At 46.5% G+C, this 57671-nt stretch carries 51 protein-coding genes and 1 pseudogene; 13 read left to right on the plus strand and 39 right to left on the minus strand.

Annotation, left to right across the window (positions count from 1 at the left end):
• Nucleotides 1–85: 85 nt before the first annotated feature.
• The 9 genes from J7E78_RS18200 to J7E78_RS18240 all read right to left on the minus strand — a co-directional run bounded on the left by J7E78_RS18200 (nucleotide 86) and on the right by J7E78_RS18240 (nucleotide 10862).
• Nucleotides 86–841 carry an SDR family NAD(P)-dependent oxidoreductase gene (locus J7E78_RS18200; RefSeq protein ID WP_215077607.1) on the minus strand — a complete coding sequence of 252 codons (756 nt, stop codon included), beginning with the start codon at nucleotides 839–841 and terminating at the stop codon, nucleotides 86–88.
• Between the two features lie 316 nt (nucleotides 842–1157).
• A complete protein-coding gene (poxB, locus tag J7E78_RS18205) occupies nucleotides 1158–2885 on the minus strand; it encodes a ubiquinone-dependent pyruvate dehydrogenase (RefSeq protein WP_215077608.1) in 1728 nt (575 codons plus the stop codon).
• A gap of 251 nt (nucleotides 2886–3136) precedes the next feature.
• Nucleotides 3137–3898 carry an SDR family NAD(P)-dependent oxidoreductase gene (locus tag J7E78_RS18210; RefSeq protein ID WP_215077609.1) on the minus strand — a complete coding sequence of 254 codons (762 nt, stop codon included), beginning with the start codon at nucleotides 3896–3898 and terminating at the stop codon, nucleotides 3137–3139.
• Nucleotides 3899–4056: 158 nt separating this feature from the next.
• Nucleotides 4057–4365 carry a Dabb family protein gene (locus J7E78_RS18215; protein ID WP_215077610.1) on the minus strand — a complete coding sequence of 103 codons (309 nt, stop codon included), beginning with the start codon at nucleotides 4363–4365 and terminating at the stop codon, nucleotides 4057–4059.
• A gap of 185 nt (nucleotides 4366–4550) precedes the next feature.
• Nucleotides 4551–4802, minus strand: a complete 252-nt coding sequence (locus J7E78_RS18220) for a type B 50S ribosomal protein L31 (RefSeq protein WP_062834756.1) — start codon at nucleotides 4800–4802, stop codon at nucleotides 4551–4553.
• A gap of 144 nt (nucleotides 4803–4946) precedes the next feature.
• On the minus strand, nucleotides 4947–5213 hold the full coding sequence (locus tag J7E78_RS18225) for an HPr family phosphocarrier protein (RefSeq protein ID WP_026081056.1): 267 nt from the start codon (nucleotides 5211–5213) through the stop codon (nucleotides 4947–4949).
• 166 nt (nucleotides 5214–5379) lie between these two features.
• On the minus strand, nucleotides 5380–6447 hold the full coding sequence (locus J7E78_RS18230; RefSeq protein ID WP_215077611.1) for an NAD(P)-dependent alcohol dehydrogenase: 1068 nt from the start codon (nucleotides 6445–6447) through the stop codon (nucleotides 5380–5382).
• 81 nt (nucleotides 6448–6528) lie between these two features.
• A complete protein-coding gene (locus J7E78_RS18235) occupies nucleotides 6529–8676 on the minus strand; it encodes an alpha-glucuronidase family glycosyl hydrolase (RefSeq protein ID WP_215077612.1) in 2148 nt (715 codons plus the stop codon).
• The gene (locus tag J7E78_RS18240; RefSeq protein ID WP_215077613.1) at nucleotides 8673–10862 is read right to left on the minus strand and encodes a glycoside hydrolase family 52 protein; all 2190 of its coding nucleotides are present in this window, start codon (nucleotides 10860–10862) and stop codon (nucleotides 8673–8675) included. The genes J7E78_RS18235 and J7E78_RS18240 overlap by 4 nt, the downstream gene beginning before the upstream one ends.
• A 220-nt stretch (nucleotides 10863–11082) precedes the next feature.
• On the opposite strand from J7E78_RS18240, the gene J7E78_RS18245 reads away from it, so the two are divergent.
• A complete protein-coding gene (locus J7E78_RS18245; RefSeq protein WP_215077614.1) occupies nucleotides 11083–11994 on the plus strand; it encodes an AraC family transcriptional regulator in 912 nt (303 codons plus the stop codon).
• 31 nt (nucleotides 11995–12025) lie between these two features.
• Here the strand turns inward: J7E78_RS18245 and J7E78_RS18250 are convergent, their stop codons facing one another.
• Together J7E78_RS18250 and J7E78_RS18255 are read right to left on the minus strand one after the other, a co-directional pair.
• Entirely contained in the window at nucleotides 12026–13429 is a 1404-nt protein-coding gene (locus J7E78_RS18250) for an aldehyde dehydrogenase (RefSeq protein ID WP_215077615.1), read from the minus strand.
• 88 nt (nucleotides 13430–13517) lie between these two features.
• Entirely contained in the window at nucleotides 13518–13820 is a 303-nt protein-coding gene (locus tag J7E78_RS18255) for an ArsR/SmtB family transcription factor (protein ID WP_017688208.1), read from the minus strand.
• A 212-nt stretch (nucleotides 13821–14032) separates the two neighbouring features.
• Between J7E78_RS18255 and J7E78_RS30055 the strand changes: the two are divergent.
• The 5 genes and pseudogenes from J7E78_RS30055 to J7E78_RS18275 all read left to right on the plus strand — a co-directional run.
• Nucleotides 14033–14153: pseudogene (locus tag J7E78_RS30055) on the plus strand (GntR family transcriptional regulator); the annotation flags it as partial.
• A gap of 96 nt (nucleotides 14154–14249) precedes the next feature.
• The gene (gene uxuA / locus J7E78_RS18260) at nucleotides 14250–15317 is read left to right on the plus strand and encodes a mannonate dehydratase (RefSeq protein WP_215077616.1); all 1068 of its coding nucleotides are present in this window, start codon (nucleotides 14250–14252) and stop codon (nucleotides 15315–15317) included.
• A complete protein-coding gene (locus J7E78_RS18265; RefSeq protein ID WP_215077617.1) occupies nucleotides 15314–16177 on the plus strand; it encodes an SDR family oxidoreductase in 864 nt (287 codons plus the stop codon). The genes uxuA and J7E78_RS18265 overlap by 4 nt, the downstream gene beginning before the upstream one ends.
• 308 nt (nucleotides 16178–16485) lie before the next feature.
• Nucleotides 16486–17214 carry a DUF421 domain-containing protein gene (locus J7E78_RS18270; RefSeq protein ID WP_215077618.1) on the plus strand — a complete coding sequence of 243 codons (729 nt, stop codon included), beginning with the start codon at nucleotides 16486–16488 and terminating at the stop codon, nucleotides 17212–17214.
• Nucleotides 17215–17240: 26 nt separating this feature from the next.
• Entirely contained in the window at nucleotides 17241–17612 is a 372-nt protein-coding gene (locus J7E78_RS18275; RefSeq protein WP_215077619.1) for a DUF4363 family protein, read from the plus strand.
• A 98-nt stretch (nucleotides 17613–17710) separates the two neighbouring features.
• On the opposite strand, the gene J7E78_RS18280 is transcribed toward J7E78_RS18275, so the two are convergent.
• From J7E78_RS18280 to J7E78_RS18310, 7 genes are all read right to left on the minus strand, one after another.
• Nucleotides 17711–18412, minus strand: coding sequence for a M50 family metallopeptidase (locus J7E78_RS18280; RefSeq protein ID WP_215077620.1), 702 nt, complete (start codon nucleotides 18410–18412; stop codon nucleotides 17711–17713).
• Between the two features lie 264 nt (nucleotides 18413–18676).
• On the minus strand, nucleotides 18677–19159 hold the full coding sequence (locus J7E78_RS18285; RefSeq protein WP_215077621.1) for a hypothetical protein: 483 nt from the start codon (nucleotides 19157–19159) through the stop codon (nucleotides 18677–18679).
• 164 nt (nucleotides 19160–19323) lie between these two features.
• Nucleotides 19324–20442, minus strand: coding sequence for a metal ABC transporter solute-binding protein, Zn/Mn family (locus tag J7E78_RS18290; RefSeq protein WP_215077622.1), 1119 nt, complete (start codon nucleotides 20440–20442; stop codon nucleotides 19324–19326).
• On the minus strand, nucleotides 20429–21322 hold the full coding sequence (locus tag J7E78_RS18295) for a metal ABC transporter permease (protein WP_215077623.1): 894 nt from the start codon (nucleotides 21320–21322) through the stop codon (nucleotides 20429–20431). Before J7E78_RS18295 ends, J7E78_RS18290 begins: the two co-directional genes overlap by 14 nt.
• Nucleotides 21268–21975 carry a metal ABC transporter ATP-binding protein gene (locus J7E78_RS18300; RefSeq protein ID WP_215077624.1) on the minus strand — a complete coding sequence of 236 codons (708 nt, stop codon included), beginning with the start codon at nucleotides 21973–21975 and terminating at the stop codon, nucleotides 21268–21270. The genes J7E78_RS18295 and J7E78_RS18300 overlap by 55 nt, the downstream gene beginning before the upstream one ends.
• 49 nt (nucleotides 21976–22024) lie before the next feature.
• Nucleotides 22025–22174 (minus strand): 50S ribosomal protein L33, encoded by a 150-nt coding sequence (rpmG, locus tag J7E78_RS18305; protein WP_036613813.1) that lies wholly within the window; start codon nucleotides 22172–22174, stop codon nucleotides 22025–22027.
• Nucleotides 22175–22244: 70 nt separating this feature from the next.
• Nucleotides 22245–23444 (minus strand): GTP-binding protein, encoded by a 1200-nt coding sequence (locus J7E78_RS18310; protein WP_215077625.1) that lies wholly within the window; start codon nucleotides 23442–23444, stop codon nucleotides 22245–22247.
• Between the two features lie 273 nt (nucleotides 23445–23717).
• Here J7E78_RS18310 and J7E78_RS18315 point away from each other — a divergent pair, with 273 nt between their 5' ends.
• Nucleotides 23718–24752 (plus strand): permease, encoded by a 1035-nt coding sequence (locus tag J7E78_RS18315; protein ID WP_215077626.1) that lies wholly within the window; start codon nucleotides 23718–23720, stop codon nucleotides 24750–24752.
• Between the two features lie 82 nt (nucleotides 24753–24834).
• Nucleotides 24835–25818: a TIGR03943 family putative permease subunit gene (locus J7E78_RS18320; protein WP_215077627.1), complete on the plus strand. Its 984-nt coding sequence runs from the start codon at nucleotides 24835–24837 to the stop codon at nucleotides 25816–25818.
• A gap of 87 nt (nucleotides 25819–25905) precedes the next feature.
• Here the strand turns inward: J7E78_RS18320 and J7E78_RS18325 are convergent, their stop codons facing one another.
• The 8 genes from J7E78_RS18325 to J7E78_RS18360 form a co-directional block, all read right to left on the minus strand.
• Entirely contained in the window at nucleotides 25906–27129 is a 1224-nt protein-coding gene (locus tag J7E78_RS18325; RefSeq protein ID WP_215077628.1) for a hypothetical protein, read from the minus strand.
• 411 nt (nucleotides 27130–27540) lie between these two features.
• Nucleotides 27541–28839 carry an IS110 family RNA-guided transposase gene (locus tag J7E78_RS18330; protein WP_463674770.1) on the minus strand — a complete coding sequence of 433 codons (1299 nt, stop codon included), beginning with the start codon at nucleotides 28837–28839 and terminating at the stop codon, nucleotides 27541–27543.
• A 431-nt stretch (nucleotides 28840–29270) separates the two neighbouring features.
• The gene (locus tag J7E78_RS18335; protein WP_215077629.1) at nucleotides 29271–30572 is read right to left on the minus strand and encodes a pyrimidine-nucleoside phosphorylase; all 1302 of its coding nucleotides are present in this window, start codon (nucleotides 30570–30572) and stop codon (nucleotides 29271–29273) included.
• A gap of 285 nt (nucleotides 30573–30857) precedes the next feature.
• Nucleotides 30858–31565, minus strand: coding sequence for a purine-nucleoside phosphorylase (deoD, locus tag J7E78_RS18340; protein WP_215077630.1), 708 nt, complete (start codon nucleotides 31563–31565; stop codon nucleotides 30858–30860).
• A gap of 97 nt (nucleotides 31566–31662) precedes the next feature.
• Nucleotides 31663–32841, minus strand: a complete 1179-nt coding sequence (deoB, locus tag J7E78_RS18345; protein WP_215077631.1) for a phosphopentomutase — start codon at nucleotides 32839–32841, stop codon at nucleotides 31663–31665.
• A 29-nt stretch (nucleotides 32842–32870) separates the two neighbouring features.
• The gene (locus tag J7E78_RS18350) at nucleotides 32871–34061 is read right to left on the minus strand and encodes a NupC/NupG family nucleoside CNT transporter (RefSeq protein WP_215077632.1); all 1191 of its coding nucleotides are present in this window, start codon (nucleotides 34059–34061) and stop codon (nucleotides 32871–32873) included.
• Nucleotides 34062–34289: 228 nt separating this feature from the next.
• Nucleotides 34290–34940, minus strand: a complete 651-nt coding sequence (deoC, locus tag J7E78_RS18355; RefSeq protein WP_215077757.1) for a deoxyribose-phosphate aldolase — start codon at nucleotides 34938–34940, stop codon at nucleotides 34290–34292.
• A gap of 208 nt (nucleotides 34941–35148) precedes the next feature.
• The gene (locus J7E78_RS18360) at nucleotides 35149–36087 is read right to left on the minus strand and encodes a sugar-binding transcriptional regulator (RefSeq protein WP_062836066.1); all 939 of its coding nucleotides are present in this window, start codon (nucleotides 36085–36087) and stop codon (nucleotides 35149–35151) included.
• Nucleotides 36088–36324: 237 nt separating this feature from the next.
• Here J7E78_RS18360 and J7E78_RS18365 point away from each other — a divergent pair, with 237 nt between their 5' ends.
• Nucleotides 36325–36951 carry an FMN-dependent NADH-azoreductase gene (locus J7E78_RS18365; protein WP_215077633.1) on the plus strand — a complete coding sequence of 209 codons (627 nt, stop codon included), beginning with the start codon at nucleotides 36325–36327 and terminating at the stop codon, nucleotides 36949–36951.
• Between the two features lie 320 nt (nucleotides 36952–37271).
• On the opposite strand, the gene J7E78_RS18370 is transcribed toward J7E78_RS18365, so the two are convergent.
• The 4 genes from J7E78_RS18370 to J7E78_RS18385 all read right to left on the minus strand — a co-directional run bounded on the left by J7E78_RS18370 (nucleotide 37272) and on the right by J7E78_RS18385 (nucleotide 41788).
• Nucleotides 37272–37622 carry a hypothetical protein gene (locus J7E78_RS18370; RefSeq protein WP_215077634.1) on the minus strand — a complete coding sequence of 117 codons (351 nt, stop codon included), beginning with the start codon at nucleotides 37620–37622 and terminating at the stop codon, nucleotides 37272–37274.
• 131 nt (nucleotides 37623–37753) lie between these two features.
• On the minus strand, nucleotides 37754–38416 hold the full coding sequence (locus tag J7E78_RS18375; protein WP_215077635.1) for a class II aldolase/adducin family protein: 663 nt from the start codon (nucleotides 38414–38416) through the stop codon (nucleotides 37754–37756).
• 67 nt (nucleotides 38417–38483) lie between these two features.
• Complete coding sequence (locus tag J7E78_RS18380) at nucleotides 38484–39977, minus strand: rhamnulokinase (RefSeq protein ID WP_215077636.1); 1494 nt, start codon at nucleotides 39975–39977, stop codon at nucleotides 38484–38486.
• 20 nt (nucleotides 39978–39997) lie between these two features.
• Nucleotides 39998–41788 (minus strand): L-fucose isomerase, encoded by a 1791-nt coding sequence (locus J7E78_RS18385; RefSeq protein WP_215077637.1) that lies wholly within the window; start codon nucleotides 41786–41788, stop codon nucleotides 39998–40000.
• Nucleotides 41789–42200: 412 nt separating this feature from the next.
• Here J7E78_RS18385 and J7E78_RS18390 point away from each other — a divergent pair, with 412 nt between their 5' ends.
• Nucleotides 42201–43217, plus strand: a complete 1017-nt coding sequence (locus J7E78_RS18390) for a LacI family DNA-binding transcriptional regulator (protein ID WP_215077638.1) — start codon at nucleotides 42201–42203, stop codon at nucleotides 43215–43217.
• 116 nt (nucleotides 43218–43333) lie between these two features.
• On the opposite strand, the gene J7E78_RS18395 is transcribed toward J7E78_RS18390, so the two are convergent.
• Nucleotides 43334–44230 carry an NAD-dependent epimerase/dehydratase family protein gene (locus J7E78_RS18395; protein WP_215077639.1) on the minus strand — a complete coding sequence of 299 codons (897 nt, stop codon included), beginning with the start codon at nucleotides 44228–44230 and terminating at the stop codon, nucleotides 43334–43336.
• Nucleotides 44231–44375: 145 nt separating this feature from the next.
• Nucleotides 44376–45356, minus strand: coding sequence for a Gfo/Idh/MocA family protein (locus J7E78_RS18400; RefSeq protein ID WP_215077640.1), 981 nt, complete (start codon nucleotides 45354–45356; stop codon nucleotides 44376–44378).
• A gap of 191 nt (nucleotides 45357–45547) precedes the next feature.
• Between J7E78_RS18400 and J7E78_RS18405 the strand changes: the two genes are divergently transcribed.
• Together J7E78_RS18405 and J7E78_RS18410 are read left to right on the plus strand one after the other, a co-directional pair.
• Complete coding sequence (locus tag J7E78_RS18405) at nucleotides 45548–46132, plus strand: bifunctional transcriptional activator/DNA repair enzyme AdaA (RefSeq protein ID WP_215077641.1); 585 nt, start codon at nucleotides 45548–45550, stop codon at nucleotides 46130–46132.
• Nucleotides 46129–46947, plus strand: coding sequence for an SPL family radical SAM protein (locus J7E78_RS18410; protein WP_215077642.1), 819 nt, complete (start codon nucleotides 46129–46131; stop codon nucleotides 46945–46947). Before J7E78_RS18405 ends, J7E78_RS18410 begins: the two co-directional genes overlap by 4 nt.
• A gap of 165 nt (nucleotides 46948–47112) precedes the next feature.
• Here the strand turns inward: J7E78_RS18410 and J7E78_RS18415 are convergent, their stop codons facing one another.
• From J7E78_RS18415 to paiA, 6 genes are all read right to left on the minus strand, one after another.
• Nucleotides 47113–48219, minus strand: a complete 1107-nt coding sequence (locus tag J7E78_RS18415) for a Gfo/Idh/MocA family protein (RefSeq protein WP_215077643.1) — start codon at nucleotides 48217–48219, stop codon at nucleotides 47113–47115.
• Between the two features lie 96 nt (nucleotides 48220–48315).
• Complete coding sequence (locus J7E78_RS18420; protein ID WP_215077644.1) at nucleotides 48316–49041, minus strand: ThuA domain-containing protein; 726 nt, start codon at nucleotides 49039–49041, stop codon at nucleotides 48316–48318.
• A gap of 70 nt (nucleotides 49042–49111) precedes the next feature.
• A complete protein-coding gene (locus J7E78_RS18425) occupies nucleotides 49112–50284 on the minus strand; it encodes a Gfo/Idh/MocA family protein (RefSeq protein ID WP_215077645.1) in 1173 nt (390 codons plus the stop codon).
• Between the two features lie 61 nt (nucleotides 50285–50345).
• Nucleotides 50346–51395, minus strand: a complete 1050-nt coding sequence (locus J7E78_RS18430) for a LacI family DNA-binding transcriptional regulator (RefSeq protein ID WP_215077646.1) — start codon at nucleotides 51393–51395, stop codon at nucleotides 50346–50348.
• A gap of 459 nt (nucleotides 51396–51854) precedes the next feature.
• Nucleotides 51855–52937, minus strand: a complete 1083-nt coding sequence (gene glpX / locus J7E78_RS18435; RefSeq protein ID WP_036613775.1) for a class II fructose-bisphosphatase — start codon at nucleotides 52935–52937, stop codon at nucleotides 51855–51857.
• A 687-nt stretch (nucleotides 52938–53624) separates the two neighbouring features.
• On the minus strand, nucleotides 53625–54143 hold the full coding sequence (paiA, locus tag J7E78_RS18440; protein ID WP_215077647.1) for a spermidine/spermine N(1)-acetyltransferase: 519 nt from the start codon (nucleotides 54141–54143) through the stop codon (nucleotides 53625–53627).
• Between the two features lie 123 nt (nucleotides 54144–54266).
• Between paiA and J7E78_RS18445 the strand changes: the two genes are divergently transcribed.
• A complete protein-coding gene (locus J7E78_RS18445; RefSeq protein WP_215077758.1) occupies nucleotides 54267–54680 on the plus strand; it encodes a hypothetical protein in 414 nt (137 codons plus the stop codon).
• A 75-nt stretch (nucleotides 54681–54755) separates the two neighbouring features.
• Here the strand turns inward: J7E78_RS18445 and J7E78_RS18450 are convergent, their stop codons facing one another.
• Complete coding sequence (locus J7E78_RS18450) at nucleotides 54756–57335, minus strand: glycosyl hydrolase (RefSeq protein WP_215077648.1); 2580 nt, start codon at nucleotides 57333–57335, stop codon at nucleotides 54756–54758.
• Between the last annotated feature and the right edge of the window lie 336 nt (nucleotides 57336–57671).

Here is a 57671-nt window from a genome sequence, read left to right on the forward strand (position 1 = left end):
CTATGAGGGGAGCATATCAGTACGCATACAGTGACCTCTCTTTAACTATTTTAACGGCTATTCTATTTACCGATAAGCAGAACTCTTATTGGGCCGTAACTGCACCATCGATCGGATATACTGCACCATTGATATATGGCGCTTCATCTCCCAGCAGGAAGGAAACCAAATTCGCGATCTCTTCCGGTCTGCCCAGACGTCCGGATGGAATGCTGTCAACAGTTGCCTTGAACACTTCAGGGTTGTCTTTCCCGAACTGAACCACCATCGGTGTCTCAATTGTACCTGGCGCAATCGCGTTTACACGAATGTTGTCCTTGCCATATTCAATCGCAGCTGTACGGGTCAAGCCGACCACGCCATGTTTGGTTGCTGCGTAAGGTGCAACCGCGGGTACACCAACAATACCCGCTGTGGAGGCTGTGTTCACAATGGAACCTCCGCCGGTTTTGAGCATTTCAGTAATTACATACTTTAACCCGTAGAATACACTTCTCAGGTTAATATCAATGATCTGGTCAAACTGCTCAATCGTATGTTCAATCAACTTGATCCCAGGACCCGCAATACCTGCATTATTAAAGAACATGTCGATTCGTCCGAACTCTTCGACTGCTTTTTTCACATAATTCTCAACTTCAGGTGCTTTACTCACATCTGCTTGTACAAAAATCGCTTTACTTCCCAACTTCTCAATCTGCTTAACCGTTTCAAGACCTGTTTCTTTGACAAGATCCACGACAACAATGGATGCACCCTTCTCAGCCAGCTTTAGCGCTGCTGCTTGGCCCAATCCACTTCCTGCTCCAGTGATAATAGCTACTTTTTCTGCGTGACTCATGTTGATCTCCTCCATGTGTGTGTGTCATCTTGTGTTTGGATCGGTGAATACGATATGAAACGTACGTACATGCAATAATGCAATATGTAGGTCAAAAATGTCATAAAACCTTCCTGACTTTACCTATTCTAATAGACTTTCGACATAAAAACAAATCATATAATATGGATTCATACTATATAACATTTTCAGCATTTCTAATGAAGGAGCACACAACTATAACGTCTTGTTGCATGCTCCTCTTTTACATATACAATACTTCTTAAGTCGGGATCTCTACAACTTCAAACGGTGCATATCCACTTATCGAAACACTTTAACGCAGTAAATTCGTTTTTGCCAATTCAATAATTTCGTCACCGCGTCCATTGAGCACGGCTTTCATCATCCATAAGGTGAATCCTTCCGCCTGTTTGATATCAATCTTCGGAGGTAAAGACAATTCCTGACGGTTCACCACCACATCAATCAGTACAGGACCATCATGCTGAAGCGCACGCTGCACAGCACCTTCCAGTTCATCCGGATCCTCAACCCGAATACCTTCCATGCCCATGGCCTGAGCGACCATCGCAAAGTTGGGATTCACAAGCTCTGTTCCCGATTCCAGGAATCCGGCAGCTTTCATCTCCAGCTCAACAAAACCGAGTGCTCCATTATTAAACACCACAACTTTGATCGGCAGATTATGCTGTTTCAGTGTCAACAGATCACCCATCAGCATCGTAATACCACCATCACCCGACAATGAGATGACTTGTCTGCCCGGATCAGCAATCTGAGCGCCAATTGCCTGTGGCAAAGCGTTTGCCATCGTACCATGACTGAATGAACCAAGCAGCCTGCGATTACGGGACATCTCGATATAACGGGCCGCCCATACTGTCGGAGTACCGACATCACAGGTGAAGATGGCATTTTCAGCTGCGGCATCACTAATGACCTTGGTCAGGTACTGCGGATGGATAGGCTTTTTACCCGGTTTTCCAACGGCCAGCTCGTCCAGATCTTTGCGTACTTTCACATAACGATCCACACTCTTATGCAGATGTTTGTCATTGTGTTCTTCTGTCAGATAAGGAAGCAAGGCTTCTATGGTCGCTTTCACATCCCCACATACGCCGTAATCCAGCTTCGTGCGCCGACCCAGATGGGAAGACTGAATGTCGACCTGAAGCACAGTCGCATCTTCGGGATAGAATTGACGATATGGGAAATCCGTTCCCAGCATCAATAGTACATCACAGTCCATCATGGCATGATAACCGGATGAATACCCAATTAGACCCGTAAGACCCACGGAATAAGGGTTGTCATACTCCAAATATTCCTTCCCTCGTAGCGCAATAACCATGGGGGATTTCAAGCGATCACAGAGCTGCATAAGGGGTTCCCGAGCGCCCGCACAGCCTGCACCACACAATAACGTAATTTTTTTGCCTTGATTCAGATACTCCGCCAGTTTAACGAGTTCAGCCTCAGAAGGATGTACCACGGGGTTGGTTGCGTGATACACATGCTCAGGCACAGGCAGATCCGCTGCTTCAAGTCCTGCTACATCCCCCGGCAATACAACGACAGACACACCCGAACGTGCCACTGCTGTCTGAATGGCCATCGTCAAAGAACGCGGCATCTGTTTTGCTGTTGTAATGACTTCACAATAATCACTACATTCCTGAAACAGATACTCCGGATGGGTCGCCTGAAAATATTCACTGCCAATCTCGTCACTTGGGATATGTGCAGCGATGGCGAGTACAGGAACACGATTGCGATGACAGTCGTACAGACCGTTAATCAGATGCATATTACCAGGACCACTACTACCTGCGCAGACAGCGATACTTCCACTGACCTGAGCGTCCGCCCCAGCAGCAAATGCTGCTACTTCTTCATGACGTACATGAATCCATTCTATCTTGCCCGAACGACGGATGGAGTCGAGTACCGCATTCAAGGAGTCTCCAACAATGCCATATATGCGTTTGATACCAGCGTTCAATAAGGATTCAACCAGAACGTCCGCGACTGTTTTTTTCATAATAGATGTGTCTCCTTTAATTGCTCATTTTGATTATGTTTCCACTCTGTTAATATACCTATTCTTATACCCCAATCTGCTGAAACTCGAACCAACTCATATGTATGTCTGGATATATCAAACAAAAATCTGCCCCTTGAACCATTTTTTCATTGTTAGCAAAATGCCAAAAATCCGCTTGTCGAATGACAAACGGATTGCGGTTACACTCAGTATATTCATTTTTAAGTGAATTCCTGAATCCAAATCAGCTAGATAGCAGGCATCACATTGCCACCACTTACCGGGATATAGGCACCTGTGATAAATGAGGACAGATCCGAAGCGAGAAAAGCTACCGCATTGGCGATTTCCTGATCTTCACCCCTGCGCTTCAGCGGCACGGTACGCGTATATGCCTCATCATGTCCAGGCTCACTGGAACGATCACGTTCACTAATTGTCCATCCAGGTGCAACCTGGTTTACAGTAATCTGATACTCGCCAACCTCCTTGGCAAGCACGCGATATACACCGTCCATTCCACGCTTACCAGCAGTGTAGGCCGATTGGTGAGCGAAATTTTGCATCGCACATTCCGTATTGATACCAACGAACCGACCAGCTCTGATATCTTGCATATGTGGAATGAAAGCTTTGGCAAGATACACACTCTGCATGACACAGGATTCAAACTGGCTCAAGTAATCTTCAGGAGACTGTTCCAACACCGTTGTCCACTCATATTGAATGACCGCATTGGCAACAACGATATCCACTCCGCCAAGGACAGACTGAATATCATCACGCATCCGAAATGCCGTATCCTGCTTTGTAATATCTCCTTGTACAATTACAGCCTTACGACCGAGTGCTTCAATCTCGCCTTGAAGCTCCCGAGCCTTGGTATCATTATTTATGTAATGTAGAGCCAGATTGGCGCCACAGGCTGCCAAAGTACGGGCGATGACTCTCCCCAATTGTCCGGTTGCGCCTGTAACCAGAGCCGTTTTTCCTGAGAGATCCAATTGCATAACAGCGAAAACCTCCTTGAATTCATTTGGTCGAAATGGTCGAAAACGATTTCGAAAATATGTTATTTTTGTTCATTAATTACGTGTTATTCAGAGAGATATACAGCATTGTTCAATGCTGTAAATGGTAGTTCAAATTTCTTCATTATATGTGGAGACTATGAATTATTATGTTGAATAAGATCGATTTCCTGGAAGCGACTGACTTCCTTTTCCCAACGCTCTTCTACATACTGACGGTGAACCGGGTGATTGTTGTATGCATCATACGAAGCCTGATCCGCAAAGACCATCGAGAAGCTGTAGTCAAACTCATTCTTCTCACTTACCTGTCTCAGAACCTGAAACTGCTCTACCCCAGGAATGACAGCCAGTGCATCCGAACTTTCCTTCAAAAATACTTCGGCCTCCGGTGTATCTTTACCTGCGTAAAGTGTAAACGTTACCATATGTGTGATGCTGTTCATCTCTATTTCCTCCTCCAATATGTTCGTACTCTGTTTCCTAGTGTACATCCGAATGTATTGTAAGCGCAATAATTGGTTGAATTAAGATGACAGAACATCCCTCCGATCGCTGTTATCCCCCTAAATATGTACACAAAAAAACCTCAGGACAAATCCCGAGGTTTTTTTCTAATGTAAGGACAAACTTATTTGTTGATGTTGTATTTACGGTTAAATTTATCAACACGGCCACCGATATCCACGTTTCTTTGTTTACCAGTGAAGAACGGGTGGGATGCGGAACTAGTGTCCACACGGATTACTGGGTAAGAGTTACCGTCTTCCCATTCCATAGTTTCGTTAGAGAACTTCGTGGAAGAACTCAGGAATTTGAAATCAGCACTTGCATCGTAAAAAATTACGAGTTGTGTCTTTGGATGGATGTCAACTTTTGGCATAATCTATTTACACTCCTTTAATATGGGTACTTCTTTAGAATCAAACTACATTTTATTATACTCTTTTTTTGGACAAAGTACCAGCAGGTTTTGAGGAATAGCTAAAAAAAATATGATATCTGTGATTTTGCACCTAATCAGGTGTCACGCCGTCCCTTTCTCCAGTACATTCAACATGTACTCCAAAGCCTCCAGTTCATCCCTGCCTCTTGTCTGTAATCTGACAACACTACCATATCGAATGGGTAGTAACGCCATGCCAAGCAGGCTTTTGACATCTACACGATGCTCATGCTCAGACTCCATATACGACAAAATAATATCCGAGGAAAAACGCGACGCTTGAGAAGATACCGACATCAGATCATCCCGATGAAAATCAGCGTGTATCATAAATTCATGTACTCTCACAACCTTCAGTTCCTTTCGCTAAGTACTTATTCACCAATATGGTGTGTATCCATTTATATATTAAAATCTTCATGAATTATACCATGTTATGGGAGCTTGACCCATAATTTTTCGCAAAAAAAACAAAAAAAAGAGTCCTGAATTGCCGGACTCTTTCAAGCTGCTCTTATCTGCCGTTCGGATATACCATGACCTTCAGACTGCCGCTCTTATTGTGTAATGCACGCTCCATCGCTTGCTGTGTCTCTTCGAGTGAATAACGATCTGTAATCAGGGACATTACGTCATGCTGGCCGGAGCTCAGGAACTCAATTCCTGCCGGATACGTGTTGGCATAACGGAATATGCCATAGATATCAACTTCATTGTCCGCGATAAATGGAATATTGAGTGCGATCTCGTCCTGTGCAGGCAGGCCCACAATCGCAAGTTTGCCTCCACGTCGAAGTGAATACAGAGCGGATTGTAGCGCCTTCGGATTGCCCGCTGTTTCCCATGCGGTATCGACACCTACACCACCTGTTAACTCGCGAATCACAGCCAGCGCATCTTCATTCCGCACATTAATGGTATGAGTGGCACCCATGCGGCGAGCTGCTTCCAGTCTAACTTCCTCCAGATCCGTTACAATGATCTTCTCTACACCGAAAGATTTGGCAGCAGCCACAGCCATGAGTCCGACGGGACCCATGCCCATAATCGCCAGGGTTGTACCCGGAGCCAACTTGCTGCGGCGTGCAGCGTGAATGCCAACAGAGAATGGCTCATTCATAGCTGCTTCCTCATAAGACAGATGATCCGGAATTGGGAATACCATATCTTCACGCATCACCATGTATTGTACAAATGCCCCATCCACCGGAGGGGTCGCCAGAAATTGTACATCCGGACACAGGTTATAGCGACCTTCCTTACATGCCGTGCAGCGTCCGCAAGTCACCCCAGGCTCAATAGCAACCCGATCCCCTGTTTTCAGACGTGATACGTTCGAGCCAACAGCAGCAATGATCCCCGCACACTCATGACCCAGAATGATCGGTTTCTCCACCACAAATCTGCCAATGCGTCCATGTTCAAAATAATGCACATCCGAGCCGCACACCCCGACAGCCATCACCTGGATTAACACCTCATCCGCTGACGGTTGCGGAACGGGTTGTTCCTCAATAATGATGTGTCCTGGTTCTGCCATGACAGCAGCTTTCATGGTCTCGGGCAGTTGATGTTGTCCCATACGGTTCTCCTCCTCATGTATGTCCATGCTGTCTATTCTACATCAAAGAAAACAGGGTATCTTCTTTTTTCACATCACCAATTAATAGATTGTTCGACCTTGTTCATCTGCAATGCCGCTTTTACGATAGAAGTACGTATTGATCATGTCCCGCCATTCCTTCGCATGTTCGGCCTGGTTGTCCTGTAATGAAGCAACTTTACTGAAAATGACCGGGTCGATTTTGCCCTCCAACCCTCTCCATGTCTCGGCTAATGCCTCCGCCTGCGCAACACCTTCAAAGTGTGTATCATAAATATGCTGAATGACCGTTTTACCCGAATGCAGAACATGGGTGTACGGCACGTGATGGAAAAATAAGATCAGCTCATCCGGACAGGTATCTACGGACTCATAGCGATCAGCATTCTCAGGGTGATACTGTGAAGTGTATCCTGTACCGCTCTTCACGGTTCGATCTACACCAATGCCATGACAATCGGCAAAGTGATACGTTCCCCATTTGGAATACTCGTATCCATCTACATTCGGTCCGTAATGATGTTCCGGGTTAACCATCCAGCCTACACCGAGAGGCGCCGTATAATGCTCATAGATATCTAGTGAAGTCAAAAGCATGCCCGTAACCTGCCGCACAACTTCGTCTTCATGTCCAAATGTGAGTCTCACCCACTCATCGGCAATCTCTTCCGCGGACAGCTCCGGGTTCCACGCAAGTCTTCCATATCCATATAGATTCGCCTGCGCGAGGGGATGTCCTGTCCAACAGGCATCTGCACCAATATTGGATACTGCGGCGAAGCCACTGTATGGTCGTTTATACAGAGAACCGTCCGCGATTCGCTTGATCTCTGAACCTTCGCCTTTGGCGTATGTGTCAAAGTCCAATACTTCTTTCCACTGGGGAACCAGATAACAGAGATGACGTTGTTGCCCGGTATACTCCTGTGTAATCTGAAATTCAATCACCTGATTTGTATTTTCCATGGCGCCGAACAGCGGGGATACCGCCTCTCTCACCTGAAAGTCCATCGGCCCGTTTTTGATCTGCAAAATGACATTTTCGGCAAATCGTCCGTCCAGCGGCGTAAAGTGGTCATAGGCTGCCCGCGCACGGTCTGTGGAGCGATCCCGCCAGTCCTGCTTGCAGTTATAAACGAAGCAACGCCAGATGACCAATCCACCGAATGGCCGAAGAGCTTCAGCTAGCATGTTTGCACCATCGGCATGATCACGGTTATACGTGAATGGTCCCGGACGATTCTCGGAGTCTGCCTTGATCAGGTAACCGCCAAAATCCGGAATCGCTGCGTACACCTTGGCCGTTTGAATGTTCCACCATTCCCGTACCTGCGCATCCAGCGGATCAGCCGTACGCAATCCACCAATCTCAATTGGACTTGCGTAGTTTGCGCTAAGGAACAATCGAATGCCATACGCTCTGAATTCAGCGGCAACCTTCGCCACATCACTAAGATAACGTTCCGTCAGAAACAGACTCTCACGGCGGTGTACATTGACGTTGTTGATCGATATAGCATTGATTCCAGTGGAAGCGAGCAAACGTGCGTAATCCCGGATGCGTCCCAAGTCCAGCGTGAATTCCCCGTTATCATAGAAAATGGATTCTCCTGCGTAACCACGCTCAATGCTGCCGTCCACGTTATCCCACTGATTAATCATTCGTAGTGCATTGGTAGGCTGCTCTGTAATGAAGCTCCACTTATTCACAGCGTCATCGGCCTCACTTGCACTTCCTTGATCCATTGTCAGCTCTCGAAGCAGATGGAATGCGCCATAGAGCACACCTTGGGGGGTCTCTGATCCAATGACCAGTACACCCTCGGTCTCGTTCTCACGAATGATGTATCCTTCCCCTTGAACCGTTGAACGCTCTGTCTCGCTGAACAACCCAGCCACGGAATCGCTCCCTGTCCAAGTGCCGATTCGTATTGCGGGAGCAGAAGCATGGTTGTCCCGTTCACTTGCCTGGGCATCAGACAGATGAATGACCGACGGTTTCACGCCATATAATCTCTCTAGTCCCCGTGAAAGTTCGGTCAGAGCTGTTGTGATTACTCCATGGTTCTCTTCCACCAATATCAGCTTGCTCCAAGCAGGAGCCGTCTTTTGGGCAATTCCATTTGCTCTCGGCAATTCAGAGTGATATCCCAGCCACGCATCATACTGCGGACCTGACAAGGCGGATTGAACGACGGATTGGCTCATTGTACCACCTCCTTGCTAGCGTAAATCTGCGCAAGGCGATTCCCTTTTCCTTCGAGTAGCCATAGGATTGACGTTACACCACGCGGATAGTACTTGCTGCCAACCGCCACACCAGACAGGATCTGATCACTCCAGCACCAGTAGGATTCCTCCGGATGCAGCAGCCAGTTGACATGAGCCGCGTCTGCTGCCTTGCCTGTCTCATTCCATTCCACACCCAGCAGCTCTCTAGCGATAAACTGGGACAAATAGATTTTGCTCAGCCACGAGTTATTGCTTGTTGAGGACAGTTTCCAGCCTCCATCTTCGAACAGACATGTTCCCGGTACAAGAACCGTCTTCAGATGAGTTTGGAGTGCTTTCAGATAAGGTCCAAAGCGACCATTGACATCCAGTGCTGCTTCACAGCCTGTAAAGTACGGGAACACCAGACCTTCAATCGCCGGAATGATTCGAGAATCATTATTTTCTGCAATAACAGCTGGAATGTAGCCGCCATCAGTCAACTGTGCAGCAATACTGGCAGCGCAGCGATCCGCTTGAAGCCCAGCTTGATGGGACAGATCCGCCAACTTCTCCGTTGCGAACAGCTTCTCTAATGCAACATAAACCGCCCAACATTTACCCGCCAGATAGATATTATTGCGAGACTGTCCAAGTGACACATCCAGGCTGTCGTAGGTTGTAATCTCCGCTCCACCTTGGGTTCGGCTGCTATCCAGACCCATCAGACCGTTACGCTGCTCAGCATCGGGATGGTCACGATTAAGCATGCTTTCGAAGCATTCCTGGATAACAGGCAACATGTTTTTCACAAAAGCTTGATCCTGTGTCTGTTCAATGTATACTGTCGCGCAGCAGAGCCAGTTCACCAGTTCCTCGTGGCTCATCTGTGAGAAGCAGTCGTCAATGCCAACCAGCTCATATGCCGAGTGTCCAGGGCGTGAGAACACATTGGCAACACCAATATCATGGGTAAAGGTAATTCCGCCCGGATATAACTTCTCTTCTCCCGGAAAACGTACCTGATCCGTATAACTGTACCGTTTTACAAACCACTCCAGCTCATTACGCACCGTCCATGGATTCAAGGCAAGCTCGAAGTACAACTGATCAGCCGTCAGATCAAGTGTGTTCATCATTCGATACTCCCCTTCGTTCACCACCCAGAGTGGCTCACCATCGGCATCCAGCAGTTGAGTACTGGCATAATAGCTGTGAATGGAATGAGCAAGCATGAATGATTGATCTTCGGTCAAAGCAGCCGATCCAAGGCGCTGTTCAACCTCTCCACAGGATACGGTCAACTCACTGAAGCGTTGTAGTGCATACTCTCCTGCTGCCTGAATATCGGAGAAGTACCGCGTATACCAATACGTAGTGTCCATTCCGGTTGTCACAATGCCCCCGCGATAGAAACATACTGCGAATTGATACGTACGTTTCTCTCCAGCAGGCACCTCCATCAGTAGTGCAGCGGTTGAGCCAAGTCCAAATGCCAGATTATCCCGATGTTTCTCCTGCAAGAGCTTCTCCAACGTAAATCCGCGTGCGGGCCACAGTCCGTCATCTGCCGACATAATCGCTGTAAGTCGACCTTGTCCCACACCTGTGATGGAGCCACCTTCCGGTCCCCCAATCAGACGCATCGCAGAGTACGGATCATTGCCCTGATAGCCAAAGTAGGCTTTGCGGGGTTGTTGACCTTCTGTGTTGTCAATCGTCATCTCAACCAATACGGCAGGTACGAGTGCATCCATTAAGGCTTCACGATCCCCACTCGTTGGATCAGGTACTGGACGTACAGGCGAGTAGATACGGAACGTCAGATCTCCAGCAGTCCATGTATCCGTACCCGAGGTGAATTCACGGGTAATATCTTCATCGCGAAAAGCCGTAATCAGAGGTTGTGGAACTTTGGTCGCTGTTGTCGACGTCGGGTCCCCATTCTCCAACTTCTCTACATCATAACGGCTGCTCTCATCCTCGGAAGCTTCATAAAAAGGAAGCGCCTGATAATTGTCGCCATCGCGAGATTGTAATCCAATATATATATTCTGGTCAGCCGGCTTGCCGAGTTCAAGACCCAGCCCTCCTTTGGCTCCTTTGTATCCCAGTGTAAAACTCGCAAAAGCACCAATCGGTGCGTGATGTGCATTATAAAAGATGGATTTGGATGTATTCATGAATCATAACCCCTCTCAGAATGGTTTGCATACGTTTTCATTAGCCCCATCCTACCACGGGGTTCCACCTCAGACCATGATCAAATCAATCGGATATTTACCCAAATCAAGCTGATAGACTATAATGGATTAAAGCGGTTACACGAAACCATTCCATTTGATATAAGTGCGTAATCAAAATTACATTTTTTAAACAACCTCTTATGAAGGGGGATCTCCCATGTCTTCAACTTACTTGCCTCCTACTTTGGGAGAAAGTGTCCATGAAGTTTTTTATCCAGATGTGCAAACAACGGTTAATCTGTTCGCTATTCATTTACGAAGTGTCGGTACGGACTGGGATTATCCGGCGCATGAGCACCCTCAATATGAATTGAATTATGTCACGGAAGGCGAGCAACGCATGATGGTGAATGGTACCCTATACATTCAAAAGGCTGGCGAACTGCTCCTGATTCCTCCGGGAAGCATTCATTCCAGCCAGAGCCATAACGGCAAGGGATTCACGTATTTTTGCATGCATTTTGACATTGATGATCAGTTGTTCCTATCATTGCTGGCCCGCATCAAACAAGTACGATTTAGTAGGGATAGTCCGGTTACGCAGCAGATTGAGCCGGTTTTACGCAAATTGATGTCATCTGCGGATGATGAAACAGCAAATACGATGGTACAGCGTATGCAGTTGCAATCTGCGGTATTTGAACTATTTGGCCATCTGTGGGAGGCAGTCTCGCAAGAGGCAGCGCAATGGTTTACCGACGGACACGAGAAGATCGAACTCGCCCACCAGATTCGTAATCGATTGCAAGGTCTGATGAGTCAGCAATTCAAACAGGGACACGAATCCAACGGTCACTATGGCATTGATGATATTGCAGCAGAGCTGGGCATCAGTTCTTCTCACTGTAATCGTGTGTTCAAGCAGGTGTTCGGTCAGTCTCCCCGTGCTGTATTGTCCCAGTTGGTGTTGCATGAAGCGAAGCTTCTTCTGGGCAATCCGAAGCTGTCCGTGCAGAATATTGCCGTCATGCTTGGTTATAAGGATATTGCCCATTTCAGTCGTCAATTCAAGCGCTGGTCAGGCATGTCACCCTCCCGTTACCGACAGGAACAGCCTGCTCTGGAATAAGGTCCAGTAGCAGGCTGTTAGTTTTTCTTAATTATTTCAACAAACGCTTAATCAGCTTCAGCTTGTTATCATACGGTGGATATAGAATCGGCAGATTCAACTTAGTGCTTTTTTTCAGTACACTTTTGAGATGAGAGAAGGTTTCGAAGCTGTACTGCCCATGATACGAACCAACACCAGAATGACCAACACCACCAAACGGCAGACGTGGATTCGCAACATGTGTGATGGTATCGTTAATGCAGCCGCCTCCAAAAGAAACTTCGCGCAGCACTTTATCCTGAACCCGGGTGTCGGAAGTGAACAAATACAAGGCGAGTGGTTTCGGCCGCTTTACGATTTCTACAATGGCTTCACTCAGGTTACGATAACTAATGATTGGCAGAATGGGTCCAAAAATCTCATCTTCCATCGTTGCTGCATCCCAGGACTCCGCATCAATTAAAGTAGGTTCAATGAAGCGATCTTCCTCATCCGAAGCTCCCCCATATATTAATTTGGCCTGATCCCGTTCAATCAAAGTCGTCAGTCGTTTAAAATGTCCCTTGTTCACGATTCGCCCATAGTCCTTGTTGTGCTGAATATCCGAACCAAAGAAGGATACAATCGCTGCTTTCATCTCCGTAATTAACGGTTCCTTCACGCGCTCATGCACAAGTAAATAATCGGGTGCGATACAGGTCTGTCCTGTATTGAGCAGTTTGCCCCATATAATGCGCTCAGCTGCTACTTTGATATCCGCCTGTTCATCCACGATGACCGGGCTCTTGCCTCCAAGTTCTAACGTAACGGGAACGAGATTTTTGGCAGCTGCCTCCATCACAATCTTGCCTACCGGTACACTGCCTGTAAAAAAGATATAGTCGAATGGCGCGTTAATCAGCGCTGTCGTTGTTTCTTTTGCACCATCAAGCACTTGTACGTATGCCGGTTCGAACACACTCGCAATCATCTCACGTATAACAGCGGACACCGCAGGTGTATTCTCTGACGCTTTGAGCACGGCTGTGTTGCCTGCCGCAATAGCACCTACCAATGGTTCGATTAAGAGTTGAAAAGGATAATTAAACGGTCCGATGATCAGAACCGCCCCGTAGGGTTCAGGTATGATATAACTTTTCGAACCCAGGAGTGCCATTTGCGTTTTGACTTTAACGGGTTTCACCCATTTCTTCACTTTACGAATGGTGTGTGTGATGCTATCCATCATAAATCCGATCTCGGTCGTATACGATTCGAACTCACTTTTGCCCAAATCCTGATAGAGAGCTTCGGTCAGTCTGGACTCGTACTTTTGAATGGCCTGCTTCAGTTGGGTCAAACGCGCAATTCGAGCTTCTGCCGATCGTGTTGCCCCGGAACGAAAAAATTGTCGTTGCTGCTCCAAAATCTGTTCAACTTCCTGACTGGTTACTTCCTGTATAGTCGTTGTCATATATATACTCCTCTGTTCATTATTGATCAAGCGTTTAAACTTACGAACCTATAAGACACATGCCAAAGCATGTTTGATCACTATTAATCTACAGACACTCTTCTTCCAAAGCAGCTACCAGTTCCTTCAGCAGTTCCACCGATGCATTCAATGAAGCCGAATAATAGCGCTGTGTACCCTTCTGTTCCACAGATATAAGCCCCTTCTCTAACAACAGCTTGAGATGATGAGATATGGCTGGCCGGGATAGACTGGATTGTTCGGTAATTTCGTTCACCGTCATTCTGCCCTTCTCGGTGAGTGTCAGCAAAATGGATTGACGATGGTTGTCACTTAACACCTGAAATAATGGAATACAGGTTTGAAAAACGCTAATTGCTTTTTGTCCCATGGTTTCACCTCTATGCTATTTCTTATATATTATTTCTACGTATATTTTCTCTGTTTGATGTCTGTTGGTTTAAACATTCGAACCAAGTGACTGAATTGTACTCTTTAATCACTTAAACTGCAAGTAAACCAACAACTAAATTTAAAACTATACCGATAAAGCGCTTCCATACTACCATACAAGTATGGTAGTATGTCAATGAAGGAGTTGAAGTTGAGGAAGCACGATTCATGCGTGAACAGCTAGAACGAGCCGTAATCAGGCTAGCCTGCGAGAACTTTCCGAACGAACAGATTGATGGCACTTGAACAGAACCTTGCGTGGCAACAGGAATGCAGGATCAAACCGGAGCTGTCCTGCAGGATACATATCCTTCCTATTTTCAACAACTGAATTTTTCTTCCTACTATTCATGATGAGGTGAACGTGATGAGAATGGTTTTTCGCTGGTTCGGCGAAGGCAATGATACGGTAACGCTGGATCATATCCGGCAGATTCCGGGTGTTGAAGGTATTGTGTGGGCACTGCACGATGTTCCTGCTGGCGAGGAATGGCCGATGGACAAAATACTCGCTGTCAAAACAGAAGCAGACAAGGCCGGGTTACATCTGGATGTCGTTGAGAGTGTGAACATCCATGAGGATATCAAGTTGGGCCTGCCATCAAGGGATAAATACATTGCGAACTATATCAAAACAATGGAGAAACTGGCTCAGGTGGGTGTGAAGGTTATCTGTTACAACTTTATGCCGATCTTCGACTGGCTTCGCACAGATATGCACAAGGAAATGGAGGATGGCTCAACTGCCCTCTTCTATGAGCACAGTAAACTCGCAGATATAGAACCTCTGGAACTCGTTCGACGCATTACGGAAAACTCCGCACTCACCATGCCAGGTTGGGAACCGGAACGATTGCAGTATTTAACCGGACTGTTTGAAGCCTACAAAGATGTAACCGAAGACCATATGTGGGAGCACGCACGTTATTTCCTGCAAGAAATTATTCCTGCAGCGGAACGGCTGGGGATTCGAATGGCGATCCATCCGGATGACCCGCCATGGCCAATCTTTGGATTACCAAAGATTATTACAACTCAGGAGAATGTTCGGAAATATTTGAATCTTTATGATAGCCCTTATAATAGCGTGACGCTGTGCAGTGGCTCATTGGGAGCGAATGCTGACAATGACATTATCGGGATGGTACACGAATTCAAGGATCGAATTCCATTTGCCCACATTCGTAATGTCAAAATCTACGATAACGGCGACTTTATCGAAACCTCACATCGCAGTCAGGATGGCAGTGTTGATATTGCAGGGGTTGTTGAGGCTTATCACGATATCGGTTATGAAGGTTATGCAAGACCCGACCACGGTCGTCATCTCTGGGGAGAACAGTGCCGACCTGGCTATGGACTCTATGACCGGGCATTGGGGATCATGTATCTCTGGGGCGTCTGGGATTCCCTGCAAAGGAGGGCAAAAGCATGAGTGAACACCAATATGAACGCTCATCTCGTCTTGAAGGCAGAACAGCTGTAATCACCGGAGGTGCCGGAGTGCTATGCCGCTCCATGGCGGAAGAACTCGCTCGGCACGGTGCAAGTGTAGCCATCCTGAACCGCACCGTGTCCAAGGGGCAGGAAGTTGTAGCTGCGATTGAAGCTGCCGGTGGCAGAGCGATTGCTATTGCCTGTGACGTAACCCAGGCCGATAGTGTGCAAGCGGCGGCAGATGCTGTGCTGGAACAGCTTGGGCCATGCGATATTCTGATTAATGGCGCGGGTGGCAATAACGCCAGTGCCAACACCACAAATGAAATTTTCAGATTGGAAGATCTGGAAAAGAGCAATATCACTACATTTTTCGATGTAAGTGTAGAGGGATTTCGTCAGGTGATGGATCTGAATTTTGTCGGTTCTCTCATCCCCACTCAGATCTTTGCAAGACATATGATAGAGCGTGATGTTCCGGCGACTGTCATCAACATTTCTTCCATGAGCGCCCCATCGCCCATGACGAAAGTTCCTGCATATAGCGCTGCGAAGGCAGCAATTAACAACTTCACGCAGTGGCTCGCCGTTCATCTGGCCGAATCCGGTATTCGTGTCAATGCTATTGCACCTGGGTTCTTCCTAACTGAGCAAAACCGTAATCTATTACTGCAACCAGACGGCTCACCAACGGAACGTTCCAGTAAAATTATTGCGCATACACCCATGCGTCGCTTCGGCAAACCGGAAGACCTGCTTGGCACGTTGATGTGGCTTGCGGATGAAAGACAATCCGGCTTTGTCACTGGCACAGTCATTCCGGTAGATGGCGGATTTATGGCCTATTCCGGTGTTTAACGATTTCTTACACAGACACTCCGATGAAAGAACAACCTTCCAATCGCTGTTATCCCCAGATTTTATTGATTCACTTTTTAGAAGGAGAAATCCGGCGATAAAGGCGAGCGCTTCGCTTTTTCAGGTTTTTTCTTTCCTCTCCGTTACGTGTAAATAATCAGTTCAACTAATATAGAGAATTTATAGAGACCGAAGCCTGGGGCACTTATCCAGGTTTCGGTTTTTTGTGTTCAAGCATAAGATCATCCAGCGTAGGAAAAGCTTGTTATAGTACTAGGCTAAGTGAAGTAAAGGAAGGCGATACATATATGATGGAAGAAACATGGGTTGTCACCGTTCGTTCGATTATCACCTTTATAACCTTGATCATCTATACAAGGGTGCTAGGTAAACAACAAATGGGTAACCTGACGTATTTTGATTACATTAACGGGATCACCATCGGTTCCATCGCAGGAACATTTGCGACAGAGTTATCTTCGAAGGCATGGATTCATTTTGTTGCGCTGACCATTTTCACACTGATCACGATCATCTTTCAGTTCGTTACGATGAAAAGTCGAACCCTCTCCAAATTGATGGATTCCGATCCTACCCTGGTGATTCAGGAAGGCAAAGTTCTGGAACAAAACCTGCATAAAATGCGTGTGAAATTTGACGAACTGACCGTCATGCTCCGCCAAAAAGATGTATTTGATATTACTACAATCAACTATGCTATCATGGAGCCCGATGGCAGTCTCTCTGTTGTGTTAAAACCGGAGCATCAGCCTGTTACCGCCAAAGATATGCATATGCATCCCCCGAAAAGCAAGCTGATGACCGAACTGATCATTGATGGTGTTCTGATCAAACAGAACTTGTATGAGAGACATAAGGATATCAAGTGGCTCACCGAACAACTGAAAAAGCAAAAAGTGACGATTCAAGATATTGCATTTGCTGCCATTCTACCCAATGACAAATTGTACATTGATCTCTTCGATGATCGTTTTAACGAAAAAGTGGATATGGGTGACTATGAAGGACCATTCTAAATGTTCACATTGCGGGAGGTGGTTGAATGAAAACACGTTTCTGGTTGCTATATGTACTTCCAATCTTTTTGATCTTGCTATTCGTAGCGATCATGGCTAGCGGAACATATCTCAAAAAACCATTTGGTACCCAAGATCGATTACTCGAATCAGTGCAAACGCTGGAAAAGCACGTTGAGGGCAAACAGTGGACGGCAGCCAAGTCACAGATTGATTATGCGATGCAGGCGTGGGATAAAATCGTCAACCGCATTCAGTTTAGTGTGGAGCGTGAAACGATATATGACATTCTGGGCACCCTTGCTCGGATGAAAGGCGGCGTTGCAGCACAGGATGATAAGGCGATTATGGAGGAGATTTATTACTTTTATGTATTATGGGATAATCTTGGAAATTAGGTTCAATTTGTTCAATATCAGATGTACGTCCAAAGCAAAAGGCACTCTCCTTTCGTGAAGAAAGGAAGTGCCTTTTGCTTTGTATACCTTTATAATCATTACGCTCTTCGTAATCCCCGAGACCGTGACGATCGCGAAGTGCTTTCTTTGCGGAAAAAGAGAGTGAGTGCTCTGTTCGCACACCACAGTGCAAACAGAGCAAACAGCGTTCCCCAGAATAGCGCCGGAAGGAATGTCTGCTGAGCGAGATTCGCCGCATCCCCTGCCCGTGAAGGTTGGGTCCAAGACATCAGTCCAACGTATACGGCACTAACGACCGACTCTTCCAGCGTAAGAAAAGCCAGTATCAGATAATAGAACTTCACGATCTTGGCACCAAAAATCATAATGACAACGTTAAGTACGATGAACCCAGTCAGCCATAACATGCCGAACTCCCCTCTTACATATAACAGGAGTGACACCAGAGCGACAGCTGTCATAATACCAAGTCCCCACATGTGCAGGCCTTTGCGGTATAAATAGAACAACAGCCAGGCGAACAGTGATGCACTGATATATCCCGCCAGAGAAACCAGGATCGATCTGCCTGGCGTCAGCATGGACGAATAGGTCACGCCGCTATGATCAGCGTATAATTCAATCCGCAGCACTTTACCGGACAAAACCAGTGTCATTAGTGCATGACCGAATTCGTGAATCATCGTATCCAGGTTACGGAACAAGGACGAAAATGGGATGAATCGTGTAAGAAAGACGGAGCCTAGTAGAAAAAGTACTGTTTTGACCCACTTATTCAATCGTGTCATACCTCCTTTACCTTAAAGTAAACAAGCCTATCCTTTATAGAGGTTGTTCAAAAAGTCCGCTTTTGATTACGAAGGATACCTAATGGCATCATCAGCATCGAATATGGCATTCAGCCGAAATAAGCGGGAGGCTTACGAAGTATGTTTCCTTTGGAAACATTGTGGTTGCTCACGTAGTTTCCTACGCTCCGCTACTCCATTTCTAGCTTCATCCCATCTTCTCGGTACTGAAAACCGATCTTTTTGAACACGCACTTATACTACGCTTTTTTCACTCGATTCGTTTCGGCTTCCGAATTGTAAGGCGCAGTGCTCCATCCACCAGCAGAAGCTCCGATTGTGTCCAATGAAAAAAGAAGATAGATCATAGCGGCCCTTCTCGGCCTCTAGCGTAACGAGTAGTCGATTCCGCATCCGACGGAGCGCGAAGTGCACGAATTGATCCGCAACTTCACTTTGCACAAGAGTAACATACGCATAAAGGGAATGATCGAAAGGTTCATCGAGCGGACTCACCCCTGCACATGAAAATTCCGTCTTTACCCCCGCCTTCTGAAGTATGGACAATGCCTTCACAAGCTCGGCATCAACTTCAACACCGTTCCAAATCTCCGTTTTCTTCGAGGATACCGTATGTTTGTCACGTTCCGTCCACTGCATCAGCTCCAGCTTGCGTCGTCTCCACAGATGGGCAGGCTGTTCACTTAACAGCACTTCATGTTCCTCATTTAAATTCATCTAATGCGTCCTCCTGTATCCTTAATCCGGTCACCTTATTCAACAAAGAGAGAGCACATCACTGTGCTCTCTGCTTTGCAAAAAGGCAAAGGAATGGCACTCCATTCCTCAGCATGTTGTATTATTGTACCTTTTTCGGTGTAAGGCATCAAATCGATCTTTTATTATTCGTTCAGCGCCAGTTTCAGAGCCTCCAAATTTTGTCTCATCACGCTAATGTAGTCCATTCCCGCTGCAATTTCTTCCTTGGTGAGTCCCTCAATCGGATTCAATACAGCCGTTTTGGCCCCCACTTCACTTGCAATCGTCTCAGACACTTTGGATGAAACCAGTGTTTCAAAGAAAATCGTTTTCACCTGATGCTCTTTTGCAAAATCAATGACAGATGCCATCTGAGCTGCCGAAGGTTCCTGCTCAGGAGACAATCCTGCGATGGGCACCTGCTGCAATCCGTATTCCTGGGCAAGGTAACCAAATGCAGCGTGCTGTGTGATGAAATCCTTGCGTTTGCTATCCTTCACTGCCGCCTTGAAGTCCCGATCCAGTGACTCCAGTTGAACAATGTAAGCATCTGCATTCTGCTTGAACTGTTCAGCATGTTCTGGAGCAGCCTGGGTTAATCCCGCTTCAATATTGCGCACTTCCTTTACAGCCAATGCAGGTGACAGCCATACATGGGGATCGAGTCCACCGTGATCGTGATCATGTCCTGCTTCTGCCTCGGCGTCATGATCATGGTCGTGTTCTTCAGTAGTCGCTTCATCCGTATGATCGTGATCATGTGCTTCCCCAGCGGATTCATCGGCATGGTCGTGCGTATCCGTTCCATCGGAATCTTCATGACCATGGTTATGCTCATCTTCTCCACCTTCAAGCAGGTCGATGCCATTGCTTGCTTCCACCTGAATGAGCGAAGCGTTGCTCAGACTTCCGGTGACTTGATCCATCCAAGACTCCATACCTGCCCCGTTATATACCAAGACATCCGCTTTCTCAATGCTGGCAATGTCCTGTGGTGTAGGTTCCCAATCATGCGGTTCCATACCCGCAGGAACGAGTGTATGGACATCGGCCAGATCACCTGCCACATTTTTGGTGAACTCGTACATCGGGTAGAAGCTGACCTGCACGTTTAATTTTGCTGCTTCACTCTCTGTGGAGACCGGATTAGCGGCACCCGCAGAACTTGTATTTGCATCAGAAGCGGATTTTTGTCCGCAGCCTGCAACGATAAGTGTAAGACTGAACAATAATCCGAGCGTAGCTTTTTTACTGAATTTCATGTGATGTATTCCTCCTAGAATGGTTGACCAGAATGACGTGTTGTGATTTCGTTTCTTTGCGGTGACGCTTGCGGTTATATCGTGCAATCAGCTTTTGTGCTGATATTCCAGTCAATAGGATGACCAACAGGATGAGTGCAATTGTTCCTCCCGGTGGTGTATTTAGATGATAAGATGTTGTGAGTCCGCTAAAAATACCGATTAACCCCGTGATTACCGCGACAATGATCGCTGCTGTAAAACTGCGAGACACTCGAAGTGCCAATGCAGCAGGCAGTACAATGAGAGCAGACACCAGCAATACACCGACAATCGGCATGGCTGAAGCTACAGTCATTCCTGTCAGAATGGCAAATGCAAACGATAAACCTCTCACTTGAACGCCTCCAATGGAAGCAGTCTCTTCATCAAACGTAAAGCTATAGAGCGGTCTTCGGAGTAAGATGAAAAAAAGCAAACCCGTGACACATACACCTGCCATCATCCACAACTGCATATCGCTAACCGCGACAATTGATCCAAATAAGTATGAGCTGAATGTTTTGGACAGATTCGTTTTCAGACTCATCAATACCACCGCAAGGGCCAACCCCGAGGTCATGATAATCGCCACAGGTACCTCGCTGTAGGTTCGGTAACTTCGCCGCAATTGTTCAACCAGTAATGCACCGATAATGGCAATGGCGAATCCGCAGATGACCGGGTTAAGATTCATGACCGAACCGAGCGCCACCCCTGCTAGTGAGACATGAGATAACGTGTCTGCCATAAGGACCTGCCGCCTGAGCATCAGATAAACCCCGAGAATTGGAGCGATGACTCCAATCAGTCCCCCTGCCCAGAAGGCACGTTGCATGAATTCGTACTCAAACACTGCCATACCTCACTTTCTTGCCGCTCCAGAGTAATCGTTCGGTCCAATCGATCTCCCATTTCTTCCAGCCCGTGAGTAACCATAATAATTGTTATCCCATGAACATCAGCATAGTGGCGCATCAGATTGTAGAATCCTTCACGACTGTGGCGGTCCATTCCTGTTGTGGGCTCATCCAGCACCAGAACCTGTGGTTGCCCAGCCATGGCTCTTGCTATACAGATCCGCTGCTTCTGTCCACCAGACAGCTCACCGACACGTGTATTCCGATATTCCCACATGCCCACCTCACGCAGACTGCGTTCAACGATGGCATCCTGCTCCGATGTAAATCTGCGAAAGAGTCCCAGTCTGCTATAACATCCCGATCGGACCAGTTCGTTCACCGTGCTAGGGAATCCACTATTAAACGATGCCACCTGCTGGGGCACATAACCGATATTGGAGTTGTTCCCACGTTTCAACTGCGGATTCATATGTATCGTGCCGCTCCAGGGCTTCAATAGCCCCAGCAGCAGCTTTAACAGGGTCGTCTTGGCAGAACCATTGGGACCTGTGATGCCTATGAACTCTCCCACATGGATATCCAGCGACAGTTGATCAATGACAGGCTCTTTGCCATATCCAAATACAACATCACGCATGGAGGATAGTATCATGCCACTCCCTCTTTTCGTAAATATTACGATTTAAAATGAACAAAAAAGTTTAGCGTGTTTCCCGGTGGATCGTCATTTTCTTCAAACGTGGGGAGTACTTCTTCATCTCAAGTCTCTCTGGATGGTTACGTTTGTTCTTGGTTGTTGTGTAGTTGCGGTCCCCGCACTCGGTACAGGCTAAAGTTACAATGACTCTCATGGTTGTTACCTCCTCTTATTTAATCGTAATAATTACTATTTAATGATAGTAGCCTATGCTTTTTATTTTGTCAACTCCATGCCGGAAAAGGATCTTTCAGTTCACGCCAGTTCATCCGCATCTCATCCTCTGTAAGAAGAGTCTCATCCAACGTACGTTCAATCTCCGCTCGCTCCATATCGATTCCGATAAATACTAATTTTGTCACGCGGTCACCCCACTCATCATCCCAATCCGGTATGCTTGGCAATGTATCTCCAAAGTGAAGTTGCCTTTCCTCCTCACTCATCGCACCTACCCATATTCCTGCTGGCGCAAGCTGCTTTGATGTACCGGCATGACTGAAAGAGATCGCCATGTGGTTCCTTGTCGCCAGCCACATCAGACCTTTGGATCGCACGATGCTATCTGGATATTTCGCAATCCAACGCAGCAACCGTTCCGGGTGGAATGGACGTTTACGATGATAGACAAATGAATGAATTCCATATTCTTCAGTCTCCGGGGTATGTTCTTCTTTCATCAATTCGCGGATCCAACCCGCGGACTGGCTAGCTTTTTCAAAATCAAAACGTCCCGTGTTCAAAATCTCTCTCGGATCAATCTGCCCGTGTGTTGTGCGAATGAGCTTGGCTTCCGGCTGCATGGCGTGTAACGCTTTCTCAAGCTTCGTCAGTTCTTCCTCCGAGACCAGATCACATTTGTTCAAAATCAGCACATCACAGAATTCCACCTGATCCGTCAGCAGATGAACGATTCCGCGAACATCGTCCTCCCCGGCTTCCTGTCCACGATCCTTCAGTGTTTCTTTGGAGTAAAAATCACGCCAGAACTGGGCAGCATCGACAACTGTAACCATCGTGTCGAGACGAGTGAATTTCGTCAAATCAATGCCCAGTTCCTCATCAATATACGTAAACGTCTGCGCAACAGGTACCGGTTCACCGATACCAGTGGATTCAATTAATATGTAGTCAAAAGAACCATCCAGCGCCAGTCGCTCGACTTCTTTCAGCAGATCCTCCCGCAAGGTGCAGCAGATGCAACCATTAGACATCTCTACCAGCTTCTCATCAATGCGTGATAAGCCTCCACCATCTCGTATTAAACCTGCATCGATGTTAACTTCACTGAGATCATTGACGATGACAGCAACCCGCATCCCCTCGCGGTTATGAAGCACATGATTGAGCAGTGTCGTTTTGCCTGCACCCAAATATCCACTCAGTACGGTTACTGGAACTCGATGTTGAACCTGTTGATCTGACATTTCTGCTTCCTCCACTCTGTTAAAGTTGTAATGACTAATCTTCTTTCTGATCCTATGAGGGATAAAAAAATAGATCCCTTTCATTAATCGTAATTATTACTATTAATAACGATCAATCCGAACTATACCGCAGTTTTCTTTGGGTTGTCAACTCTAATATGAAGAAGAATCTTTATTAATCGTAAAAATGTTGATTAGAACAGTTGAATGATGTATGTTGCTGCACGTACAAGCATATAGTTTAGCAAAGTCCTAGTTGTGGAGGTCTGTTTCATGAAAATGGCAGCCAATCTGAAGCTCCTGTCACTCCTGATCCCTTGTGCATTTCTTGTTCCCGTGTTAATCACGATGGCTCCCGACCTGAAAGAAGCATGGAACAGCGAAGCTTTGCAAAATATGAAAACTGTATTCATAGGCATTTTCCTTGAAGCAGCACCTTTTCTGCTCATGGGGGTGCTATTGTCTTCACTCATGCAGTGGTTCGTATCCGAAGAAATGGTCCGCAGACTCACACCCAAGAATCCAATCGGTGGTGTGCTGGTCGCAGGGCTACTGGGTATTATTTTTCCCATCTGTGAATGTGGCATGATCCCGGTAGTGCGGCGGTTGATGCATAAAGGCATGCCTGCCTATATCGCAGTGACGTTCATCTTGAGTGGTCCCGTAGTCAATCCCATCGTATTTACCGCAACCTTGCTTGCCTTTCCATCCCATCCTGAGATTACCATCGCCCGCATGGGACTGGCTTTTGCCGTAGCTGCTTCCATAGGAGGGCTTGTGTATGTCTTTGTTAAACGTAATCCCCTACGCATACCGAAAGTAGCAGTGACAGAGGTCAAGACACATCCCGGGTTTAAAATGGCGCAACCTCACGCGCACGCAAATGCACATGATCATAACCATGTAAAAAACTGGCGCAGTTTCTTCATTCACGCTGGAGATGAATTCGTCGATATGAGCAAATATCTGGTGATCGGTGCCCTGATTACAGCCTGCATCCAGACTTTTATCAGCCGTAGCGATCTGATCTCACTTGGCAATGGTCCTGTCGCCTCTTATGTGTTCATGATGGGATTTGCTTATGTGCTGTCCCTCTGCTCCACTTCTGATGCTTTTGTGGCTTCTGCGTTCTCACATACGTTTGCACTGGGGCCGCTGGTATCCTTCCTTGTGCTTGGTCCAATGCTGGATTTCAAAAGCACTCTGATGCTGCTCTCCACCTTCCGTACCCGGTTTGTTATTGGTCTAAGTCTAGCGATAATCATACTCGTCTTCGCCGGCTCGTGGTTGATTAATCTGCTGGTATAACGGCTGAACAAAATGCTTCATGACCTGAATGGTTAATCACATGAATTATCATACTGACTATTAATAGAGACGAGGTGATGATATGAACCACACTGACTATACGATGACCAAACCTCCAGTTCCAAGATCACACGTCATTCAATGGCATAACCTGATCCGTGCGGTCTGGATCGGCGGGGTGGCAGTGTACATTATTCAGTTGAATTCAAGTGATTCGCTTCATTATTATTTGGCTCCTACCATGCAAAAACTGCTATTATGCTGTCCTGTTCCCTTATTGTTTATTGCCGTTATCATGGCATGGCACGGACTGTTCGGCAGAAACGAGGTTCATTGCGACTGTGAACATCCACCACCCTCGAGGTTCCTTCGTAGCTTAATGGTATATGGTCTGATTGCTATCCCCTTGTTGCTGGGGTTTCTGTTACCTGATCGGGCTCTCGGCAGTTCCATGGCCAGTCAGAAAGGCATGTCTCTCACCTATGCCCCTCCCGAGATTCGTCGAAAAGAGCCTTTACCTGATCCAGCAACGCAATTGAATGTACAAGATCTCACACAAAAACCAACGACCGTTCAGGCTGCTTCGGCTACCAAAGTACAATTCATTCCCCCAGACGAGTATAGCCGCGAATTCGCTGAACTGGCGGAGAAGTTGTATGCAGAACAGGTCATTCGAGTCTATCCTGAGATTTTCTCTGAAACCCTCGGCACGATCGATATGTTCCAGCGACAATTTGCAGGCAAAGATATCTCCTTAACCGGGTTCGTTTATCGGGACAAAAGCATGGATCATGAATCACATTTTGCACTGGGACGATTTCTCGTCATGTGTTGCCCCGCTGATGCGGCTCCCTTCGGGGTGATGATTCACATCCCAGAAGCGGATAGCTTCCCTACAGATAGTTGGGTGCAAATCGATGGCAACATCGGCTCTGCACAGGTGAAGGGTAAGGATATAATTGAGATTCGGGCAATAAAGGTGACACCTGTATCCGAACCATCCACGCCTTACATTTATACCAACGCGGATTCGGTGATGGCGTATGAAAAGCTTAGTAACAATTAAGAAGAGACCGATGAATTATAAAAAACCTAATAGAAAATGATGAATACAAAAAACACACTATAGAATTCATAGTGTGTTTTTAAGTCTTTATTTGGTGAAGCTTCCCGACCACTCATTCCAAGCTTGCTTGTTGAATGGCTTGCCTGAATCATTTAATTTCATAAACTCCAGTAGCTGGTCCAGGTTATTCGAATGATTAAGTCGGTATTCTTGTAAGAATTGCAACATTGCTTTATATACAATAAGATCAAGCGGTGAATAAGTAGGCGTGTCATTGGAGCCTCCATCTCCATTACTATTACTATTACCATTACCACCAATATTGGGTTCTTCTGGAGGTGCCTGAGTTACGGAATCCGACTTTGTGAACGTGCCTGTGTCTCCAATATATGTAGGATAACTAATGGCGATTTCTCCTGTTAAACTGTTTCCGACCCGACCAATGTTTGGTTTTTCGAGAGTTGTTATTACACCTTGGTTATTAACGATTCCTTTAAGGGCGGGAAGGGTTAGTCTTGTTGGGAATTCTTTAGGGAAGGCTAACGGTTCATAACGAGTGTAAGGATGCTGATGCAATCCAAAACGAGGCTGTACCGTTTGATATGTAGGCTTGATCCCTAACTCCTTAACCGCTTCGCGATAAGCCACAAGCGCGTTGGGAAACTTCTTTTTTAATAATGGGCTGTCACTTGGAATTGTATAAGGTTCATTAAAATTTATATTTATTGCTCCATGATAATCTATCTGTACTCCTCTAAGGAAAATATCTTTACCAAACGCATTTTTTATGAATCCTAAGTCTCGATAAAACCCTGTATCAGCCATTCTGGCATCAGCAATTGAATTCATAATAACCGAATTAATTGTAGCAACTGTATCAATTTTATTGTTTGAAGCATTAATCAGGGCTCCTGCACCGAAATATTCATTCCATTTTTTCACCAAATAAATCTGCGCATCTGAGGACCATTGTAGACTGTACTTTCTATTGGTACCCCATAAATCGTCATACCCCTGGATGGAGGACGTAATTTCTAATTTTGTAGATTTATCTGCATCTTGCCATGCCTGTTGTCCAAATTGATGAACTTGCTCCATAATAACGGGATCAATACTTGTTGCATTTCCCGCTGCAGCTAAGAGTGCTGTCCCCCCCCATTGCATGATAGCTCCCGCTTCCAGTTCACCAGAAGCAAAGTCTGAATTGGCTGCCTCTACTCTAAATTGAACTGTCGCTACAAACAATAAAATGAAAACGTTCAACACAATAAATGTTCTTTTAGATAATTTTTTCTGAGATTTGCTAAACAACTTGAATTCCTCCCACTATAAAGTAATGTTTTCGCCTGTTTTCTCGTCCATTCGTAGATTTACAACTTCGACATCTTGGCTTAATGGAGGAATATTGGTTCAGAACCAGATTTTGCTGTAATGACCGGTGACGGGAACAGAGCTTGGACTTCATTTTTTATCCAAACTGTGGTCATGCTTATGATCGCACAGTGGATCTCCACATCTCCCTCGGGGTTTACCCTCCCATGTCACGCGGGGTCATTGCCCTTACATTCCTTCGTTCTACCTGCCAAGGGGTGGAGGCCGATTTTTGCTCCTAAACGGGGTCGTTGCCCTTATGGAATGGTATTCTTCGGCTTCTCCGGTGCTTCAATTGTCTCGTTATACATCTGTGAACGAGTCGAGATTTCAGGCTATTGATTCTTTGAACTAAGCTGCAATCTGTTGTAACTGCGCTTGTCGTACAGGACCAAGAACTTCGTTTGCGTTGTACTCTATTTCCTTCGTCCCCAGCGTGTGCAGGACGCGTATCAGTTTGCCGCAGAGCGCGATTAGCGACTGTTTTTTCTTCAGCGGATTTTGACTTCGTGTTGTGAAATACTTGTGAAGGGCCTTGAACTCCTCATTCTTAGCTACCATTGGCATGACGCAACGGAACAATAGGGCTCTTAGTCGAGATCGTCCACGCTTGGTAATGCCGGTTTTACCCTTACGCTTACCAGAACTATTTTCTTTTAGATTCAAGCCCGCCAACCGGATGATTTGTTGTCCGTGGTCGTAATGACTCAGATCGCCAACCTCAGCCAGAAATCCTGCAACGGTAACCGCGCCAACGCCCGGGATATTCAACATCTGCATCGTTCCCGGTATCTCACTCAAGATGTCCATGACCTGTTTCATGGTCGTTTCCACCTGTTTAGAGAAAAGCTCATACTGGTCGAGCAAGCTCAGAAGCTCCAGTCTCGCAGCTCGTAACCCTTCGGTAAGCCCGATGGATATCCCGGCTGTCGCAAAGAGCTTTTCCGCTCTCTTGATACCGACTCCACGCTTCACTTCCGTTTTCCAGTGTGCGAGAACGCCTCTGGCGCCTGTAGAGACGATCTCTTCCGGTGTCGGAAACTGGCGCATTGTCATCAAGGAAGTTTTGCCTTCCCAATCTTTAAACACGCTCAAATACTCTGGAAAATAGCGGTCGAACCAGTTATGCACACGGGCCTTGACTTGGTTTAAATTCACCATAACCTTCTCACGGAAATTCATGAGGATGCGTAATTCGGCATATTCCATCGCTGGCAATTTGGGCTCCGAGTATTTCCCGTTTCGAATGAGATCTGCAATGACTTTGGCATCCTTATAGTCACTCTTCGTCGGCGAGTTATCCTCAAGTTCCTTGCTCTTGTTTACGTGATGCGGGTTCACAATGACGATCTTGATATCTCGAGCTTCCAGAAAAGCGGCTAGCGGGAACCAGTAGTGCCCGGTAGGCTCGATTCCGAAAACAATGTCCGTTTTCAGATGAACCTCCTGAAGTTCTTTCATCCATGTTACTAGCCTAGTTAACCCTTCCTGATCGTTGTAGAACACGCAGTCTTTTCCTAATTCAATGCCACGGAAATCTACCGCTCTAGCTACGTGAATCTTTTTGGCAATGTCTGCTCCAATGACTAGCGTATCTTCTGTAATTCGCGTAATACGTTGATTCTGTTTCTGTTTCATCTTATACTTCATTTGTGCGCCTCTTTTCGTATGTGGGTATTGTTCTTTGGTCGGAACAACGATTCCCAGTATACTAAAGGCGCATTTTTCATTCAAAGCTCAAATTACTTCATTACAGGAATGGCTCCTAAAGTATGTACTTGCTAAAAACTCTAACATACTACCCGTTTTACGAATTGAATTTTAGCTTTCTTTAGATACCTCGGACCTCAAAAGAGCTATTTCGATCCTTATATTAACCTAATTTCTACCCTCCTCAAAAGGAAAAATATAACTTAAGTATTATCTCAAATATTGAAGTAAGAGTAAATATAATCTAACATAATATAAGGTTCATATCTAATATTTCGTTTATAAAAAAGCCCCAAAACTATGTAATCCATAGCTTCGGGGCTTTCATGTTCAAGCAGACATGAGATTACATCTCGTCTGCTCTGATTGTATTATTCCGTTACGATATCATGAACCAATACAGGCGCATCAGCATGATCCGCAATCGTAATGTTTTCTTTGATCTTCGCAATCACGTCTGCTACGTCTTCACGATTGGCATGGATCGTTACTAGGGACTCACCAGCTTTGACTGGGTCACCAACTTTTTTGTTCAGCATCAGGCCAACCGCGAGATCGATCTCGGATTCTTTCGTTGCGCGGCCTGCGCCGAGAAGCATTGCTGCAGTTCCGATTTCGTCAGCGACGATTCCGGCAACATAGCCGTCTTTGTCTGCTGGGACTTCAACCAGGTATTTTGCTTGTGGCAAACGATCTGGATGATCGACAACCGAAGCGTCTCCGCCTTGGTTTGCCAGGAAATCTTTGAATTTCTCCAGTGCTTTACCGTTCTGGATCACTTCTTTCAATTTCTCCTCAGCATGCTCCAAGGAATCTGCCTTGCCAGCAAGGAATACCATCTGACGTCCAAGAGCCAGACACAGTTCTTCCAGATCTTTTGGACCTTTACCTTGCAGGGTGAGGATGGCTTCTTTCACTTCAAGCGCGTTACCAATCGCCAGACCCAGCGGTTGGGACATATCGGAGATAACAGCCATCGTTTTACGGCCAACATTGTTACCGATGCTTACCATGGCATGCGCCAATTCTTTAGCATCTTCCGTTGTTTTCATGAATGCACCTGCACCCGTCTTAACATCCAATACGATTGCATCTGCACCTGCTGCAATTTTCTTGCTCATGATGGAGCTGGCGATCAGTGGAATGGAGTTAACGGTAGCTGTTACGTCACGCAGTGCATAGAGCTTTTTGTCTGCAGGTGTAAGGTTACCACTTTGTCCGATAACTGCAACCTTGTGTTCGTTAACGAGACGAATGAACTCTTCTTTTTCAAGCTCTACGTGGAAACCGGCAACGGATTCCAATTTGTCTGTTGTGCCGCCCGTGTGACCAAGTCCACGTCCGGACATTTTGGCAACAGGAACATCCAGCGCAGCAACGAGCGGAGCGAGTACCAGTGTCGTCGTATCACCCACACCTCCTGTGGAGTGCTTGTCTACTTTGATGCCTTCGATCGCGGATAGGTCAATCGTTTCACCGGAATTCACCATCGACATCGTCAGATCGGCGCGTTCCTTGTCTGTCATATCTTTGAAGAATACTGCCATCGCCCATGCGCTGACTTGATAGTCCGGGATCTCTCCTTGTGTGTATCCTTGAACAACAAAATCAATCTCAGCGGTTGTCAGTTCTTTTCCGTCGCGTTTCTTGGCAATAATGTCTACCATTCTCATGATGATCTCTCCTTGTGTGTATATTGATTGTATTGAACACTTTGTTGTTAATCCGATACGGCTCCGGATCGTTCCTTTGATCGCTGTTGTCTCCAAGTTTTTTTGATCCATTTTGCAATGGGGAAAACTCGGAGACAAAGACGAACGCTAACGCTTCTTCAGAATCGATTCCGGGTCCTTCACTCCGTGCTTAAAACAAAAGTTTCGATTAAAATCAATTCTTTTGGCGTTACATAAAACACGTTGTGCGACATCCTTTTGACCCCAGCTAGTTTAATCTAAAACTTACAGTGTGATTGCTGTGTCGAGGGCAACTACCATCATGTCGTTGAACGTTTTTTGACGCTCTTCGGCAGTTGTTTCTTCGCCTGTCAGCAAGTGGTCACTTACCGTCAGGATGGTCAGTGCGTTAACACCAAACTTGGCAGCGATGGTGTACAGTGCTGTTGTTTCCATCTCTACGCCCAGTACACCGTGCTTCATCAATTTTTCAGTAACGGAACGGTCATCCCGATAGAAAGAATCGGAGCTGAACACGTTACCCACATGAATCTTCATGCCTTTAGCTGTTGCACGGTCATACGCTTCTTTCAGCAAGGAGAAGGTAGCGATTGGCGAGAAGTCATATCCACCGAATACATGCTTGTTCATGCTGGAATCCGTACATGCTGCTTGTGCAAGGATGACGTCACGTACACGTACATGCTCCTGCATACCGCCACAAGTACCTACACGAATCAGGTTTTTCACGCCGTATTCACTGATTAACTCGTTAGCATAGATGGCGAAGGACGGAATTCCCATCCCTGAACCTTGCACCGAAATCCGGTGTCCTTGATATGTACCTGTGTAACCGAGCATTCCGCGAACCTCGTTGTAACATACAACATCTTCAAGGTACGTATCTGCAATATACTTCGCGCGCAAAGGGTCTCCTGGCAAAAGGATCGTTTCTGCGATATCTCCGGGTTTTGCTCCAATATGTGTACTCATGAATGAATCTCCTCCAGTTATACAATTAGTCTATTATGATGGCAGGACCGGAGCAGCCCAAGCTACTCCGACCTTCCCTATCCAGTTTTCAAAAAACTTATTTCAAATCCTTCAGGAAGCTGGTGCCATATTCCGGCATCTTCACTCCAAAGTTCTCGGCTACGGTTGCGCCAAGGTCAGCAAATGTGCTGCGCAGATCAAGCTTTTTGCCCTCGCTGAAGCGCGGAGAGTAGGCAAGGAGTGGTACATATTCACGTGTATGGTCTGTACCGCGGTATGTTGGATCATTACCATGGTCAGCTGTAATCAGCAGCAGATCATCATTGGTCATTTTGGCAAAAATCTCTGGCAGTCGTGCATCATAGTCTTCAAGTGCCTGAGCATAACCTTGCGGATCACGACGGTGACCGTACAGGGCATCAAAATCAACCAGGTTCAGGAAGCTGAGTCCAGTGAACTCTTCATCCATTGTTTCAGACAACTTGTCCATGCCATCCATGTTAGAGACGGTACGAACAGCCTTGGTTACACCTTCACCATCATAGATATCTGCGATTTTACCCAAAGCAATCACATCAAATCCGCTATCTTGCAGTTCATTCATAACAGTACGACCAAAAGGTTTAAGCGCATAGTCATGACGATTCGCAGTACGTTTCCAGTTACCCGCTTCACCTACAAATGGACGTGCAATAATGCGGCCGAGCATGTACGGATCTTCAAGTGTAATCTCACGGCAGAACTCACAGATCTCATACAGTTCTTTCAGTGGAACAACGTCCTCATGTGCTGCAATTTGCAGAACCGAATCCGCGGATGTGTAGACGATGAGCGCGCCAGTTTCAACATGTTCTGCACCCAGCTCATCCAGAATCTCCGTGCCGCTGGCCGGTTTGTTACCGATTACCTTGCGGCCCGTTTTCTCTTCAATGCGTTGAATCAACTCATCGGGAAAACCATTCTCGAACACGCGGAAGGGTGTATCAATGTATAGACCCATCAGCTCCCAGTGACCTGTCATCGTGTCTTTGCCTCTGGATGCTTCCTGCATCTTGGTGTAATACGCTTTAGGTGCATCCGCTACAGGGACACCCTCGATTTCTTTGATGTTGGACAGTCCGAGACTGGCCATGTGAGGCATGTTCAGACCTCCGCGTTCACGTGCAATGTGACCGAAGGTATCTACATCAAAATCATCAAATTCTGCTGCATCCGGCGCTTCGCCGATCCCTACAGAATCCATAACGATCAGATGTACTCTTTTGAATGTTGACATAACCTAAGCACTCCTTCCAATAATCCGGTTTACAAGAACAGTCCGGCGATGATCGCCGACAATACACTGACAAGCGATGCACCGTAAAGCAGTTTCAGACCGAAGCGGGCTACCACATTACCTTGTTTCTCATGAAGTCCCTTCACCGCACCGGCAATGATACCGATGGAGGAGAAGTTAGCGAATGACACGAGGAAGACGGATACGATCCCTGTTGTTCTGGCAGACAATAATGTCTCCTTTGCCAGAGCCAGCATGGCGACGAATTCGTTGGATACCATTTTGGTTGCCATAATACTTCCCGCCTGAATCGCTTCTTTCCAAGGAACACCCATAATAAAGGCTAATGGTGCAAACACATAACCAAGCAGCTCCTGGAACGAAATGCCAAGCACCGCGCTGAAAATTCCGTTAACAAGTGCAATCAAGGCAACAAAACCGATTAACATTGCAGCTACGATGATGGCGACTTTGAATCCATCCAGGATGTACTCGCCCAGCATTTCGAAGAACGATTGTTTTTCTTCTTCCTGTACTTCCAGTATATCTTCTTCTTCCGTAACCTCATAAGGGTTCACAATGGAAGCAATGATAAAACCGCCAAACAGGTTCAGCACAAGTGCCGTAACCACATATTTCGGATCAATCATGGTCATATAGGCACCGACAATCGACATCGACACCGTGGACATCGCCGAAGCACACAAGGTGTACAACCGATGTTTTGGCAACAACCCAATTTGTTTTTTCACAGAAATGAACACTTCAGATTGCCCCAATACAGCCGAAGCAACCGCGTTATATGATTCCAGTTTGCCCATTCCGTTGATTTTGCTTAATACCAGACCAATATATTTTATAACAAAAGGTAAGATTCGGATATACTGCAATATCCCAATAAGTGCAGAGATAACAACGATTGGCATCAAGACGTTCAGGAAGAACGGAACACCGCCAGTTGCGTCTTCAACCTTCGTTAAATCACCAAATACAAACGCAATTCCTTCATTTGCATAATCAAGCAAACTTTTAAATACGGTGGCGAAGCCGCCAATCAGCCATGTCCCGACCCCTGTATTCAGCAAGGCATACGCCAGGATCACCTGTAAAACAACCATAACGACCAGTGGTCGGTAGCGAATCTTCTTTTTACCGTTGCTTGCGATATAAGCTAGTCCAAAAACAACGAGTAAACCAAGAAGGGCAATTAGAAATTTCATTTGATCTCTCCTTTGAAGGTAGTTAAGCCGGATGTGAAAATTCAGCTCAAAGGGTTCTTAAGCATTACTATCAGTAATCTTTCAGAAAACTTATGAAGCGCTTACAATAAGTTCCGTTATATAAAATATAAGTGTAAATTGTGTTCCCTGTACCTGAAACGAAGGCTCAAGTACAGAGAACATAACATTACTTTTGTTCGATAAGCTTGTGCTTGTTAAACCTTTTGCTTAATAAGAAGATGTAGACTGACCACCCTGCATAATCTTCACGCCAGAGCTTGCACCGATCCGAGTCGCACCCGCTTCGATCATTTTCTGCATATCTTCCAGGCTACGTACGCCACCGGAAGCTTTAACGCCAACATCAGGACCTACAGTACGACGCATCAAAGCGATATCTTCTGGCGTTGCTCCACCTGTGGAGAAACCTGTAGAAGTTTTAACAAAATCAGCTCCAGCTCGCACAGCTGCCTGACAAGCACGTACTTTCTCTTCATCCGTCAACAGACAAGTTTCAATAATAACTTTCACCAAAGCTTTACCCGCAGCCGCTTCAACAACAACACGAATATCTTGTTCAACGTAATCATCTTTGCCATCTTTCAAAGCACTGATGTTGATGACTGTATCGACTTCAGTTGCACCTTTAGCAATCGCATCCTTGGTTTCGAAAGCTTTTGTCTCCGATGTAGATGCTCCCAGAGGGAAACCAATAACGGTGCAGATATCTACGCCAGAACCCTGCAACTGCTCAGCAGCATAAGCAACCCAGCCCGGGTTAACACATACGGAAGCAAACTGATATTGCTTTGCTTCTTCGGTTAACTTGGCCATTTCACTTTGCGTTGCGTCCGCACGAAGCAACGTATGGTCGATCATTTTAGCTAATTGTGGTGTAGTCAATTGAATCTCTCCCTTATCTGAACTAGTTATTTTCTATACCCTTACACTAACATGAACATATGTAAAAATCAACTTGAACTTTTGTTCACACTTACTTTTCTTCTTCGTTATATTTTCTTCCTAAAAAAAGCAAAACATCCGCCCTTTTTGCGTGGCAGATGTTGTCATCCATATCCATTTGAAATTAAAATCGAAGTAATGCCTGCGCTGTGTACTGGTCCGTGACCAGAATATTGGCGTAATGACCTTTAAGCGCGGCGTGAATGGCTTCAATTTTGCGTTGTCCCCCGGCAACCAGAATTGATTTTTCCTTATTTCTCAACTCGGCTAGATCAATTCCAACGGTTCTGCTGTTAATCTCTTCACTGATCAACTGACCTTCCGCGTCGAAAAAGCGTGAACAAATGTCACCTGCGCCGGAGTTCATTAATAATTGTTGTTCTTCTTCATTGAAGTAACCGAGCCTGAACAATAATGCATCTTCCTTCACAGTACCCACGGTAAACAAAGCAATGTTGGCCTGTCTGCCAAGTTCCACGATTCTGCCGATATGCCGATCCGCTTCCACCATGTTTTTTACTTCAATGTTGTCGAAAATAACAGGCAGTGGCAAGTACCTTGGTACCGTATGGAATGCCTCAGCGAACAAATGAACAATCTCAGCGGCATACGTATTGACATGGGAGTGGCTTACGCCCCCCTTCAATTGTACGACTTCGACACCTTTGACCTGCTTAGGACGAAGCTGGCGTGCTACAGCATGCATGGTTGTTCCCCAAGTCACGCCGATAATATCTGCATCCTGAACCGTCTCCTGAAGATAATCGGCTGCTCGTTTGCTGATATGCTTCTGTATTTCCTCATCACTCTTCAACGGGGCAAAACACACAAGTGCCGTATCCAGATCATATTTCGACTTAAGTTCTCCGGCAATGATATCGATATCCTCCAGCGGGTCCATAATTTCAATCCGGACATATCCACGGTCTTTCGCGTACTGAAGTAACCTTGATACTGTTGGACGCGACACGCCCAATCTTGCGGCAATATCCTGCTGGCTGTAATCAGACTGATAATACAACTTCGCTGCTTCAATGCTTAATCTTTGCTTCTCCAGGTCCATTCCCATGTGCGCTCATCTCACTCATCCCTATTATCGTTGGAACATAAATGCTCGTCCTGTATATTATACATGGATTGAGTATCTGGTCACTATATCGCATCCAATTCCGTATCATGATCAATCCATTCATATCCTTTTCTTACGTATAAAATGGAGGAAACGATGCATACTACTGCGGTCGCTTCATCATTGCCAAGAGAGTTTCACCCCATTAATCGCACAGAGAGGAAGAACTACATGTCTACCTTATTGTATATTACTGCCCATCCTCATGATCATCAAACCTCCTTCAGCATGGCTACGGGCAAAGCATTTATTGATGCTTATCGTGAAAGTCACCCTTCTGATGAGGTCGTTCACCTCGATCTGTATCGCTCAGATATCCCGCATATCGATGCGGATGTCTTCAGTGGTTGGGGCAAACTGCAATCGGGTAGTGATCTGACTGCCGAAGAGCAGACCAAAGTAAGTCGTTTGAATGAACTGTCGGATCAATTTGCCGCAGCAGATAAATATGTTTTTGTAACCCCAATGTGGAACTTCTCGTTCCCTCCAATTCTGAAAGCTTATGTGGACTCGATCTGCGTAGCTGGCAAAACATTTCGTTATACCGAACAAGGTCCTGTTGGACTGTTGTCTGACAAAAAAGCGCTGCATATTCAGGCTCGCGGTGGCATTTATTCCGAAGGCCCAGCGGCCCAAATGGAATCTGGTCACCGTTACCTGAGCATTATCATGTCTTTCCTCGGCGTGCCGAAGCTTGATGGCATTTTTGTAGAGGGGCACAATCAATATAAAGAACGTGCAGATGAAATCAAGCAACAGGCTATAGAGAAAGCACGCACTTTCGCAAAACAGTTTTAGAGAGGTAGTTCAAAAAGTCTGCTTTTGATTAAGAAGGATGCCTAATGGCATCATCAGCATCGAATATGGAATTCAGCCGAAATAAGCGGGAGGCTTACGAAGTATGTTTCCTTTGGAAACATTGTAGTTGCTCACGTAGTTTTCCCTACGCTCCGCTACTCCATTTCTATCTTCATCCCATCTTCTTGGTACTGAAAACCGATCTTTTTGAACACGCCCTAAAGTGTAGTAAACAATAAAGCAAAAACAAAACCCGCGTGCGACCTAGGGGATCTTCCCAGGAAACACGCGGGTTTTCGATGTATAATCAACCTTAGAGCTTACTGATGTCCAGCGCTGGCACGGCTCATGGTTTCAAGTTTACGTGTGATCGCATGACGGTCTACTTTCAATCCCCAGATCATTTCAATAATCTGCTCTTTCTCTTCTGGATTGTCAGCATGCTTCAGTTGCATTAACAGATCATGCATCTGTTCATTAATGCCTTCAAATTGACTCCATAAATCCTGCCTTACCTCTTTAGAATCCAGATGATGATTCGCATCAACTTCTTCCTTTAATGCTTGCAGAATAGCATCTTTCCATTCGTCATCACCTAGCTGTTTCGCAATGTTCAGGAGATCCAGATAATCGTCAACAAGAAGTGAGTTCAATTCAGCATGTGTTTTCATCTTTTATTGCATCCCCTTTTCATCTATTTACCCAGTATTATACTCGGTATTTCAGGTTATGCAATAGTTGTCGAGAAAAATAGTGGATTATCCAGTTTCGTGTCAGGTTTTGACGAATGATTAATATCCGTTTAGGACTGGAGTTGTTGCAACAACTGTACACGATAGGCTTCACTTTCAAGGGATTGAATTTCCTTATATTCTTCAGCAGTTAACACTTTGGGCTCTCCGGCTGCCTTGGCAATCATATATACTTTCGCGCTTTCTTCCACCACCTGAGTGCGGTAATAGGCTTCGCGGAGGTTTTTACCGGTCGTAACCAATCCGTGATTAACGAGAATGAGTGCCGTATGTTCTTCTACCTTTGCTGAGACTGCATCGGCAAGAAGCTTCGTCGTTGGCAGAACGTATGGAACAAATCCGATATCGCCCACCAATGCAGACTGATCAGGGAACAAGTGTGGCAATTCATCAAAAACGAGACTAAGTGCGATTGTATATGCCGGATGCGTATGCACAATGGCTTGAATATCAGGATTCACACGATAACTATTCAGATGCATTAATACTTCGGAAGACGGACGTGTTGATCCCGTGCTAGTCGCTCCTGTCTCGATATCAATAGCGATCCACTCGTCCGGTTCCAGATCTTCAAGTGCATAACCACTCGGAGACAATAACATCGTTCCCCCAGAGCGAGCGCTCAGATTCCCACCGGGTCCTACCACCAACCCTTGGGCAACTGCTCTGCGTGCATACTTCGTCAACTCTTCCCTTATTTGCTGTTCAGACATGTTGCTCACCACTCCTCATACTTTTCTTTGTAGCATTTTGCGTCAATGCTCATTGCATTGAATCTGTTCAATACCTTTTGATTTGATTCAGACTTTGGTAGATTTCGTAAGCTTCCTGCCACAGCTCTGTATCCTCAGGCTCATAGGTCTCGGGGGAAAAGGAAGCAGCCATGACCTCCCGGACCTCGGCCAAGCTACTCACTTCTCCATGGGCAAGGAATTGCAGCATGCAATTCCCGGCTGAAGTTGCCTCTGCCGGGCCTGTCACCACCGGGACACCGGCTGCATTGGCTGTAAACTGGCACAATAGTCGATTGTGCACACCGCCACCAACCATATGAATGACGCGAGGTCTTGTACCTGTAATCAACTGCAGTTCATCCAGCGTCTGTCTGAATTCCAGTGCCAGACTTTCCAGAATGCAACGCGCAATTGCTCCAGTCGTTTCGGGCACAGTCTGTCCGCTGAGACTGCATTGTTGCCGTATTCGTTCAGCCATATTCCCTGGCGCCAAATACACGCCATCTCCTGGCGACACGTAACATTGATGCGGCGTTGCCAAGGTAGCCAGCTGAACCAGTTCTTCATGTGTAAAAAGTTGATTCTCCCGCTCCCATTGCCGTTTGCATTCCTGTAGCAGCCACAACCCTGAACGATTTTTCAGGGTGCGTACTCTCCCACTTACCGTCCCTTCATTGGTAAATCCGAGTGTACGGCTTCGGTCGTCCAATACAGGTGTATCACGCTCCATCCCCATAAGAGACCAGGTTCCACAGCTGATAAAAGCGAAATCCGAAACATTCGCAGGGATTGCTGCCAAGGCAGACGCGGTATCATGTGAGCCCACAGAGACTACCTGCATCGGTCCAGTCCGTAACTCGGCGCACAACTCATTTGTTAGATCGCCCAGCACGGTACCCGGTTGAACGAGTTTTGGAAATAATGTTTCCGGTATACTGAGACGCCCGATCAGGTGTTCATTCCAACGCGCCTCGCCTGCATGCAACAGCCCACTGGTGCTTGCAATCGTATACTCACAAGCCTGCTGACCGGATAGATAATAGTGAAATAAATCCGGCATAAATAACATGCGCACATCCGGACGCAAACCTTCGGCCTGCTCTCGTACACTGCCTAGCAGCTGGAATACCGTATTGATCTGCTGCGGCAAAACGCCGGACATGGCATACAGCTCTTCTTCTTTCACCATGTGCAGAACTTCTCCCATCCACTGTGCGTTGCGTGCTTCCCGATAGTGACGTGGGTTTGAGCACAACCTTCCCGCACCATCCACCAGTCCATAGTCCACTCCCCACGTATCCACAGCTATAGAACGGACCGATGGAGAGATGCCTTGTGTCCCTTTCACAATGCCTTGTTTTAATTCATGAAAAAGTCGCAAGAAATCCCAATACAATCCATCCCCCAGCTGCACGGGTTCGTTGTTGAATCGATGCACTTCTTGTAACGAGAGTCTGCTTCCATCAAAAGAACCCCGGACTACGCGTCCACTACCGGCGCCGTAATCGGCAGCAAGCACATGTGTTGCTTGATTGCCCATTTCTACCAAGCCTCCTTGCTTTAACGATACAACGGACCAAATACACTGCAAGCACGGTAGTCTGCACTCTCCGGCTCACTTGTGCCGAACAATCCCCATGCACGCGGACGGAAAATTTCCGTTTCAGGGACATTATGCATATTTACCGGAATGCGAAGCATGGAAGCGAGCGTAATCAGATCAGCACCGATGTGTCCATACGAGATGGAGCCATGGTTGGCGCCCCATTGATTCATGACCTCGTATACGGAAGCAAACGCTCCCGCTCCGGTTAGAACAGGTGCAAACCAGGTGGACGGCCAGGTTGGATCTGTCCGCTGATCCAGCGTATCGTGCACCTCTTCAGGCAGATCGACCGTGTAACCCTGAGCGATTTGCAACACCGGACCCAGTCCTTTGACCAGATTCAGACGTGTCATCGTTACAGGCATACCACCTTTGGTCAGGAAATCCGCTGAATAGCCACCCCCGCGGAAATACTCTACGGATGCCGGTCTCCACGATGTTGCTTTCAGACAGTCCTGAACTTCCTCATCTGTAATTTCCCAGAAAGGCTTGAGGACAGGCTTGCCATCTCTGGACTGTTGTCCTGTGCCATCCAAAGCTGCGGAACCAGAGTTAATCAGATGCAGGATGCCATCCTTCGCGTTTCCTTCCAACTGGTGCCCCGTCACACGCTGTACTGAATCCGGACTCCAATACGTACGTACATCAGCAAAGATCTGTGCTGTATGTGTCAACAGCGAACCAAACAACATGGACACTCCATTCAAGCTATCATTCTCTGTTGCAACCAGATAAGGCGCACGTTTGCCATTCCAGTCAAAGGAAGAGTTTAATATCGACTCCAGAAAATCTCCGTTCGGAGAATGATCCGTCCACTGCCGTTGTCCCTGGAAGCCGGATACAATCGCGTGGTGACCCATCGATTCCTCTGTAAAACCAAGCTCTGCCAATCTTGGGTTGCCCGCCATCAAGTCACGCACAATTTGGGTCATTTTCACAACGGTTTCCCATTCGTAGTCTTTACGTTTGCGATCCGTTTGCAGATGAGCAGCGTTGTTGTCCGGACCTTCGCTACAGTTCTCCTTCACCCATGCCAGTGCGAGCTTATACTCCTCGGGGTCATAGATTTCTTCTTCGATGCGGCGAGTCAGTTCACTCATATCCACATATTCGTTACGCATGCCCAGATACTCCTGGAAAAATGAATCGTTCACAATCGAACCTGCAATCCCCATGGATACCGATCCAATGGACAGATACGCTTGCCCTTTCAAGGTCGCAGCTGCAAGACCCGCACGGCTGAACCGGAGCAATTTCTCACGCACGTCATCGGGAATCGTTGTATCCCCGCCGTCTTGCACATCCTCTCCATAGATCCCAAAGGCCGGAATCCCCTTCTGTGCATGAGCGGAGAGTACCGCTGCCAGATAGACTGCACCTGGACGTTCAGTCCCGTTAAAACCCCAGATAGCTGTAGGGATGGATGGTGACATATCCATCGTTTCCGTACCATAACACCAGCATGGTGTCACGGTGATCGTTACGCCCACGTTGGAACGGCTGAACAGTTCTGATGCTGCGGCCGCTTCGGCCACTCCGCCAATACAAGTCTCGGCCACAACACATTCCACCACAGACCCGTCAGGATAACGCAGTTCAGCTGCAAGTAGCTCGGCAACGGATGTCGCCATCCGCATCGTTTGTTCTTCCAGTGATTCCCGTACCCCTTTGCGTCTCCCATCAATCGTGGGACGAATACCAATCTTGGGGAAAGCCTGCTTATAACGATAATCCTGATGTGTCATACTAAAGTGTCCTCCTTCAATTCATTTCATAGAATTTGGGTTGAATTGAGAAATCTTTTGTCTGATCCATGTGTATTGAATGGCATGAGATAATGACGGAAATAAAACCGATACCCGGGTGGCACGCAAGAGCTGCATACACAGATTATCAAGAGCCTTGCTTGAGTTTGAATACGTTTACATATTTTGAAAAATAACAATAAACCATTTCATTAATTAGCTATGTATGTAGTTCCTCTATTCAAGAAAATGGAACGTGCATGAGCAAATTTAACAAAATGGTTTATGTAGTAAAGACGTTCAGTACCCTTTAGGGTTATCGGTAACCCTAACATAGCACGGGCCTATCTTGCTGTCAATTGGCATTATCCTATAGAATGGTAAGACTATGTTGCGGAAAGGTTAGATTCTAATGATTACCATTTACGATATTGCCAAAAAAGCCAAAGTCTCCGCCATGACGGTCTCCAAGGTCATTAATCATACAGGCCGTATAAGTTCCGCGACACGTGAACGTGTGCAACAGGTGATCGACGAACTGGGTTACATCCCGAACTCCAACGCACGCAGCCTTGTGCTTCAACGAACCCAGATGCTCTCCCTGCTCATTACGGATATTACCAACCCTTTTTATACAACACTGGCCCGTGGTGCTGAAGATGCAGCCCATCTACGTGGGTACCGTCTTTTATTCGGCAATAGTGACGAGGATTACAATAAGGAAAAGGATTATGTAGACGCGATTCTGTCTACTCGCGTGGATGGTGTACTCTATGCTCCTGCGGGAGATCGTTCTCTCCCTCATCTGAAACAGCTGCAGGAACGTCACATTCCGTTTGTCTTTCTGGACCGTACTGTACCTGGCATTACGTCAGATATGATTGCTGGAGATAGCCGGGAAGGCGCGATTGAGCTGATCCGATATCTGGTGCAGTTGGGGCACCGGCGCATTGCACTGGTCAATGGTTCTTCGGAGGTTTCTACCGCCAGACTGCGGGAGGAAGGTTATGTAGCGGGTTTGCGTGAGGCCGGAGCTGATATCGATCCCGAGCTTGTGCTTCGAACCGGGTACCGGGATTTCAGCGATGAAGACGGACTGGATCAACTACTCTCTCAACCGGATCAACCAACAGCCATTTTTGCCGCCAACAACATGCTGGCGATTGGGGTCATTCGGCTTTTGCGCAAACGAGGACTGCGTGTGCCAGAAGACATCTCTGTTGTGTGCTTCGACGATCTGGATCTGGCTTCTGCCTTCGATCCTTTTCTGACTGTAGCTGCACAGCCAGCATATGAATTTGGGTTTCAGGGAGTACAGATGCTGATTGACCGAATTGAGGGCAAGGCCCCTTCCGAAGCCCAAACCGTCATTCTACCGTCAGAACTGCGCATACGGGCTTCAGCTACTGCTCCACGGGAGCCAAAATAGAGCTTAGCTCACGCTTAGCTAAATTAGGTCCCGTTCAGATTTGAAAAACTGTACAACATAAACAGGGTGCACCGGAGATTACGCTCGGGTTGCACCCTGTTTGATGTTCATTTATTCTACCGCTCTGACTGTAATGCAAGAGCGACCTCACGAACCAGTCCCGGGAACCAATCCATCAGAGCCTCGAACGTATATCCCGCTTGTTCAGCCTTGGTTGTCTCCATCGTCCATGATTGCTCAATTCCGAAGGGTGACATGTCCTCTTTCACCGTTTCCGTGAGGATCTGGGACTGCATGCCCGTGACCGTCTCGATCAGATGTATCATGGCTGACAGCGTAATCGCACCCTTGGAAGCTGCATTCACCGGACCGGTAATGGACGAATGTCCAAGCCAAGCGAGAAATCTTGCCGCTTCGGTGGAATTGATAAATCCAATCTCTGCATCCGGATTTGGCATGCCGATCGGTTTACCTTTTTGCACATGTTCAATATGAAAATGAAGTCTTCTCGTATAATCATCAATCCCGAGTACAATTGGAATGCGCATTGCTACAACCGGGAAATCCGCTACCTGGAAAAATACAGCCTCCGCAAGCCGTTTGCCTTCTCCATACGAAAAATCCTCTGCACTTCCATACTGTAATGGATATGTATACGGGTCAAAATCCGTTTCCTTAAATCCAGGTCTGGGATCACCGTACACCGATAGTGTGGATGTCAGAACGTATCTTTTGGTGCGTCCTGCAAAAGCTTCACATGCCGCTTTCGCCGCATCCGGGGAATAACAGATATTGTCGTACACAACATCCCACATTTCTGTCTGCGCAACCTCTGCCAGAGATTCCGGGTCTTCACGATCCATCTTGATTCGATTTACTTCGGGTCCGAAGTCAACATCCGCCGTTTTACCACGAGTTGCGACTGTGATCTGAGACTTCCCTTCCCACAGCATGTGATCCACGAGACGTTTGCCAAAAAAACGTGTACCCCCAAGTATAAGTACTTTATTCATCCGAAAAACCTCCTATCTTGTTCGATTATGTTTAACAATTTGAAGCATGGTGTGAGCATCCCTTGAAACTCATATGAAGTTGGTTCTTCGGATACCGTGCACCCACTCTGCTCATCTCGTCTCAGCTTCCTTTCCTGCGCTTGAATCAATCGTTAGGGAACACAAGCCCAATCTGCTTCCGAATCTGATCCATGACCTGCATCGTAACATAGGAGCGTTCATACGTGTTCATGTCAGACTCCTTTTTGCCTTCCTGAACCAGATTGACGAACTCCTCCACTTCATAATACATCGCTGGATGGGTTTGTTCGACTGTGAGCTGCTCCACCGTACCGTCATTGTAACGTATCTCTGCATGTTCCGGTGAACCAATCTTGTCAATGATAATGCTGCCCAGTTCGCCCATGATTTCGCTTGGTACATGAGAATTGGAGATTTTGGAGTATGTAACGACCGCATCCATCCCATCATAGTCCAGAAGCACGCTACCTTGTCCATCTACGCCAGATTCCAGCATCATCGCTTGGGATTGAACCTGGTTAGGTGCACCGAACAACGTAATCAATGGATAGAGACAATACACCCCGAGATCCATTAACGCCCCATTAGCGAGTTCAGGCTTGAACGCGTTCAGGACAATCCCCTCTTTGTACTTGTCGTAACGCGAAGAATACTGAGAGTATCCTGCTACGTATTTGCGGACAGGACCAATTTTATGCAGGCTCTTCTGCACCATTTTGAACTGGGGAACAAGGGTCGATTTCATCGCTTCCATGAGCAGAACCTGATGTTCTCGTGCTGTATCGATCATGCTCCGAACTTCGGCGTTATTTGCAGCCAGAGGTTTCTCACACAATACATGTTTACCGTTTCTCAGAAAAAGCTCAGCCTGCTCTGCATGAACCGTATTCGGTGATGCAATGTAGACTGCATCAATCACATTACTTGCCGCCAACTCTTCCAGATCGGTGAATCGGTGTTCAACATCATATTTATCTGCAAAAGCGTTAGCCTTATCTTCAGTTCTTGAGTACACGGCGGTTAATTTGAATCCTTCAACCTGTGCTGCGGCTTCAAGAAGCCTTTCTGTAATCCAGTTAGTACCCACTACGCCAAAACGAACCATGCCTACCTACCTCTTTCATCTATAAATTTCATTTGAGTTCTAAACCTGTATACCATCTTGTATATTGTAGCTCATATTTCGTTCAGATTGAAGGAAGGTACTTTATCCCACATATTGATATCTTGCTTTTTAAGTTGAAACTTCGTCAATCCTTTGGAGTTGAGGGTATAATTAGAGATGAGGTGATCACCGTGGGAAGTCCAGATCAAGATCGCATACTGCCCGAATCTTTAGATGAAAAATACTGGCATGCCATCATCAACAACGATAATTCTTATGATGGAACGTTCTTTTATGGTGTGCAGACAACGGGCATTTTTTGCCGACCTTCCTGTAAGTCCAGAGCACCCAAAGCTGAAAATGTGCTGATATTTCAACATGTTGAAGAAGCGTTAGCATTAAAGTTCAGACCCTGCAAACGTTGTAAACCAACAGGCGAGCGGGTACCTGATCAGGAGTGGATATACGGGATCACGGATTACATCGAACATCATTACGCCGAACCTCTATCGTTAGAGGTCCTTGCCACTGTAAGTCATGGCAGTCCATATCATCTGCATCGTGTGTTCAAGCGGATTACAGGCCGCACACCGGTTCAATATATTCAGGATAAACGAATTACCGAAGCCCGGAAGTTGCTTGAACATACCGGACTTACCGTCACCGATATTGGTCGCCATGTCGGTATACCTAACTCAGCTTATTTCATTACTGTATTTCGCAAACACACAGGTCTCACACCTGCACACTACCGCGAAAGGCATGAGAACTTATGAAGACGAATCTTACTTACAAAGTACCCAAAACGTTACTCAACAAGGGGACAGGGTTCCTTAATGGATATACACATACGCTGAATCCTTACACAGGCTGCACCTTCGGTTGTTCCTATTGTTATGTCAGACAGATGCCTGTCTCCTTATTTCGCAAAGAGGATTGGGGAACGTGGGTCGATGTGAAACAGGAGGCTTCCCTAGTGTTCGCCAAAGAGTTGCAACGTGCCCTGACCAAAGGGAAAGTCACTCTGTTCATGTCATCCAGTACCGATCCGTATCAACCCGCCGAATACAAGGAGTGTATCACGCGTTCATTGCTTGAAACGATGGTACAGCATCCGCCCGATTTTGTATTAGTCCAAACCCGTAGTCCACTCGTTACCCGGGATATAGATCTGCTACAGCAGTTAGGTGACCGGGTTCGTGTCAGCGTGACGGTGGAGACGGATCTGGACGATATGCGCAAGCATTTCAGTCCTTCCGCTCCCCCAATTGCAGGCCGATTACGTGCATTGGAACAGTTGCGGGATGCCGGAATACCCACGCAGGTGGCGATTGCTCCTGTATTACCCAGCAGTGAACAGTTTGCAGCCATCTTGAGACCTCTGGTTCAGCGTGTATGCATTGACGATTATTTCATGGGCGATGGTAGTGAGGGCAAGCGCACCCGTCGACTCGGCATGGAGTCGCTCTATCAAGAAGTGGGGATGGATCATTGGTATCATCCAGATGCGTATCAGACTGTTGTACAGCGGATGAAAGACTATTTTGCCGAAGATGAAATCTGGATCAGTCAGGCGGGATTCGAGCCTTAATTGGCTATATAAATTGAACTAAAATATTTACACTGGACACTCCGATAACAGAACAACCTTCCGATCGCTGTTATCCCCAGTTTTTTTGATTTAATAAAAAATAGCCCCTTTCCTTGTTTGAAGGAAAAGGGGCTGTTTATCATGACATAAACAATAATGGCTATCTTATTTATCCAATGTATACAATGGCAGATCCACCGGCAATGCAGCCGGGCGCTGACACGAGCTTTTCATCTGGTAGAATGTCTGTTCATCTGATGAATCATGGAATGCCCACATGGCCTCAAGAACATGGTAGGCCAACTCCCCACTCGCACGGTGTGTACGTCCACTATGTGCTGCATAGGCCATATCTGCAACACCAATGCCGCGTGTATTCTCCTGATATCCTGGGAGAAGTGGAACTTCCGTCCATTCATGTTCACCCAGCAAGCGGTAACGAACCGGACCGCCAAAGGTGTTAGGGTCAGGTACCTGCAATGTACCGTGTGTGCCATATATCTCAATCGGTGGCAATGCACTTCCACCAAATACGTCAAAACTCGTAATCAGTGTGCCAATGGCCCCCTGTTCAAACTGTAACAGACCCGTAACGTGAGTAGGAATTTCGACGGGAACCGTCTGGCCCCTCTTTTTCTCACTCGTAATCGTCCGCTCTTCCATGGCTTTACCTGTCATGCCTGCAATCGATTTGATCGGTCCCATCAGTTGAACCAATGCCGTGAGGTAGTACGGACCCATGTCAAACATTGGCCCACCGCCTGACGCGTAATAAAACTCCGGATCGGGATGCCAGTGCTCATGACCACGGCTCATCATAAATGCGGTCGCCGCCACCGGCTTGCCGATTACCCCTTCTTCCACCAATTGAAGTGAAGTCTGGATGCCTGAACCAAAGAACGTTTCTGGTGCACAACCCACGAGCAATCCTTTACGCTTCGCTGTTTCGAGCACGACCTGCCCTTCTTCACGGGTAACCGCGAGCGGTTTTTCTACATAAACATGTTTGCCAGATTCAAGTGCCCGCAAGCATACATCTGCATGAACGGAAGGAATCGTCAGGTTGATGATCAGCTCAATCTCGGGATCAGCCAAGATTTCGTCGACGCTGTATACGTTAGGCACGTTATAGGCTGCTGCCTGCTCCTCGGCACGTTTCCGGTCGAGATCCGCAACAGCAACAAGTTCCAGCACCTCGAACCGGTGACAGTTTTCCATATAAATGCCGCTGATTTTACCGCAGCCAATAATGCCTACTTTCATTGTTTTCATGCCTGGGGCTCCCTTCGCCGTGGATCAGAAATGGTTTATCCATTGAGGATGAATTGTTGACACAGAAGTTACGTTTGCAATCAAACTACAATCTCATTAGTTCTGGTTGTCCGCCATACCTGTGTACACTTCGGTTGCTGCACTTACCCGACTCTTGGCAAGTTCTTTGCCTGCTGCTGTCCATTTGAAACCACTGCGCATCATTTCAGTCACGGGTTTCATGTCTACAATGTCTGCATGGTGTCCCAGCGAGTTGTAGAATACCCGTCCGGCGCCCCAGCGTTTCGTCCAGACAACAGGCATATCTACGGGTCCATTCGCCGCATGCGGACCACTCACCACTGGAAAACGAGTTGTTGCCAGCACTTCCACTGCCGGGTCTACGTGCAGGTAGTACTGTTCACTTTTCACCTGAAAATCTTCAATATGATCCAATAACGGGCTAGAGCCACGCTTCATGTTTACCATATACTCCACACCATCGTTACCTGGATGAGCAACCCATTGTCCACCCGTCATAAACTGCCAGTCTACGTTATTTCGGAAGGCATCACACATGCCGCCATGAAGACCAGCCAAGCCCACACCGCTCTGAACAGCCGCTGATACGTTATTGACGAGTTCCTGCTCAATCTGTCCCATCGTCCACAATGGCACGATCAGATCCAGACCCATCAGCTTCTCTGCATCCGCATAAGACTCCAACGTATTCGAGACTTCAACCTCAAACTGCTCTTCCTTCAAAATACGCTCAAAAATCGCTGCTACCTGCTCCGGTTCATGTCCATCCCAGCCGCCCCATACAATCAGTGCTTTACTCATCGTTTATTCACTCGCTTTCGCCTAGTTTAGTTGTGTTCAACCTTATTTCTGACGTCACTGTCTTGCTTGATCACATCTCTTCAAGCGTCACCCAGCGCCGTTCTGTTACCGAACGTTCTACCGCTTCCAGTACAGCCTGACAAGCGACCCCATCGTGGAAACTCGGTGATGGTTGGCGTCCTTCAGAGATTGCTGTCACCAGCTCCAGCATTTCATGGGTGAACGTGTGCTCGAATCCAATCGTATGTCCGGCAGGCCACCAGGCTTCAGCATATTTATGTGCCGGATCGGTTGCCAGTACACGGCGGAATCCCTGTACGTCCTCTTCATCTTTTGTAAAATACACTTCCAATTCATTCATCCGCTCAAAATCAAATCGTACACTGCCGAGACTGCCGTTAATCTCAAACGAGTTCGTACTACGATGACCTGCTGCAAAACGTGTAGCCTCGAAGCTGCCCAGCGCACCTCCTGTGAATCGTGCCAGGAACAACGTAGCGTCGTCGACAGTCACTTCTCCTTTCGGTGCATCCGCATTCGAACTGCCCTTTGCACTCAGACCAGTCATTTCGGCTGCAAGCGGTCGTTCTTTGATGAAGGTTTCGCTCATGCCGATGACTTCCTGGAATTCACCAACGAGGAAACGAGCCAGATCGATTAAATGCGCGCCCAGATCCCCGTGGGAACCAGAGCCAGCCACTTCTTTTTGCAAACGCCATACCAGCGGGAACGAAGGGTCCATGATCCAGTCCTGCAAGAAAAAAGCACGGAAATGATAGATCTTACCCAGTCGTCCGCTCTCCACCAGATCCTTCGCTAATTGCACCGCTGGTGAGAAACGATAGTTGAACCCGACCATATGGGCGACTCCAGCATCCTCTGCTGCCTGAAGCATCTCACGCGAATCCGCGAGGGACAGAGCCAGTGGTTTCTCACAAAAAAGGTGCTTGCCCTGACGAGCCGCTTCCAGCGCAATTTCCTTGTGGGCATCACTTGGCGCGTTGATATCAATCAGATCAATATCATCCCGCTTCACCAGTTCGCGCCAATCAGTCACACTCTCGGACCAACCGAACTGATTCGCTGCCTCCCGTACTCCCTGCTCGTTACGTCCACAGATCACAGACATCTCAGGCTGCAGCGGAGCAGACGGGAAAAACATCGGCAGACTGCGATAGGCATTACTGTGGGCCTTCCCCATAAACTTGTATCCAACCATTCCGACACGAAGACGATTTGACATGGTCATTTCCTCCTTTGGAATAATAAAAAGTCTTTTATCTTTTAATGTGTGTACCAATAAACTATTGACGGATAGAAGAAGCACGGATGATCAGTTCGGTAGGCAACAACGCTCTCGCTGATTCGGTTACCGCTACAACAGAATTATTCGCTTTATCTTTATCACCCACAGACCCATGCATAAGCTTCGATGCTGCAAGTTCACCCATCTCAAAAAATGGAACCCTGACGCTGCTCAGCGGCGGAACCGCCATCTCGGCGGCATCGGAGTCGTCATAACCCACAAAAGCCGGAAAATCCGCAGCCCTTACTCCCCGCTCACGCAAACCATGCATGACACCAATGGCCATCCGGTCATTGGCCGCAAATACAGCATCAATCTCATGTAAACGATCTGCTACAATCGATGCCGCCTCAATGCCGCTTCGTCTACTATAGTTCCCCTCAAGCAATAGACTCGGGTCCAGCTCCATACCTGCTTCTTGCAGACCAAGACGGACACCTTCCATTCGCTCCTGGCTGTTGGAATAGCTGTCCGGACCATTGAGAAAAGCGATTCTACGATATCCCTGATCCGTAAGATGACGTATGGCAAGCCTGCTTCCTTCCACATGATCCGCATCCACTTCCGTGAACGATTGGCCCTCAAAATGCTGATTCATGACACAGAACGGGTGTCCTTCCTGATGAAGCTGCTGCATGGCCGCCAGTTCTTCATGATCATCTCTGGCACCAAGGATGATGCAGGCATCCACTTTCTGACGCCGGAACAGATCCGTATAATTCATCACTTCACCGGGTGTCCGGAACATAACCAGAAGGTCCATGCCATTGTCTCTGGCTTTGCTTCCAATCCCACTCAGCATTTCCGAGAAAAAATACGCCGAGAACAGATGCGCCTTCGGAACATAAGGTAATACCACGCCAAGGTTCCCGCTTTTACTTCTGGCAAAACTGCGAGCAAGAGCGCTGGGCACATAGCCTAACTGTTCGGAAGCTTCAAGAACCTTGCGGCGTGTCTCTTCTTTAATAGGACCTACCTTATTAAGCACCCGGGAGACCGTCGCCTCGGAAACACCCGCAAGATCAGCCACTTCTTTACGAGATGCCATGAATTTCACCCCCCCTTTATATAAGTTGAACTAAAATTATTTACACTGACACTACGATGACAGAATAACCTTCCAATCGCTGTTATTCCCAGATTTTTTTGATTCCCTTTTCTAAAGGGAAAATCCGGTGATAGCGTATGCTTCCGATGCAGCTTTCTTTCAGAAAGCTTTTAGGCGAACGCTTCGCTTTTTCAGGTTTTTTCTGTCCTCTCCGTTATCGTGCAAATGATTAATTCAACTTATATATCTCATCAGCAATAATATAGTAATTAAAAATCGATATTTATGTACGCGCGTACATTTTCTCACGCCATGTAACCGTTGTCAATGCTTTTAACACAAAAAAATAATGAGAGCTCGGGTTAATCCAAGCCCTCATTATTATCTTGCCAGAGATGGTACTTTTCACTACAACAATTACAGTTGATCCTGTTTGTTCAATTATGTGGGGAGTGCAGCTCACAACGTCGTTGTAACGCCAAGATCAACGGAGGATTGACTAAACTCAGCCTGCTCCATCGTTTTTGCATGACTCGGAATGCGATCCGAGGGTTCTGGCGTGGATTGGAGCTGTCTTACTTTGTGCAACACTTCTTTGTTAGGCAGGAAGTGTTGGGAACGAATAAACCGAATTGTTTTGGTTTTGGCACGCATAACAATCGAATCCGTCTCGGCGCGATCATCCGCAAGATACCGCACCCCTCCCAAGATCTCACCTGGCGTCACACCTGTTGCGGCAAAAATAACATCCTCCGTGCCGATCATATCCTGCATCGTTAATACTTTGTATGGATTATCAATCCCCATCTGCAAGCAACGCTGAAATTCGTCTGCGTTGGCAGGCATCAGACGACCTTGAATCTCACCCCCAAGGCAAGATAGCGCTGCGGCAGCCAGCACACCTTCTGGCGCTCCTCCAGATCCGACATACAGATCAATGCCTGCCTCCGGGAATGCTGGCGCCATCGCACCAGCAACATCGCCGTCACTGAGGAACTTAATTCTCACACCAACCTTGCGTAGCGTCTTGATTGTGCTCTCATGTCGCACACGATCCAGAATCATCACAGTGAGGTCCGAGATGTTTTTGTTCAATGCGGCAGCGGCTTTCTCCAGTGTGACTTCAACCGGGTCTTCAATGCTGACCTTGCCTACAAGCGCAGGACCTACCGCCAGTTTCTCCATATACATGTCCGGTGCGTGGAGCAGGTTACCTTTTCCCGCCACTGCAATAACCGAGAGAGCGTTGTTTAGTCCTTTGGCCACGATTTCTGTACCTTCGAGCGGGTCTACAGCCACGTCAACCTCAGGCCCCTCAGCGTTGCCCACTTCCTCGCCGATGTACAACATGGGTGCTTCATCCATTTCTCCTTCACCGATTACCACCGTGCCGCGAATGGACACGGAATCGAACATGGCGCGCATGGCCAAAGTAGCCGCTTCATCTGCACTGTTCTTGTCGCCTCGTCCCATCCAGGGTGCTGAAGCTAACGCAGCCAATTCTGTTACTCTGACAATTTCCAACGCCAGTTCGCGTTCCATTTTTCCCACTTCCCTTCCAATTTCCAAAAGCATAACTTGAAAGCAGTACTAAATCCATCGCAAATCCATATGAAATTGATCTATAATCGGCGTCGTAGCGCCTTTTGCATGATGTATACCTTATTTATCCAATTAATATTTTGATTGATTTCGCTCCTTTCTTCGTCTGGTTTTAAGAGTTCAATCCACCTGTTTTCTCACTTGAAATATTAATTTTTTTCCATTTTGCGCTCATAAAACTAAATAGTTCAACATGGTGAATTAACACACCCGTTTCGTTCGCAAAAAGTTCTTTTAACATGCGGTATATACAACTTATATACTGATTATTAAGAACGTAACGTTATCTAACAAAATACGAACGAAAACGATTTTCGTATGACTGTCCAAACGTAGAAATAAACCAATAAATTGTAATGATGATCCTTGAGATCAGCCTGCTCCCTTTAACATTATTGAGCTAATTATACTGCCAATTATGTATTAATCAGGACTTTAACTTTTGCTAAAGCCATAGACGTAGCTTATGAAGGTCATCGAAAATAATAAGTTTACATAATATTTATTATGTTTTTATTCTTCAGTTTTTTCATTTTATTATTTAACGGTTCTGACAAAACATAAAAAAGCCCAAAAGAATTCTGCTCAATAGCATTTTTCTCTCAAGCTTTTCCCTCGATGATTCCGTTACAGTATCGTTTTGATCATTATAAAATCAATCTGTTTCTCATCTCCCATGTAAAAAGCATGAGCTCCTGTCTGTACAAACCCCATCTTTTCATAAAATGCGATGGCATTTTCATTTTTCTCCCACACGCCTAACCAAATATTCGTTTTGTGATGTTTTTTTGCCATCTCTATGGCTTTATGGAGCAGCACTTTACCCAAGCCATGTTTTTGGAACTCTTTCTTGATGTACACTCGCTCGATCTCAAGGGATTCCACACCCATCTTCTCAGACTGAGCATCATTGATATTTACCTTCATGTACCCTGCCACTTTATGGTTGACATAAATAAAAAGAAATTGTGAATCCGCAATGGACAGTTCCGTTTCCAATTGCTCCCGATTAAACGCCTTTTCCAAATAAGCTTTCATATTTTCGGGTGAATTTTGCGCTTTAAACGTTTCATTAAACGTCTCATAACTTATCTCCTGCAGTTCACATACATGTTCAATGGTACATATCTCTATACGAATCGTCATCTATATTCACATTCCTTTAACAAGTTAATCGTTTGTTGCAAATGCACTAAAAAAGGGTTACATTGAATTTAGCTCAATTTTGTTGTATTTGCAACATAATATCTAAAAAGAGGTTGAATGAATTTGAAATATGTACTTTTTGTCGCAGGTATTCTCATCTTAACACTTGGCATTTCCCTTACCATCCAATCTGAACTGGGTACCTCACCGTTTGATGCACTTCTGGTAGGGCTGTCACATCATGTAGGGCTTTTACAGACCAATTTTGCACCCATTCCGATTGACCGCTTAACATTAATCTTGCATGAAATCACTCAAACTCCCTTATTTGTATCGAGAACATTCATTTACCTTGTATTTTTAATTCTAGCGTTTCTGCTCAGTGGGCCGATTGGGCTTGGAACGTTGATAACCGTATGTTGTGCAGGTGTACTTCTTCAGTTCATCATGGGCCATACGAAAAAGATAATAGATCGCATATTAACAGACATGGATACATCGTCACATACTAGAAGTGATAAAGAACATTCCGTCTAATCGGTGTACACCTTCTACACCATAAAAAGGCTGAATCAAAGGTTCAACCCCTGATCCAGCCCATCAACCTCTTCCTTAAGGCTCAATTCCCCATACCAGCTGACCGTTCACATACCCCGTAACCTTATCATGGTTTGCGAACTGGCTGCCAGATGCCTTGAACGAGTAATCATTAGTCTGTGTGTAATTTGACCAATTGTTTTTGGAAAAGCGTGCTTGAACCTCTGCGCTCTGGCCTGCATTCAGTGTTCCTGCCGCACTTGTAAAGCCCACTTCCAGATAATGATCGGCTCCGGCAACTGGAGTCGCAAGTTTAACGAATTGGCTCGTTACATTTGCACTGCCCATACTAGCCCAGTCGGACCAGAAACTCTGAGCCTCTTCCCCGTCAATCGTATAGTAATACCGGAGTTTTACATCACTCAACGGAATGGCCGAATCACCAGAGTTAACCAATTTGAATTTAGGTGAAATTCCGTTGGTGGATGCACTTGTATTGCCGTTAAACGCTTGAATCGTCAAATCTCCAGCAGGTACAGTAATCGTGCTGTCTAACACATTCACTGTAAGCACAGAGTTATTTCCTCCATTAAAGTGAAAGTTCAATACGTTCTGGCCTAAGGGCAGCGTGGCAAGATAGGATTTGTTCAGAACAACAGCAGAGCTGGATGCTGTATAATTCTGACCCCATACAAGTGTAACATTCCCCTTTGTGATGCTTGTAAGCTCACGTCCGTTTAAGGTAAGGGATATGGAAAGATCTTGCGCTGGATTCGTCGCTTTATCAAATGTTGCATTCACAGGTGAAATCACAGCATCTGTATTCGGTGTTGAATCCACAATTTTGACTTTTAACACAGGGTCCTGACCTTGATTAAAATCCAGAACAATTGAGTGCTCGCCAACCGGCAGTGTCGCCAGGTACGCTTTTTTCAGCAGTAATGTGCTTCCGTTCAAGGTATAGTCCGTCGTTGCGGTCAATGCATTGTTGCCTGCCCGGAGAGCCGTTAACGTATTGCCGTTTGCATTCACGGTTACGGTTTTATCGCTTTGATTGGGTGTGTATTTGTCAAATTCGACATTTCCAGGTGTGATGGATGCACTGGGGTTGGGATTGTTAACCTTTAGATTTGGCAGCTCATCCAACGTAATGACATAATCACTTTGATAAAGCGTTTTCAACGTTGCCGGGTAATTAAATGCATCACTCATCAGATGCTCGCCATACCAAGGGCAGAAGTACAGCCATCCTGATTTCTCCTCGGTCAGATTCTTCACACTTGGAATGGTATCGTTCTCCGTCATGGCTACCATTTTTGTACCGTTCGTCAACTCAACAAGCTTATAGAAAATCGAGGTAATCGCATCCTCATTCGGCACGCCGGACAAACCGTCATAACGGTTGTAGATCGTATTGTATTTATCATATCCGACGAGATCCACCTGATCATCACCCGGATACCATGCCGGAGAAGTACTGTATACATAGCTGTTGTAGGTCCAGATCAGATTGTGCAAGCCATACGTCTCGGTCAGTTCGGTATAAAGCAGATCCCATAGCTCTTTGTACACTTCTGCACCTGCCGAAGCCCACCAGAACCATGCACCTTCCCCGTTCAGCCCGCCGTTCCCTTCTGCTTCATGATACGGACGGAACAGAACCGGCACGTTGTTGTCTTGCAAAATCAGTAATTGTTCTGCCAAATCCTCGATGGTCATCATCACGTATTGATACTCTTTGGTACCGGGAATTACCGCATTTGCTGTATTAAAATTCGTTTCTGTTGGCTTGTACGTAGCTTCTTTCCAGTCTACAAAGTCTCCGAGCTCATACGTATTGAAATTACGAGGCACATTGATATGCCAGGAAGCTGTTGCAATGCCTTCACGGTTATTTACCCAATCAATCATGCGATCGGTTGTACCGTCCTCCCAACCATACAACGGATTATAATTCATCAGATCAAAGCCGCGAATAGCCGGATACTTTCCGGTCAGATCATGAATCCATTCGAACTCAAGCTCCGAATCTCCGTCATTCCCTCCTCCGTAGATCTCTTGCTGACCAGAAATGATATTGTTTCCGTATACCTCCGTTAAATAATTCATCAAAATTTGCGTTTCCGGTGTAGCTTCAGGATCAGTGAGAACTGGCTGCACATTCAGAGGATCCAGATCCGCATAATCCACTGTGAAGGTATCAAAATACGCGAAGCCCCAGCCAGCCTTCAGCTCAATCGTGTTGGCCCCCTGATTCAGCTTGTGAAAGCCAAAATCGAAGTCTGACCATGTTGTTGTGTAAGGCAGCATGTACGCACCTTTCGTAACACCATTCACGATTAAATTTTGTGACCTGCCATCTGCACTGAGCTCCTGCATATATCGTGTGGAGATTGCGTACATGCCGGTTTCCGGGACAGTAACTGTGAAGGTTAGTGTGCCAGAGTTCTGCATCCAGACAAATCCGTCCCCTGAGAATCCAGGCTTGGGTTGTCCATAGATTGAAGTAACCACTTGAAGATCGGGGGTGAGCTGCGCATCTTCGCTTTCGATGGTGAAAAGTGGTGTGTCTGCATGAACGGGCGCTGTCATTAATCCAAGCAGTAGGGCCAATGCCAGCATCATTGCGGTTGCCTTTTGGAGCAAATTTTTCATCAATTCCATCTTCCTTCCCAAGTGAAATATGATAATGAAATGTTAATGAACCCATTCATGATGGCGCTTTCATTTTAAACATAGCATGCACACCAATATTTGTAAATATATGGTGAATGAGAATGTTTGAAATTCTTTTGTACCAGTACTTTGAAAGCCATTTGTCCATCGTTTCACCAATATTGAAGCCAATCGAAAACGGTTCATTATCTAACCAGATTTGGGCCTAGAACTTCATCTCACATTAGATAATTGTACTTGGTAGAAAACTTAAAAAAACAAAAAAAGCACTCCTGGATCGGATGCTTTTTCAAAGAACGTTTCTTCAATTCTCCT

The organism is Paenibacillus polymyxa, assembly GCF_018614975.1.
Taxonomy (GTDB): Bacteria; Bacillota; Bacilli; order Paenibacillales; family Paenibacillaceae; genus Paenibacillus; species Paenibacillus polymyxa_E.

What these genes read in the sequence shown, in the direction of transcription:
- J7E78_RS18200 (WP_215077607.1), bottom strand. Translation starts at nt 841, where the DNA reads ATGAGTCACGCAGAAAAAGTAGCTATTATCACTGGAGCAGGAAGTGGA.
- poxB (WP_215077608.1), bottom strand. Translation starts at nt 2,885, where the DNA reads ATGAAAAAAACAGTCGCGGACGTTCTGGTTGAATCCTTATTGAACGCT.
- J7E78_RS18210 (WP_215077609.1), bottom strand. Translation starts at nt 3,898, where the DNA reads ATGCAATTGGATCTCTCAGGAAAAACGGCTCTGGTTACAGGCGCAACC.
- J7E78_RS18215 (WP_215077610.1), bottom strand. Translation starts at nt 4,365, where the DNA reads ATGAACAGCATCACACATATGGTAACGTTTACACTTTACGCAGGTAAA.
- J7E78_RS18220 (WP_062834756.1), bottom strand. Translation starts at nt 4,802, where the DNA reads ATGCCAAAAGTTGACATCCATCCAAAGACACAACTCGTAATTTTTTAC.
- J7E78_RS18230 (WP_215077611.1), bottom strand. Translation starts at nt 6,447, where the DNA reads ATGGGACAACATCAACTGCCCGAGACCATGAAAGCTGCTGTCATGGCA.
- J7E78_RS18235 (WP_215077612.1), bottom strand. Translation starts at nt 8,676, where the DNA reads ATGAGCCAATCCGTCGTTCAATCCGCCTTGTCAGGTCCGCAGTATGAT.
- J7E78_RS18240 (WP_215077613.1), bottom strand. Translation starts at nt 10,862, where the DNA reads ATGAATACATCCAAATCCATCTTTTATAATGCACATCACGCACCGATT.
- J7E78_RS18245 (WP_215077614.1), top strand. Translation starts at nt 11,083, where the DNA reads ATGTCTTCAACTTACTTGCCTCCTACTTTGGGAGAAAGTGTCCATGAA.
- J7E78_RS18250 (WP_215077615.1), bottom strand. Translation starts at nt 13,429, where the DNA reads ATGACAACGACTATACAGGAAGTAACCAGTCAGGAAGTTGAACAGATT.
- J7E78_RS18255 (WP_017688208.1), bottom strand. Translation starts at nt 13,820, where the DNA reads ATGGGACAAAAAGCAATTAGCGTTTTTCAAACCTGTATTCCATTATTT.
- uxuA (WP_215077616.1), top strand. Translation starts at nt 14,250, where the DNA reads ATGAGAATGGTTTTTCGCTGGTTCGGCGAAGGCAATGATACGGTAACG.
- J7E78_RS18265 (WP_215077617.1), top strand. Translation starts at nt 15,314, where the DNA reads ATGAGTGAACACCAATATGAACGCTCATCTCGTCTTGAAGGCAGAACA.
- J7E78_RS18270 (WP_215077618.1), top strand. Translation starts at nt 16,486, where the DNA reads ATGATGGAAGAAACATGGGTTGTCACCGTTCGTTCGATTATCACCTTT.
- J7E78_RS18275 (WP_215077619.1), top strand. Translation starts at nt 17,241, where the DNA reads ATGAAAACACGTTTCTGGTTGCTATATGTACTTCCAATCTTTTTGATC.
- J7E78_RS18285 (WP_215077621.1), bottom strand. Translation starts at nt 19,159, where the DNA reads ATGAATTTAAATGAGGAACATGAAGTGCTGTTAAGTGAACAGCCTGCC.
- J7E78_RS18290 (WP_215077622.1), bottom strand. Translation starts at nt 20,442, where the DNA reads ATGAAATTCAGTAAAAAAGCTACGCTCGGATTATTGTTCAGTCTTACA.
- J7E78_RS18295 (WP_215077623.1), bottom strand. Translation starts at nt 21,322, where the DNA reads ATGGCAGTGTTTGAGTACGAATTCATGCAACGTGCCTTCTGGGCAGGG.
- J7E78_RS18300 (WP_215077624.1), bottom strand. Translation starts at nt 21,975, where the DNA reads ATGATACTATCCTCCATGCGTGATGTTGTATTTGGATATGGCAAAGAG.
- rpmG (WP_036613813.1), bottom strand. Translation starts at nt 22,174, where the DNA reads ATGAGAGTCATTGTAACTTTAGCCTGTACCGAGTGCGGGGACCGCAAC.
- J7E78_RS18310 (WP_215077625.1), bottom strand. Translation starts at nt 23,444, where the DNA reads ATGTCAGATCAACAGGTTCAACATCGAGTTCCAGTAACCGTACTGAGT.
- J7E78_RS18315 (WP_215077626.1), top strand. Translation starts at nt 23,718, where the DNA reads ATGAAAATGGCAGCCAATCTGAAGCTCCTGTCACTCCTGATCCCTTGT.
- J7E78_RS18320 (WP_215077627.1), top strand. Translation starts at nt 24,835, where the DNA reads ATGAACCACACTGACTATACGATGACCAAACCTCCAGTTCCAAGATCA.
- J7E78_RS18330 (WP_463674770.1), bottom strand. Translation starts at nt 28,839, where the DNA reads ATGAAGTATAAGATGAAACAGAAACAGAATCAACGTATTACGCGAATT.
- J7E78_RS18335 (WP_215077629.1), bottom strand. Translation starts at nt 30,572, where the DNA reads ATGAGAATGGTAGACATTATTGCCAAGAAACGCGACGGAAAAGAACTG.
- deoD (WP_215077630.1), bottom strand. Translation starts at nt 31,565, where the DNA reads ATGAGTACACATATTGGAGCAAAACCCGGAGATATCGCAGAAACGATC.
- deoB (WP_215077631.1), bottom strand. Translation starts at nt 32,841, where the DNA reads ATGTCAACATTCAAAAGAGTACATCTGATCGTTATGGATTCTGTAGGG.
- J7E78_RS18350 (WP_215077632.1), bottom strand. Translation starts at nt 34,061, where the DNA reads ATGAAATTTCTAATTGCCCTTCTTGGTTTACTCGTTGTTTTTGGACTA.
- deoC (WP_215077757.1), bottom strand. Translation starts at nt 34,940, where the DNA reads ATGATCGACCATACGTTGCTTCGTGCGGACGCAACGCAAAGTGAAATG.
- J7E78_RS18360 (WP_062836066.1), bottom strand. Translation starts at nt 36,087, where the DNA reads ATGGACCTGGAGAAGCAAAGATTAAGCATTGAAGCAGCGAAGTTGTAT.
- J7E78_RS18365 (WP_215077633.1), top strand. Translation starts at nt 36,325, where the DNA reads ATGTCTACCTTATTGTATATTACTGCCCATCCTCATGATCATCAAACC.
- J7E78_RS18370 (WP_215077634.1), bottom strand. Translation starts at nt 37,622, where the DNA reads ATGAAAACACATGCTGAATTGAACTCACTTCTTGTTGACGATTATCTG.
- J7E78_RS18375 (WP_215077635.1), bottom strand. Translation starts at nt 38,416, where the DNA reads ATGTCTGAACAGCAAATAAGGGAAGAGTTGACGAAGTATGCACGCAGA.
- J7E78_RS18380 (WP_215077636.1), bottom strand. Translation starts at nt 39,977, where the DNA reads ATGGGCAATCAAGCAACACATGTGCTTGCTGCCGATTACGGCGCCGGT.
- J7E78_RS18385 (WP_215077637.1), bottom strand. Translation starts at nt 41,788, where the DNA reads ATGACACATCAGGATTATCGTTATAAGCAGGCTTTCCCCAAGATTGGT.
- J7E78_RS18390 (WP_215077638.1), top strand. Translation starts at nt 42,201, where the DNA reads ATGATTACCATTTACGATATTGCCAAAAAAGCCAAAGTCTCCGCCATG.
- J7E78_RS18395 (WP_215077639.1), bottom strand. Translation starts at nt 44,230, where the DNA reads ATGAATAAAGTACTTATACTTGGGGGTACACGTTTTTTTGGCAAACGT.
- J7E78_RS18400 (WP_215077640.1), bottom strand. Translation starts at nt 45,356, where the DNA reads ATGGTTCGTTTTGGCGTAGTGGGTACTAACTGGATTACAGAAAGGCTT.
- J7E78_RS18410 (WP_215077642.1), top strand. Translation starts at nt 46,129, where the DNA reads ATGAAGACGAATCTTACTTACAAAGTACCCAAAACGTTACTCAACAAG.
- J7E78_RS18415 (WP_215077643.1), bottom strand. Translation starts at nt 48,219, where the DNA reads ATGAAAACAATGAAAGTAGGCATTATTGGCTGCGGTAAAATCAGCGGC.
- J7E78_RS18420 (WP_215077644.1), bottom strand. Translation starts at nt 49,041, where the DNA reads ATGAGTAAAGCACTGATTGTATGGGGCGGCTGGGATGGACATGAACCG.
- J7E78_RS18425 (WP_215077645.1), bottom strand. Translation starts at nt 50,284, where the DNA reads ATGTCAAATCGTCTTCGTGTCGGAATGGTTGGATACAAGTTTATGGGG.
- J7E78_RS18430 (WP_215077646.1), bottom strand. Translation starts at nt 51,395, where the DNA reads ATGGCATCTCGTAAAGAAGTGGCTGATCTTGCGGGTGTTTCCGAGGCG.
- glpX (WP_036613775.1), bottom strand. Translation starts at nt 52,937, where the DNA reads ATGGAACGCGAACTGGCGTTGGAAATTGTCAGAGTAACAGAATTGGCT.
- paiA (WP_215077647.1), bottom strand. Translation starts at nt 54,143, where the DNA reads ATGACGATTCGTATAGAGATATGTACCATTGAACATGTATGTGAACTG.
- J7E78_RS18450 (WP_215077648.1), bottom strand. Translation starts at nt 57,335, where the DNA reads ATGAAAAATTTGCTCCAAAAGGCAACCGCAATGATGCTGGCATTGGCC.